The organism is Azoarcus indigens (genome assembly GCF_004361735.1).
Taxonomy (GTDB): Bacteria; Pseudomonadota; Gammaproteobacteria; order Burkholderiales; family Rhodocyclaceae; genus Azoarcus; species Azoarcus indigens.
The window spans coordinates 187,041-235,287 of record NZ_SNVV01000006.1 but is presented as its reverse complement, the minus strand read 5'-3'; the positions used below and the strand labels follow the sequence as shown (position 1 = coordinate 235,287).

Here is a 48,247-nt window from a genome sequence, read left to right as displayed (position 1 = left end):
GAGATTGAAGTGTTTTACCTGCCGAGCTACTCGCCGGAGCTCAATCCGGATGAGTATCTGAATGCCGACTTGAAGGCTCGCATGAACGCGGGCGAGCCCGTTCGGACACCAGAGGCGATGCAAAGCAAACTGCTCGGGCATCTGCGAAGCCTGCAAAAACAGCCTGAACGGATTCGGTCGTACTTCAAACACGAAGAGATTCGCTATGCCGCCTGAGCTGTTTGGTAATTTGTTGCCGGGTTAATATCTGGATCGTGGAAAACATACCGAAAGTCAGTGTCTGCATTCCGACCTACAACGGCGCCCGGTATCTCCCGGGAGCCATTGCATCGGTCCTGGCACAGACATATCAAGACTTTGAAGTCGTCATTGTCGACAATGCGTCCTCGGATTCGTCTGCCGAGCTGCTGACGGAACTGGCCAAGCAGTCCGAGAAGATCCACGTCTTTCACAATGCACGCAATCTTGGCCTAGCGGGAAATCTCAACCGATGCGCTGAACTGGCCCGCGGGCAGTTCATCAAGTATTTGTGCGTGGATGATCTGCTGCTGCCGGATTGCCTCGCGCTGCTGGTTCAGGGGCTGCAAGCTCATCCTGAAGCGGTGCTGGCCTGTGGTGGACGCATCAGCATCACCGATGAAGGCAAAGCCTTTGGCCTGCGTCATTATGCCGCGCAAGACGGCGTCGTCCCCGGGAACATGGTGATGAGCCGCTGCCTGTACAGCCGCAACTACATCGGCGAGCCGACCGCCGTCCTCTTTCGTAAGCCCGACATGCAATTCGGCTTTCGTGAAGAATTGCCCCAATTGATGGACATGGAACTGTGGTTGCGGATGCTGCAAACAGGTTCCCTGTTGAATATTGCGGCACCGGTCTGCTCGATTCGTTTCCATGCCGGACAGATGACCCTCAAAAACATTCGTTCTGGTGCCCTGGTGCAGGACAATGTCCGTGTTTTCACGGAATTTTCCAACCGCACCGACCTGCAGGTCACGCCCATGCTGGCACTGCGACACAAAATTCTAATGACATATCGTGTATGGGTGTCTCGAAAATTCATTACGGCCCAGACAAAGCGGGACGTGCTGCGCCGCTTCGGCAGCCGCCTGGCCTACCCCTTCATGCCCATCCTGTCGTCGCTGCTTCTGGCCAAGCGCAAGTTCTCGAAAAAGACGGGATAGGCACTATGGCCACACAATGTTGAAACCCTCCATCATCACGGCGGCGTTTAACGCCGCCAGCACCATTGAGGCGGCGCTGCGCAGCGTCGCGTCGCAGACGCACCCTGATGTCGAACACCTGGTCATCGATGGGGGATCCAACGACGGCACTCAGGCCATCGTGACCTCTCACAGCCAGCGCGTTTCGACATTTTTCTCAGAGCCGGACCGCGGCATTTACGATGCTATGAACAAAGGCCTGATGCGGGCGAGTGGCGATTTCATCGGCTTTTTGAATGCCGATGACGTCTATGCCCATGCCGATGTGCTGAATCGGGTCGCTCAAACCATGGAACAGCAGAATCTGGACGTGCTCTATGGCGACGTGGCCTTCTACCGTTCGGATGAACCAGGCAAGATAGTGCGTCGCTATTCGTCGGCGCGGTTCAGGCCGGACCGCATCGCCTGGGGCTGGATGCCGGCGCACCCGGGTCTCTTCGTCAAGCGTGATCTTTTTCTGAAGACTGGGCCATTCAGAACTGATTTCCGGATTGCTGGTGATTTCGAATTCGTGGCGCGCCTCTTCCTGCAACAGAACCCACGCTATCTTTACTTGCCTGAAGTGCTGGTGAACATGAGTCTGGGTGGGGTCAGCACGGGTGGATGGCGCAGTACGGTGCTGCTCAATAAAGAGGTGTTACGTGCCTGCCGCGACAATGGTATCCAGACCAATATGCTCAAGATCCTGTCCAAGTATCCAGTTAAGGTGCTGGAGCACCTACGCAAATGACGTTTTGATGCGCCATCTGTAAAGTGAGGCAAATATCATAACGATACTGGTAATGGGTAAGTATTTCTTCTGACTGACTTTTGGCGCCAGCGGTATGCTCGCCCTGGGAACTGACTTGAGCACAGAGACTGTTTTTCTTGTGCGCATGCGCTCGCGGCGAGGAAAATGCCGATATCAAAGCGTGTTAGATATGGGCACCTTGAAAACCTTGTTACTAACCTTCTAGAAAGTAATGTCAGATAAGAGCGTACTGGCACTCGGGCTGAAGGAAGAACGATTTGACGAGGCTCGGAAGCCGTTGAATCCGACGCAGCGCGCCCAGCGCCAGCCGCTTCATTTCGTCTTTGTCCTGCACCAGGCGCTTGGAGACCTGACGCTTCACATGCGCCCAGACCTGTTCGTCGGGATTGAGTTGGGGCGAGTAGGGCGGCAGGTAGAAGAGCTTGAGTTGCCCTTTCAGGCTCTCGACGTAGGCCCGAACCAGTTTGGCCTTGTGAATGGGGTGCCCGTTGACGATCACGAAGACCGGCTTGTCGGCACCGATCATCAGGCGCTTGAGAAACTCGCGAAACAGCGTAGCGGTGACCGAACCGTCGTGGAGCATGAAGCGAAACTCGCCCTGCGGGCTCACCGCCGAAATCATGTTCAGCGAGAAGCGCCGCCCGGTGACCTCGACCACCGGCGTCTGCCCGCGCGGCGCCCACGTCGTGCCGGTGTGGTAATCGGAACGGATTCCCGACTCGTCGGCGAAGTAGATCGTCGCGCCCGCCGCACGCGCTTCCGCGCGAATCGCCGGGTAGGTTTCCGACTCCCATTGCCGCACCAGCGCGGCGTCCTGTTGCCATGCTTGGTAGAGCGGCTTCTGGGCGCTGAATCCGAGCACCTTCATGAGTCGGCTGACCGTGGCGATCGACAACGCCTTGCCGAACTGCCGGTTGATCAGCGCGCGGATCAGCGACAGCGTCCACAGCCCAAACTCGAACTTGTACTGCAGCGGCGTGTGGTCGCGAACGGCCTGAGCGAGCCAGCGCATCTGCTCCGCGCTCACCTTCGACGGACGCCCCGGGATCGGCTTTGCAAGCAGCGCGTTCTGCCCGCCGCTGGCGAAGTCGGCCAGCCACCGAAAGACACTGCGCACGTTCACGCCCAAGGCGGCCGCTACGCTTTGCGCTGTCTGCCCTTCGCGAACCGCCTTGATGGCCTGTTGGCGCATGACCTGAAGCGAGTGGTGGTCGATCGCGCGACCGTCCGAGTTCCGTTTGCATTTCATGCGCGTATTGTCTCATGAAGTGACAATACTTACGAGAAGGTTAGTATGTCCACCCTTGGTAAAATTTCGGGGTCCTGAACTCGGCTGCAGCTTGTAACGTGAAACCACGCACAGCCGTCAAGACTGATCTGTTCGCCGATGAACATCACCGCAAGAAGATCGACTCGCTCGGCGACCCGGTGGTCGAGATCGAGTCGCACATTGACTTTGGGGCGTTGGCGGCCGAGGTTGATGGGGTGGCACCGCGTCCGGTGAGTGCCCAGAGAGGACGCCCGCCGTACCCGACCGAGACGATGGTGCGGATTCTGGTCTTGAAGCGCCTGTACAACCTGGCCGATGAGCAGATGGAGTACCAGTTGCTGGACCGCATGAGCTACAAGTGCTTCTGTGGCCTGGTGAACGCAATCAACGTTCCGGACCGGACCACGGTGTGGACCTTCGAGAGCCGGATCGGCGAGCCGGGTGCGAAGGTGCTCTTCGATGGCGTCTCCGCGCAGTTGCTCAAGAAGGGCTTCATCGCGCGCGGCGGTCAGATCATCGACGCCACCCTGGTGCCGGCGCCCAAGCAGCACGGCAGCCGCGGCGAGAAGGTGCTGATTGAGCAAGGGGCGATGCCCGCCGACTGGAAGCCCGTAAAGCGGCGCCAGAAGGACACCGACGTGACCTGGCCCAAGAAGCACGGCAAGACCACTTCGGCTACAAGCTCTCGATCATCATCGGCAAGGAGTACAAGATCATCCTCCGGATCGAGACTGACACCGCCAGTACGCACGACAGCCAGCACGTTGAGAACGTCTTCGATGCGGGCAACACGAGCCGCGACGTCTATGCCGACCGGGGCTATCCGTCCGAGGGGCGTGAAGCATGGCTGAAGGGCAACGGCTTCCGGAACCAGATCCAGAGGGAGGGCAAGCGCAACAAGCCGCTGTCCGAGTGCCAACAGCGGCGCAACAAGCGGATTGCCAAGACGCGTGCGCGGGTCGAGCATGTGTTCGGTGCCATCGAACAGATGGGCGGCAAGCTGCTTCGTACCACCGGTCAGGCGCGGGCGAACTTTGCCATGACGATGATGGCCGCCTGCTACAACTTGAAGCGGTTGGTCTATTTCAGAAAGGCCGGAATCGAGCCCTTCTGACGCCCGAAGTGGGCTGAATCGCCGACTCGCGAGGCGAGTCGAAGCAAAGGCGGGGCAACGTCGCCGGAAAAGCCGTCGTGTTGTCGGAGAAGTTGAACTGAATTCGGTCGCGATCATCGTTGCGCGCCGGGATTCACTGAAAACCTCGGGTTATTCGAGGCGCCCCTTTTAGTAGATCTCGCGGTGGCCAATTCCTGCTTGAGGTCACCCGCAATTGCCGGGGGGCTGTGGTGGCCCGGTGCGGGGAGAGATGCCGCTTGGCCAAAATGGATCGGGGTTTCGAGCTTGAAGCCGGGCGGCCCGCAAACACACCATCCGAGGTGATTTATTAACGACGGTCATTGGCAAATCCCCGGTGGTGTTGTACTCACCGGCGGAAGTGGTTTCATCGGGAGGGAGGTTGCATCGCAACTGAGGGCGCGGGGGCGGGAGGTCCTGGCACTGTCGACCCGTGATCGCCCCGAACTCGGTGTTGTGCGAGGACCTGCCCTTACCGCCGATGCGGATTGGTCTGAGGCGCTCCGTGGGGCGCACGCTGTCATACATGCTGCTGCCCGCGTGCATGTGATGAACGATGCCAGTCCAGACCCTCTCGCTGAGTTTCGTGCCGTCAACGTGGAGGGAACCCTGCGCTTGGCTCAGCAGGCGGTGGAGGCAGGGGTTAAGCAATTCGTATTCGTCAGTTCCATTAAGGTTAATGGTGAGAGAACCATGCCGGGGCGGCCATTCATCGAGGATGACCCGGCGGCACCGGAAGATCCGTACAGTATTTCCAAGCATGAGGCGGAGGTGGGCGTACGGGCGCTGGCTGCCGGCAGCGGCATGAGCGTGACCGTCGTAAGGCCGCCCTTGGTCTATGGCCCGGGTGTCAAAGCGAATTTCGAACGCATGATGAACTGGGTGGCGCGAGGGGTTCCGCTGCCACTGGGCTGTATTGAGAACAGGCGCTCATTCGTCGGGCTGACGAACCTGGCGGACCTGTTATGCCTCTGCGCCACGCATCCCGCGGCAGAAGGGCGAACCTTTCTCGCTGCGGATGGGGAAGATCTCTCCACCACCGAGTTGCTGCTGCGTTTGGGGCGGGCTCTGGGGCGTCCTGCGCGCCTTCTCCCTGTGCCCCCGGTTGTTCTGGCGGGCTGCGCGAGAGCGATCGGAAAGGCGGAAGTGGCGGGGCGCTTGCTGGATTCCTTGCAGGTAGACGCGTCTGCGGCGCGCAGAATCCTCGGTTGGAAGCCGCCACGCACTGTTGACGAGGAACTGGAGGCCACCGCTCGGCATTTTCTGGCCACCCGGTACTGAGCGCAGGGCGCTATGGAAAGCCCTAGGGAAAAGGCGATCCATCGGCAGAGGTCGAGGCCTTTTTTGCCGGCCGAGACATTTCGCGCTTACTGCTGCAGGCGGAGCGCTGTCTTCCACAGATTGGCTACCGCCAGCCTGTACTGTTTGCGTCGGTTGGCGTGCCAGTTCATGCCGGGACCTTCGCGCGAGACGCCTTTCTCCTCCAGCGTGACCTTCTCCCGCGCGGATTCGATGTCGCTTCCTGCGATGTGCCGGGGCTGCTGGCTGGAGAGCATGGGGAAGGCGCAGTACTGCTTGAACTGGCGTCGGTATAGCGTATCGATGCCTATGCCTTCGAAGCGGTAATGCAGCAGCTTTTCGCTGGCAGCGCGGGAAATGATGTAGGCATGGGCGCCCGCGGCGCGGCAGCGTGCGATACCCGGTGTCCACGTCAGCCACAGTTTGCCCAGGATTACGCCGAGGTGCAGTAACTCGGGATGCCGCGTGCGGAGGAAGCGGTTGAGGCGGGAAATCGTCTTGGGCGGAAACGCCTCCAGCGTGGCGTCATCTTCCAGCACCAGAGCGTTTTTGTAGTTGCGTTCGACCACGATGCGGGCGCAGCGCTGGTGGGAGTGGAAGCAGCCCCGCTGGGCGTCTTCCTCGTCCTTGTCCACCAGCACGAATTCAATCTCCAGCCCGCTTTTGCGGAACTCATCCAGGATCATCGCCCGTCTGTCTTCCCGGTGGCGAAGGCTGATGCAAAGTACAGCGTCCACATCCAATTGAGGGTGGGTGGTACGTCGCGGAGAGAGGGGCATTTGAAAGGGGGCGATTTGCTGGAGCGGCGCGATTGTAGCACCCGCCGCTGACGGAGACGCTTCGCTGGGCGGGGTATAATCCGCCGCTTCACCTGTTGATTTATCGGCCTTATACGGCTGCTGTCCCCTGACGAGGTTTGCCTTTGTCCCTAACCGTTCTCGGCCTTTCCGGCGCCCTGACCCACGATCCTTCCGCAGCGCTCTACATCGACGGCAAGCTGGTCGCCGCGGCGGAGGAGGAGCGCTTTGTGCGCGACAAGCACGCGAAGAACCGGATGCCCTACGAGTCGGCGCGCTTCTGCCTGGATTTCGCGGGAATCAAGCCCAAGGACGTCGACATCGTGGCGATCCCCTTCGCGCCGATCAGTCTGGCCGACAAGGCCCGCTGGCATTACGCGAAGCGCTATTGGTACGCGCCGGACCGGGGGCTGGATGCGATCCTGATGGGCAATCGCCGCTTCTACCGCTATCGCAGACGCATCCAGTGGTGCCTGCAGCAGTTGGGTTTCGATCTGAAGAAGGTCGAACTGGTGCCGGTCGAGCACCACCTCACCCACGCCTCCAGCGCTTACCACTGCTCCGGTTTCAAGGAGAAGACGGCGATCATGGGCATTGACGGCAAGGGCGAGTACGCCACCACCTTCTTCGGCTGGGGCGAGAACGGCAGGATCCACAAGATCAAGGAGTTCTACGACCCGGATTCGCTCGGTGGCCTGTACGGCGCGCTCACTGAGTACCTCGGCTTCGACATGCTCGACGGCGAGTACAAAGTGATGGGCATGGCGCCCTATGGCGACGCGGAGAAGTACGATTTTTCCCGCCTGGCCGAGTTCGAGAACGGCGAACTGGTAATCAACACCGACTACGCCAACGTGATCGGTTTCCGCCGCTACAAGGAGAAGGGCAAGGGCTACTATTTCTCGCCCAAGCTCATCGACTGGCTGGGCCCCAAGCGCGAAGGCGATGTCGCCGACGATCCCTACATCCACTATGCGGCCAGTATCCAGAAGCTGTTCGAGGATCTCGCGCTGCAGATGATGGATTACTACCTCGGCGACATCCTGCGCGAGACCGGCAAGCTGGCTTTTGCCGGCGGCGGGGCGCTCAACGTCAAGCTCAACCAGAAGATCATCGCCCGGCCGGAGGTGAAGGAGCTGTTCGTGCAGCCGGCCTCCGGCGACTCCGGGACGGCGGTGGGTGCGGCTTCTTACGTGTCCCAGGCGCGCGGCGTGCCGGTCGAGAAGATGGAGCATGTGTATCTCGGCCCCAGCTACACCAACGAGGAGGTCATCGCCGCTTGCGCCAAGCACGCGGCGAGGCCGGCGTGGCAGAAGATAGAGGCGGTGCCTGAGCGCATCGCCCGTATTCTCGCTGCCGGCCAGCCGGTCGCGTGGTTCCAGGGGCGGATGGAGTTCGGCCCGCGTGCGCTGGGCGGGCGTTCGATCCTAGGCTGCCCGAGTGCGCCGGGGGTGGCAGACCGTATCAACGAGCAGATCAAGTTCCGTGAGCGCTGGCGGCCCTTCTGCCCCAGCATGCTGGATACCGTCGGCCCCCAGATGCTGCAGACGGAGCATCCCTCGCCCTTCATGACCTTTACCTTCGAGGTCGCCGAGGAATGGAAGGAGCGGGTGCCGGAAGTGGTGCACGAGGACGGCACCGCCCGCGCCCAGGTGCTGCGGCGCGAGTTCAATCCCCGCTACTACGATCTGATGGTCGAGCTGGAGAAGCTGACCGGAAACGGCGTGGCGCTGAACACCTCGCTCAACCGGCGCGGCGAACCGATGATCTGCTCGCCCACGGACGCGCTGAACATGTTCTTCGGCTCCGACCTGCAGTATCTGATCATGGAAGACATCCTGGTGGTGAAGGACGGCGCCGACGCTGCACTGGGTCTGGCGTGAGCGATCTGGCTGGCCCCCGCATCCTGCAGTTCTGCCACTGCCACTACGGCCCCTTCGCCGATGTGGCGCGGCAGTACGCGGTGCTGTTCCGCGATACTCCCTACCAAGTCACCACGGTCTACCTGACGGATCCGCCCGATGAAACGGTGGCGGCACAATCCGCTTCGGATGAAGTCATTTTCTTCGACTACGACGGCCGCGACGTGCGCGGCCTCAAGCTGGACGCGATGCGCAGGCTGCGCGAGATCGTCGCCGCGCGTGACGTGCGGCTGATCCTCGCCCACCGCTTCAAGCCCATCCACATTGCCTGCTGGGGCACTTCGCTGCCGGTGATCGGCGTGCACCACGCTTTCGGCGATTACGAACGCCTGACGCACAAGCTGTTCGCCCGCTGCTTCCACAAACGGCTAGGGCTGCTCGGCGTCTCGGACGCCATCCGCGACGATATTCGCCGCGGCGTGCCGTCCTGGCCGGCGGACCGGATCGAAACGTTGCACAACCGCATCGATGTGGATGCGGTACGCGGTGGATTGCTGACCCGCGCCGCGGCAAGGGAGCGCCTCGGCCTGCCGCAGGAGGCCTTCGTCATCGGCAACGTCGGCCGCCTGCACCCGGACAAGGACCAAGCGACCCTGCTGCGCGCCTTCGCCCGCGCCCGCAATGCGCTCCCGGCCGGGGCGCTGCTGGTCATCCTCGGCAAGGGCAGGCTGGAGCAGACGCTCAAGGCGCAGGCTGCCGAGCTGGGAATCGCGGAGCAGGTCCGCTTCCTCGGCCAACTTCCCGAAGCCTGGAAGGCTTTCCCCGCGTTCGACGTGTTTGCGCTGAGCTCCGATCATGAGCCCTTCGGCATGGTGCTGCTGGAGGCGATGGCGGCGGAGGTGCCGGTGATCGCCACGAATTGCGGCGGTGCGCCGGAAGTCGTCGGGGAGTGCGGTGCCCTGTTTCAGTTGGGAGATGACGCCGCCCTTGCCATGCTCCTGCTTGAGCAGGCCGCCTGGCAGCCCGAACGGCGCCGGGCTGCAACACAGACCGCCTTGGCGCGGGTGCGCACGGCCTTTTCGGATGAGGCCGCACGCAGCCGCTTCTTTGCTCTCCCGATGGTGCGAGCGGTGCTCGGCCCTACGAATCACGCATGACTACCCGAGAACCCTCGATTTGCTTCGTCATCCCGTATTTTGGCCGCTGGCCGTTCTGGATGCCGTTCTTCCTTGCCAGCTGCCGGGCGAACCCCACGGTGGACTGGCTGTTGTTCTCCGACTGCGGCGAGCTGGAGGGACTGCCGCCCAACGTGCGCGTCGTCTCGGTCAGCTACGCGGATTATTGCGTCCGGGTGGCGGGTGCCCTCGGTATTCCCTTCGCGCCATCCAGCCCCTACAAACTGTGTGACCTCAAGCCCGCACTCGGCTACATCCATCAAGCGGATCTGGCTGGCTACGATTTCTGGGCTTTCGGCGATCTCGATCTGATCCTGGGGGATCTGCGGGCTTATTTCACTGCCGGGAGGCTGGCGCGCAAGGACCTGTTTTCCACTCATGAACGGCGCATTTCCGGTCATTGTTGCCTGGTGCGCAATACGCGGGAAATGCGGGAGCTATTCTTCCGCGTGCCCGATTGGCAGGCGCGCCTGAGTGCGCCGGAGCACCTGGGATTCGACGAGGGCGCCTTCAGCCGGATATTCATCCGGCGCAAGAACTGGCCGCGCATGCTGGCCCGTCTTGCGGCGCAATTGAATCCGTGGTTCCGGCGCGCGGAATTCATCGAGTCATACAGTACTCCGGATGCCAAACTGCCCTGGGTGGATGGCACGCGGAACTACCCGAAGCGTTGGTTCTGGCGCGACGGAGCGTTGACCAACGACCGCGACGGCGAGCGTCGTTTCCCCTACGTGCATTTCCTGATGTGGAAGGGCGACGAATGGAAGCGCATCCCCGCCGCCGATATCGCCGCTTATCCCCAAGTCGCGCGCCTGCCGGCATGGCAGGTCAGTACCAGCGGCTTTGCTCCGCTTGAGCCGTCCTAACCGAAGATGAAAGTCCTTTTCCTGCTGCAAAAGGAGCAGCGTGTCATTCTGGATCGCCTGTACCAGAGTGTCGCTGCCCACTGTGACTGCGAATTGCGTTGGCTCGACGACGACGAGCAGGCTGACCTGCGTCGCTATTTCGCCGAAAAGGTGGAGACGTCGCGCTACCAGCGCATCCTGTTCTTCCTGCGCTTCAAGAAGGAGATGCGTCAGGCCGCGTTCATCCGGAGCGTGCCGAACCTGGTGATCCTGGAGCATGACGCCTGGCAGAACTACTTCCCCTGCAAGTACCGTGGCAAGTTCAGCCGTCATTACCGTCGGTTGCCGGCCGCCCGGGTGATCTGCTCCGGCTTCGGCGTGAGCCGGAAACTGCAGGCGGAAGGGGTGGATGCGGTGTTCGTGCCCAAGGGCTACGACCAGGAGTTGTTAGGCAACCTCGGGGGCGAGCGCGACATCGAACTGGGTTTCGTCGGCAGCACCAAGAGCGGGATCTACAAGGAGCGCAAAGCGATGCTCGAGGAGATCGGCCGCTGCGAGCCGCTGCAGGCGGTGAGGACCAATTCGGGCGACGATTACCTGGCCATGCTGAACCGCATCCGTTTTTTCGTCAGCGCGGACGTGGGCATGGGCGAATACATGATCAAGAATTTCGAGGCCATGGCCTGCGGTTGCGTGCTGTGCGCCTACGACCAGGGGAACGAGGAGAATGCCGCCCTGGGCTTCGCCGACATGGAGAACCTCGTCCTTTACCGCTCGGTGGCGGAACTCCGGGAGAAGCTCGCCCGCTTGCGAAACGATCCGGCGCTGGCCTCGCGGATTGCTGCGGCTGGGCAGGCGCTGGTGGAGCGGGACTACAGCTTCGAGCGCATCGGCGAGCGCGTCGCCCAGGCGCTGCAACCCGCATTGCGTCCGGCCCAGCCGCCAGGCTGGCTGGAGGCCCTGAGACTGAGGCTGGGGTGGTGACATGAATGTTCAGGACAAGGCCGGTCCGCTGGTAACGGTAATCATCGCTTCCTATAACCATGGGCCTTACATCGAAGCCGCGATCGAGAGCGTGCTTAACCAGACCTACTCGCCGATCGAACTGCTGGTGGTGGACGATGGCTCCACCGACGACAGCGTCTCGCGCATCCGGGGCCTGCAGGCGAAGCACGGCTTCGATTTCCGTGAGCAGCGCAATCAAGGGCTCACTCGCACGCTGAACGACGCAATCGCGCGTGCCCAGGGCATATACGTCGCGCCTTTCGGTTCGGATGACATCATGCTGCCCACGCGCATCGCCGTGCAGGTCGCCTACATGGCCGACAAGCCGGAGGTAGGGCTGTGCGGAGGCAACATCGAGTTCATCCATGCCGATGGCAGCCCCTACCCGGATGCAGAGCAGAAGCAGCGCGATCTCGGCCCCCAGCACATTGATTTCGACGACGTTTTTCTCCAGCGCAAGCCCATCCCGCCGACTGCTACCCTCATGTTCCGCAAGGAGGCGCTGGAGAAGGTCGGCGGCTTCAACCCCGATATTCGACTCGAGGATGTCTATATCTGGCTCAAGCTGACCGCCGCCGGCTATTACATCGACCGTATTCCGGTGCTGATGGCGCAATATCGCAAGCACGCCACCAACACCTACAAGAACCTGCGTTTCATGAGTGACAGCTTGCTGCGCACCTACGGCGAGTATGCCGCCCACCCGGCCTACGACGCGGTACGCAGCCGCCTGCTGAACTCGCTGTTCCTCAAGGCCGCCGGCAGGGACAAGGCGCTTGCGCGCGAACTGCTGGGTCAATTGCCGCTGCGTGGCTGGACGCTCAAGACGGTGCGCGGCGTAGTGCGCTACCTGTTCTCGCGGGCCCCCTGAACCGGTCCCCCTGGCTTGCCCTTCCACGGCCAGGAGCTGCGGCGGCGCCTGACGCCTGGCCTTACCCTCGCCGAACTGGTTCCGCTCCTTCCGCCTGCTCGTTCCGCCGGGCTTCGATGCAGGCCGCAGCAAGCAAGGACAAGGGAATCCAGATGAGGAACCAGTGCTCCTTGGGGCGGGAAAGGTAGGAAATCCCCTCCGTCAGGCTGGCGGTAAAGCCCGACGCAAGGGCCACCGCACAGACCACCACCGCCGGGTGCTGCCGGTAGCGCCAGGCGCTCCAGGCTGCGGCGAAGTGCATGCCCAGCCACAGGGCGAGTCCGATGATGCCCTCTTGGCGCAGCACGGCCAGCAGCATGTTGTGGGTATCCGGAAAGCGCTCCGTGACTCCAGGCACTGTTAGCATGATATATGAGTCATAGCCGTAACCTAGCCAGGGGCGTTGCCGGATTTCGCTCAGGGCTTGCTCCCAGATCTGCGGGCGCAGCGAAAGGCCTCGTTGAGTTATCACCTCGGGTGCCACAAGGACGATAGCAAGGGTTCCGACCACCAGGATGGCACACGCGACGGCGCCTCGACGATTGGGCCAGAGGGCGCTTGCTGTTACCACGGCGGCGGAGCCCGCCGCTAAGCCGCCGCGGGAGCCCGTCGCCAGGATCGCCGCGATGAATACCAGTAGGGCAAAGACTCGCCAAGGCCGTCTTCCGACGCCCTCGATAATGAGGGTGCTTATCGTGATTGCGAGAAAGAAACCGAATACATGGGCGGTGAGGATTGGGTTGGATAGTGCTCGGTAGCCGTCGAGGCGACTCTCATCACTATTAAAGAACAAGAACAGCGCTAGCAGCCCGCCGATGCTGGCTACCGCCGTGGCCAGCCGGACGACGTTCGACAGGCGGAGCGGATTGCTCAAGGCGAGTTGTGTGGCCGCCAAGAACAGCAGCGCAATGTAGAGCGGGCGCTTCAGCATGGAGCCCACCGACTTGTCCGTGTCCGACCAGGCGATGCTGAGCATCACGTAAGCGGAGAAGGCGAGGAAGCCGAGGAAGATCGGCGAGCGCAGCAAGGCCGTCAGAGCGTCGCGTTGGTGGAAAAGAAGCAGGAAGGCCGGAAAGGCGACCAGGCTGTAGAACAGCGTGTGGTACTCCGGCCGCTCCGCCGCCCAGAGCATGCCGGTCAGGAGCACCAGCAGGCCGGTGGGCAGCACGTACTCCTGCAGCCATCCCGCCCAGCGGGCGCCGAAGGGGTGAGGCGGCGGAGCGATTCCCTTGCCGCGGGAGGGAAGCCTGGCATCCATGGATATTGTTTTGAGTGTGGGTGGATCGAGTGTTTGCCATTGCGCCGCCAGGAACAAGCCGGCATTTGCTTCAATTTGCTAGTGGGGCGCGTCCAGCAGGCCCTGCGCCTTCAGGTGCGCGGTGATCCTGGCGGCATTGCTGCCTAGCAGCATGCGCAGCAGAGGATTCCGCAGCCAGGCGGCCGGGGCGGCTTTCGCGTCCCGCTCCCGCAGATTGATCGCAGCCTTCTCCCACCACACCGGACCGCAGGCGCGGTCGAACTCGTTGGGATAGGGATAGCAGCCGTACAGCAGTTCCCGGGCGAACTGCCGCTGGGCGCGGGGCAGCAGACAGGTGATCAGCTTCATGCGCAGGCGGGTTGGCGACGGTGGCCGCGGGAGTTCGCTGCTGATCCGGAAGGTGTCCGCCAGCGCATCGGGGTTCAGCAGGCGGTCCCGGTGCTTCTGCAGCCAGGCGTCGATCTTGGCGCGGAAAAGCGCTTTCCGGCTCCAGTAATGGTGGATGTCGTCCGCACAGTCCTTCAAGGTCAGGCCCGCGGCCCTGCAGGCGACGGCAAGGACGAACTCTTCGAGCGTGTAAGCCCCCTGGGCGTGTGGAAAGAGCTCGTCCATCAAGGCCAGCGAGTGGTCCAGGAGACAGGCGTCCTCCCGGCACAGGCCTATTACGCCGGAGTTGAGCATGGGCATGCCGTCGTCTGCCTGGCCCCGTTGTTGCAGCCGGGAGGCCAGGGCGACGTACAGCGTCTCCTCCCGCCGCTCGCCGTAGGCAGGGCCGATGCGGTTACAGAGCAGCGCGCCCGGCTGGAGGTAGGAGAACAGGACGCTGGGAGAGGTGTGGAAGAAGGTATCGGTGTCGATCAGGATCGCCCGTTCGGCCGCGCGCAGGGCCTCCCGCAGCACGGCGTGCTTGGCGCGGAAGTGATAGCCATGCGGGCCGCGCCAGGCTTGCAGCTGCTCGGGCGACAGTGCCTGTACGGCGACAGGCAGTCCTTGGTAGGGCTCGGGGCGGTCGGTCCAGACCTGGATGTCGATGCGCTCGCCCGCGCCGCTGTCGCGGGCGAGCTGGGCACAGGCGCTGGCGATGCTGAACAGGGCTTCGCGGTGGTAAGTGTCCGCGCCATAGACGATGTAGAGCAGGGATTGGGTCATCGAGGTGATTCAGGCGGAGAGTTTGAAGCCCGAGGCGTGGTTGTAGCTGGTGAGAAACTTGCCATCGGCGCACAGCCAGGCGGTCTCTTCCGGGTAACGCAGCAGATGCTTGAGATTGCGCTTGCGCAGCAGATATCCCAGCGCGCGCTGGCGGGTCGTCATGTCGGCGACATCGATGAGGCCCAGCTCGCCATCGGGTGTGAGCACGATATTGCCCAGATGGAGCGAGCGGAAATAGACACCCAGCCGGTGCAGGCGGGCGACGAAACTGCCGATCTGTTCCCGCAGCCGGCAGGCCTCCGCCTCAGGCGGCGGAGCCTGCTTCAACAGGCGCCGCAGCGTCTCCCCGACCAGGGGGCGGTAGTGCACCGCGTCGCGCTCGATGTGGGGAATGCGGTAGAGGGCGAGGATGTGGGGGCAGGGGATGCCCCGCGCATGCAAGGCCTGGACGTTGTCGGCAAAGCGGCGGACGTAGGGATAGAAGGCTGCCGAGCTCAGCAGGCGCTTGCGCCGGAACAGCTTGATGTAGCTCTGATCGGGCAGCAGCAGCACCTTGTCGCCGTAGCGGTCGGCTTCGATGACGAGGGCGCCTTCGCGCAGCTTCAGGTAATCCTCGTATCCGAGGCTATGCAGTGCAGCCTGTGTTCTCATGGGGCGGGATTCTATCCCGGCGGCGCTACGGTGGTGCCAACGGGGGCGTGGTAGCATCCGCCGTTTCGCAGTTCGGCCTTTCTTCCATGCCTACCGCAGATGCGTTCGTCGCGTCCACCCTCAGGATCTATCTTCGTCTGCTGGGTTACGTGCGTCCGTACGCCGGCCAGTTTGCAATCAGCATTGCCGGCTTCATCGTCTTCGCCTCGTCCCAGCCCATGCTGGCGGGCATCCTCAAGTATTTCGTCGACGGGCTGAACAATCCGGAGGCGGTGCTTCCCGGCCTGCCCATGCTCGAAGGCCTGCCGCTGATGCAGGCGGTGCCCCTGCTGATCGTGCTCATCGCCGCCTGGCAGGGCGTGGGTTCCTATCTGGGTAACTACTTCCTCGCCAAGGTCTCGCTCGGCCTGGTGCATGACCTGCGGCTGGCCTTGTTCGACAGCCTGCTGCTGCTGCCCAACCGCTACTTCGACAACCACAACTCCGGCCACCTGATCTCCCGCATCACCTTCAACGTCACCATGGTCACCGGCGCGGCCACGGATGCGATCAAGGTGGTGATACGCGAAGGCCTCACCGTGGTCTTCCTGTTCGGCTACCTGCTGTGGATGAACTGGAAGCTGACGCTGGTGATGGTTGCCATCCTGCCGCTGATCGCGGTGATGGTGAACAGCGCCAGCCGCAAGTTCCGGAAGCAGAGCAAGAAGATCCAGGTGGCGATGGGCGACGTGACCCACATCGCCTCCGAGACCATACAGGGCTACCGGGTGGTGCGCAGCTTCGGCGGCGAGCAGTACGAGTCGGATCGTTTCAAGGCCGCCAGCGAAGACAACACCCGCAAGCAGCTGAAGATGGTGAAGACCGGCGCCACCTACACGCCCATGCTGCAGCTGGTGACCTACACCGCGATGGCGGTGCTGCTGTTCCTGGTGCTGTGGCTGCGCGGCGAATCCACCGTGGGTGACCTGGTGGCCTACATCACCGCGGCCGGCCTGTTGCCCAAGCCCATACGCCAGCTCTCCGAGGTCAGCTCCACCGTGCAGAAGGGCGTGGCCGGTGCTGAGAGCATCTTCGAGCAGTTGGACGAAGCGCCGGAAGAGGACAAGGGGACGGTGACACGCGAGCGCGTTGCCGGCCGGCTGACGGTGCGCAAGCTGAGCTTCCGCTACCCCGGCACCGAGCGGGTGGTGCTGAACGAGGTGAGCTTCGAGGTGGAGCCGGGGCAGATGGTGGCGCTGGTCGGGCGCTCGGGCAGCGGCAAGACCACGCTGGCCAGCCTGGTGCCGCGCTTCTACCAGCATGACCAGGGCGACATCCTGGTCGATGGCGTGCCGGTGCAGGACTACACCCTGCGCAACCTGCGCCGCCACATCGCGCTGGTGAGCCAGCAGGTGAACCTGTTCAACGACACGGTGGCCAACAACATCGCCTACGGTGACCTGGCCGACACACCGCGGGAGGCCATCGTGGCGGCGGCGGAGGCGGCTTATGCCAAGGAATTCATCGACCGCCTGCCGGAGGGCTTCGACACCCTGATAGGCGAGAACGGCGTGATGCTCTCCGGTGGCCAGCGCCAGCGCCTGGCGATCGCCCGCGCGCTGCTGAAGGATGCGCCCATCCTGATCCTGGACGAGGCCACCTCGGCGCTGGACACCGAGTCCGAGCGCCACATCCAGGCGGCGCTGGACCGCGCCATGAGCGGCCGCACAACGCTGGTGATCGCCCACCGCCTGTCCACCATCGAGAAGGCGGATCTCATCCTGGTGATGGACCAGGGCCGCATCGTCGAGCGCGGCTCTCATGCCGAGCTACTGGCCGCCGGTGGCGCTTATGCCCGCTTGCACGCGATGCAGTTCCATGAGGAGGGCGCGGCGGCGGGCTGAGCTGCGGCCTGCGCCAACGCCGCTCACAGGCCCGAAGGTTGTCAGCGGCGAGCCGAGGCTGGCGCTTCCGGGCGCGGCAGAAACGGCGGGCATCCTGTCCGCCAGATTTCACCCTCGAACCCGGATTTCCCGATTCGAACTCGCCCGCCGCCGGCAGCGGGCCGGCTCAGGCCGCAGGTGGCAGATTCGTGTCCAGCCAGCGGTACAGCTCGCTGTCCGCCGGCCAGTTGCGCAGCAGGCGCTGGCGGTCGCGGCGCCAGGCGCGAGCATAGCTGGCGGGCTTGCGATGCTGGCGCATGGCGTCCAGGTCGATGAGCTGGATGTCGCGGCCGTCCCAGAGCAGGTTGGTGGCCTTGAGGTCGCCGTGGCTGATGCGCTCCCGGTGCAGGGTGGCGAACAGGGTGCGCAGGGCGGCGGCCTCGGCGGCCGGCGGGGCGGAGGTGGGCCGCAGGTGGCTCAGCAGGTCTACGCCGGCGCAGAACTCGTTGACCAGCCAGGCGCGGCCGCGTAACGGGCCATGCCGTTCCTCGACCAGCGCCAGCGGCGCCGGCGTCGGGATGCCGAACAGGCGCAGGCGGTGGCCTTCGCGCCAGGAGTGCCAGCCGCGGCTGGGGCGCCACAGGCGCGACAGAGCATGGCGCAGGCTCTTCAGGTTGTAGCGTTTCACCACCACCGGCCGGCCGTCGATGTTCACCTGGGCCACGGTGCAGGTATTGCCGCGCTTGAGCAGGCGGCCGCCGTCCATGCGCCGGTCCGGCTCGGCGAGCAGCGGTTCCAGTTGCTCGGCGGCGGCGCGCCACACCGCGGTGAAGCGGCGGAAGCGCTTATCCACCTTGAACAGCGAGCAGTCGCGGCCGGCCTTGGAAAGGTAGTCGCGCAGGCGCCAGGCGCGTTCGGCGACCAGCGCGCTGCCGAGCGCCCGCTCGCCGGGCGCAGCGGCATTGCTGGCGCGGTAGGCGGCCAGCAGCGGTGCCAGGTCCTCGTCCCAGGTGCGCGGCAGCTGGGCGATCAGCATGGCGAGGTCGCGCGCGGCGGTGCTCTCCTCCAATGGGCTGGCGTGGCGGCGCACCGCGTCGCCGTCTATCAGGTAGAGCTGGCCCTCATGGCGCAGGAAGTTGCCGAAATGCAGGTCGTCATGGCTGAGGCCGGCGGCATGCAACTGGCCGAGCAGGGCGAAAGCCGGTGCCAGCAGGGCCAGCGCCTCCGGTGCGCCAGGCGTGCCGTCGGCCAGGGCGCGCCAGGCGTCCAGCAGGGTGTCGGCGCCGTCGAGGAATTCGGTGAACAGGGCGCGGCCGCCGCCAGGCAGGGCGAGCATGCCCAGGGCCGGCGGCGTGGGAATGCCGGCCGCGGCGAGGGCGGCGATGCCCTCGTGCTCCCGCTGCGAATGGCGGGCGCTGCCGGCATCCACGAAGAGCTTGGCCAGCACCCGGCGGCCGTCCAGTTCGCCGCCGACGAGGCGGGCCTCTCCGACGATGCGTTTGCCCGGCAGCACCCGCAGCAAACGCTGCATCCACAACTCCCTGGCCTGCGGGCCGAAAGCCGGGGTCAGGGCAAGGCGAAAGGGCGCTGGCGGCTGGCGGCCGGCGGCGCGCAGGGTGGCGGCATCCACCAGGGGCGGAAGCTGGGCGGCGGTGTTCATCTGCGGGCGGCCTTGCGCCGGTGGCGGTCGAGAATGCGGCGGGCCAGGCGTTTGCCGGCGGCGTCCAGCCGGTCGCGGCCGAGGTAGCGCAGCAGGAAGCGCAGGCGGTCGGTGGCGGGCAGACGGTCGGCGTGGCGGTTCAGGGCGTCGAGGTCGCGGGCGCGGTCATGGGCGCCCAGCCACAGCGGGCGGGTCTTTTCCAGGTCGATCAGGCGGGCTTCGTCTTGCGCGGCCGTCGTGCCCAGGCGGATGAAGAGATGCTTGGGGTAGAGGCAGTTGTGCACCTGGCCGCGCTTGTGCAGGGTGCGCACCAGCACGGCGGCGGCGTCCAGCACCCGGCGGCGGGTGTCGCGGCCGAGCCGGGGCCAGTCCTGCAGCCAGGCGTCCAGCGGGCGATAGTCGTCCAGCGCGCGGGTGATCAGCATGGCGCATACCTTGCCGCCCAGCTTGCGCTGGCCGAAAAAGGCGGCCTGCAGCGCCGGAATGCCGGCCTGCGCGTAGCGGCGGATGTTGCGGAATTCGCGGGCGAAGGTGGCTTCGCCCAGCGGGTGCAGCGGGCTGCGGCTGAGGTGGTCGATCTGGCGCTTGAGGTAGAAGGCGTGGCGGCGGCCGGCTTCGTCCGCCAGTTCCAGCCGGCTGACGCTGCTCCAGCCGCCGCGGCCGGTGTTGGGTGCGTCCACGCTGTCCAGCTCCAGTGCCCACAGGCTGCCGAAACTATCCAGGCCGTGGCGGGTGAACAGCGGGCGCAGATCGTCGGCCAGGTAAAAGGTCACTGCTTACTCCCGCCCCTGGAAGAAGGTCAGCACCCGGCGCAGGCGCTGCTTGTCCCCCGCGTCCAGCCGGCGCTTGCCGGCGTAGTCGAGGTAGAAGCGCAGGCGCTGGGTACGGCTCAGGCTGTACTTGGCGACCTTGTCCAGGCAGGCGAGGTCCTTGACGATGCGGTAGCGCAGGAAGGGGCCGTGCCAGAACCCGCCGGAGGGGCAGTCGATCAGGTAGAGCCGCGGCGGCTCGCTGTCATCCACCAGCAGGTTGCGCCATTTGAGGTCGTTGTGGGCGAAGCCGTGGCTGTGCATCTCGCGGGTGATGGCGGCGAGCTGGTGGGAGATGCCTGCGATCCAGCCGCGGTCGGCCAGTCGCGGGTCATTGTTCAGGACCAGCAGCTTGAGGTCTTCGGTGCGCGGCAGTTCGGCGGTGATGAGCGCGCCACGGCGGAAACCGCCCCAGCGGCGTTCCTCGCCCCAGGCGACCACCACCGCGGTGGGAATGCCCCAGGCGGCGAAGTGGCGCAGGTTCTCCCATTCGGCGCGCACCCGGGTGCGGCCTAGCCAGCGCCGCAGCGGGTTCTTGCCGGCGCCGTGGTAGCGCTTGACGTAGTAGCGGCGGCCGCCGACGACCACCCGCAGCACCTGGCTCAGCGGGTCGCGGGCAACCTGTTCGCCATCGAGGGCGAACACCGCCTCCAGCGTGGCAAAGGCCTGGGCGGCGGCGGGGTCCAGGCCGCTGGTGGCGAGTTGCCAGTCGTTCATTTCTGCAGCGCCGGCCGACTGGCGAACTTGCGTTCGTAGCGCAGCTTGAGGCGGGCGGCTTCCTTCTCCAGGTGGCGCAGCAGCGGCTGCTCGTGCTTGAGCGTTTCGCGCAGCGGGCCGGGGAAGTAGTCGCGCAGGAAGCGCAGCTTGTCACGGCGGGTGAGGCCGATGTCCAGCGCCGAGAAGTAGAGCGCGGAGAGGTCCTTGTCGCGCCAGCGCCGCGGTGTCTGCGGCCGGATCTGGGCGCGGTGCAGGTCGATCACCGACAGCCGCAGCCGCTGCGGCGTGGGGGGCGGGTCGAGGTGCAGCAGGAAGTGGCAGAGGTAGAAGTCGCGGTGGTTCATGCCGCCTTCGTGCATGCGCCGGGCGATGCGGGCCACCTCGGCCACCAGCGCGCGCTTGAGCGCCGGCGCGGGCGGCGACTGGCGCCACTCGCGGGTGTAGGCGTCCAGGTCTACCGCCGGCTCGATGGCGGCGGTGACGAGGAAGGATTCGCGTTTGGCCGGACCGTTGCCGCGCTCGCCGTAGGCGATGGCGTCCATGGTCGGTACCCGCAGCGCGTGGCAGGTCTGGATGGCCCGCCACTCGTTGCTTGCGCCGAGAATGGGCGCGCGCAGGCGCAGCAGCTCGCCGGCGATGCGGCCCCAGCCCACGCCCTGCTGCAGCTTGAGGTAGTAGCCGCGGCCGTCGATCTCGAAGCGCAGCGTGCGGCGCCCCTCCAGGTCACGCACCACCGCGCCGGACGCGGCTTCGCGGCCGAGCGCCACGGCGGCGGCGAAGGCGTCGGTATCGCCCCACAGGGTGGACAGCGGCGGGGTGAGGACGAGCTGGTTCATCCGCGTTTGCCCACGATGAGGTCGGCCGCGCGCTCCGGCAGGCTGTAGAGGTCGCTGCGGTCGGCGAAGGCGAGGGCATTGGCTTGCCAGGCGGCGCGGGCGGCATCGTCGCCCAGCATGCGCGCCAGCGCCGCGTCCAGGTCGGCCTGGGCGAAGGGCTGCGGCACGATGAGGCCGGCGTCGGCGTCGGTGATGTAGTGGGCGTAGCCGCAGGCGGCGCTGGCCAGCACCGGCAGGCCGGCGACCAGGGCTTCCAGCAGCACGGTGCCGGTGTTCTCGTGCCGCGCCGGGTGCAGCAGCAGGTCGGCGCCGAGCAGGAAGCGCGGCACGTCGTCGCGGCCGCCGGGCAGGTGGACGCGCTCACCCACGCCCAGTGCGCGGGCGCGTTCCTGGAAGGGGCGGGCATCGTCGGCGCCGATGGCGACCAGCCGGGTGCGCCGCTTCAGCGCCTCCGGCAGCGCGGCCAGCGCGGCGATGCTGCGGTCCAGGCCCTTGCGCGGAAAGTCGGAACCGATCTGCACCAGCAGGAAGTCGTCGGTGGCGAGGCCGAACTCGCTGGCGAAGCGCGCGCGCGCCTGGGCGCGCAGTTCGGCGGCGTTCGGCGGTGCGCGGCGGTCGGCGGCGATGCCGGGCGGCAGCAGGTGGAAGCGCCGCGCCGGCGTGCCGTAGTACTTGGCGAACAGCGGCTGCTGGGTGGTGGAGATCATCAGGATCTCGGTGTGGCTTTCCGGCGCGAACACTGCCCGCTCGTAGGCGGAGAAGTGGCGGTAGCGCGGGCTGTAGCGGTACAGCGGCTTGCGCAGGGTGCGCGCCTTGTCCTCGAAGCAGGGGTCGGCGGCGTAGTAGAGGTCCAGCCCGGGCATCTTGTTGAAGCCGACCACCCGGTCCACCGGGCGGCGCGCCAGGTCTGCCTCCACCCAGCGGGTGAAGCGGGCGTAGCGGCGGATGCTGGACCAGCCGCTGGCCGGCACCTTCACCAGTTCGAAGCCCGGCGGGACCTCGCCGTTCCACTCCAGGTGATAGACGCGGATCGCGTGGCCGCGCGCCTGGCAGGCGAGGGCGATGCGCAGGAAGTCGCGCTGCAGGCCGCCGTAGGGGAAATACTTGTAGAGGCAGAAGGCGAGTTGCATCAGGCGTGTTCCGGGGCGGCGATGGCGCGCAGTTCGTTCCAGACCCGGGCGGGGGCCAGGCGGGTGAAGCATAAGGGCTGTTCGTGCGCGAGGTCGAAGCGGGCGCGGTCTTCGGCGGTCGGCGTGTAGCCGCAATTGCGCTTGAGGCAGGGCGCGCAGGGGAAATCCGAGGCCAGGTGGCGCTGGCTGCGGCCCCAGGCGCCGGTGTAGCCGGGGTTGGTGGCGCCGAACAGCGACAGCGTGGGCACCTCCAGCGCGGCGGCGAGGTGGCCCAGGCCGGTATCCACCGCCACGCAGGCGCGGGCGCCGGCGAGTTCGGCGGCGATGTCGGCGAGCTTGAGCCGCGGCAGCACCTGCGCGCCCGGCAGGCCGTCGGCGATGCCTTGGGCGCGGGCCAACTCCGCCTCGCTGCCCCAGGGCAGGTGCACCGCCCAGCCGCTGGCGGCGGCCTGTTCGGCCAGTTGGCGCCAGTAGCGCTCTGGCCAGTGCTTGGTGGGCCAGGTGGTGCCGTGCAGGAAGACGAGGTAGGGCGTTTCCGCCTGCGGCTTGTGGCTGGCGGCGGCGAGTACGCGATTGCGCTCCAGGCCATAGTCGCCCTCGTGTTCCGCGTTCGGCGGCAGCGGGTAGCCCAGCGCCTGGGCGAACAGCTCGCGCACCCGCAGCACCGCGTGGCGGCCCCAGGGCACAGTGTGGCGGTGGCGGTAGAACAGGCTGGCCAGCGGTTCGCGGGCGGAGTTGCGCGCCAGGCCGTGCACCGGGCCGTCGGCGCGGCGGCTCAACCAGGCGCTCTTCAGCAGGCCCTGGGCGTCGATCACCGCGTCGTAACGGCAGGCGGTGAGCGCATGGCTGAAGGCCTGCCATTCGCCGCTGCGGCGGGCCTTCAGCGGATGCTTGCGCCAGCGCCGCAGCGCCACCGGGATGATCTTGTCCACCGCCGGATGCCAGGCGGGGATCTCGGCGAAGGCCTCTTCCACCACCCAGTCGAAGCGCAGGCCGGTGATGGCGCGCGCGGCGTCGGTCACCGCCGGCAGGGTGTGGATGACGTCGCCCAGCGACGAGGTCTTGACGATGAGTACCCGCACGCTTGCCTCAGCCGACGGCGCGGCGCAGGAAGACCGGCTTGGCGCCGCCGGCGACCACGCTGTCCAGCGCCGTCAGCACGCTGTCCGGGGTGATGTCGGTCAGGCAGCGGGTGTGGCCAAGCGGACAGGTGCGCTCGAAACAGGGCGAGCACTCCAGCCGCAGCGTGCGTATCGCCACCCGCTCGGCCAGCGGCGGCGTGTGCTCCGGGCTGGAGGAGCCGAAGATGGCGACCAGCGGCACGCCCAGCGCGGCGGCCACGTGCATCAGGCCGGAGTCGTTGGTCACCGCGGCGCTGGCCATGCCCAGCAGGTCCACCGCGTCGCCCAGCCTGGTGTTGCCGGCGAGGTTGTGCACGCCGGGGTTGCCGGCGGCGATCTCGTCGCCCGCCGGCCTGTCCTTGGCCGAGCCCAGCACCCACACCTGCTGGCCGCGGGCCACCAGCCGGCGCGCCAGTTCGGCGAAGTGGGGCAGCGGCCATTGCTTGGCCGGGCCGTATTCGGCGCCGGGCATGAAGGCCACCGCCGGCTGGTGCAGCGGCAGGCCCAGCTCGGCGCGCAGGCGTTCCTGGTTGGTGGCGTCCGCTACCAGCGTGGGCAGCGGGAAAGGCTCCGGCAGCGGTGCGCCGGCCGGGCGGGCGAGGGCGACGAAGCGCTGTACCGTCATCGGCAGTGCGGCCTTGTCCAGGGAGCGCAGGTCGTTCAGCAGGCCGTAGCGCATCTCGCCGCGGAAGCCGGTGCGGCGCGGAATGCGGGCGAAGAAGGGTATCAGCGCGGATTTCAGCGAGCCCGGCAGCACGACGGCCTGGGCGTAGCCCTCGGTGGCCAGCTCGCGGCCCAGGCGCCAGCGCACCGCCAGGCCGAAGTCGCCGTGGCCCAGCGGCATGGCGATGCCGCGGCGCACTTGCGGCATGCGTTCCAGGATGGGGAGCGACCAGCCGGGCGCGAGCACGTCGATGTCGCAGCGCTCGCCGCCGCCGAGGGCGACGAACAGGCTCTGCGCCATCACCATGTCGCCCACCCAGGAGGGGCCGACGACAAGAATGCGCGGCCTGTCCGACCGCCCGGCTGCGCTCATCGGGTTCAGCTCCGCGCCGCCAGCCAGTCGAGGTAGCGGGGCACGCCGGTTTCCACGTCCATGAAGGGGCGGTCGTAGCCGGCCTTGCGCAGGGCGTCCATGTCGGCCTCGGTGAAGCTCTGGTAGCGGCCGCGCAGGTGGTCGGGGAAGGGAATGTAGTCGATGCCGCCGCCTTCGGTGCCGTGCGCCTTGCCCCAGCGGATGGCGGCGCGGGCGACGTCGTTGAAGCTCTGCGCGCGGCCGGTGCCGAGGTTGAAGATGCCCTTCACCGCGGGGTTTTCCAGCAGCCACAGGTTGACCGCCACGACGTCGTCCACATGGATGAAGTCGCGCCGCTGTTCGCCCGGGCCGTAGCCGTCGGAGCCTTCGAACAGGCGTACCCGGCCGGATTCGTTCAGCTGGTTGTGGAAGTGGAAGGCGACGCTGGCCATGCTGCCCTTGTGCTGCTCGCGCGGACCGTAGACGTTGAAGTAGCGCAGGCCGACCACCTGGGATTCCAGGTTCTCCAGCTGCGGCCGCAGGTGGCAGTCGAACAGGAACTTGGAGTAGGCGTACATGTTCAGCGGCCGCTCGTAGCTGCGCGCCTCGCGGAAGGTCGGGCCCATGCCGTAGACCGAGGCGGAGGAGGCGTAGATCAGCGGCACTTTGCGCGCCACGCACCAAGCCAGCAGGGCCTTGGTGTATTCGTAGTTCACTTTCATGACGAAGCGGCCGTCCCACTCGGTGGTGGCGGAGCAGGCGCCTTCGTGGAACACGGCTTCGACCTTGCCGAAGTCCTCGCCGGTCTGCAGGCGGGCGAGGAAGTCGTCCTTGTCCATGTAGTCGTGGATGTCGGTATCGGCCAGGTTGAGGCATTTGCGGCCGTCGGAGAGATCGTCCACGACGAGGATGTCGGTGTAGCCGCGGGCATTGAGGCCGCAGACGATGTTGCTGCCGATGAAGCCGGCGCCGCCGGTAACGATGATCATGATGGGCTCCTGATATTCAACGGTCGGCGGGGCCGCCGCTGGCGGCCGCCGCGAGTTCGGCGAGGCTGACGGTGGCGGTGCCCAGCTTGCCGACGACGATGCCGGCGGCGGCGTTCGCCAGCGCGGTGGCTTCCGCCAGCGGCAGGCCGCAGGCGAGGCCGGCGCCCAGCACCGCGACCACGGTGTCGCCGGCACCGGTAACGTCGAACACGTCGCGGGCGCGGGTGGGCAGGTGCAGCGGCGGGCGCCCCCGCTCCAGCAGGCTCATTCCGCGTTCGGAGCGGGTGACCAGCAGCGCGTCCAGCGCCAGCGCGTCGCGCAGGGCTTCGCCGCGCTTCACCAGTTCGGCGTCGTCCGCGCAGTGGCCGACCACCGCCTCGAATTCGGACAGGTTGGGGGTGATGACGGTGGCGCCGCGATAGCGGGCGAAGTCGGTGCCCTTGGGGTCCACCACCACCGGAGTGCCGGCCTTGCGCGCGGCGGCGATCAACTCTGCGACGCCGGCCAGCGTGCCCTTGCCGTAGTCGGACAGCACGCTGGCGCCGGCCGTCGGCAGTGCGGCCTCGAAGGCCTGGGCAATGCCGGCGGACTCCAGTGCGGCGAAGCTGTCCTCGAAGTCCAGCCGGATCAGCTGCTGGTGGCGGCTGATGATGCGCAGCTTGGTGATCGTGGGGTGCTGCGGCGCTTCCAGCAGCCGGCAGGCGACGCCGCCCTGCTCCAGCCGCGTGCGCAGCAGCCCGGCGGCCTCGTCGCGGCCGACCAGGCCGACCAGCTCCACCGGCATGCCCAGCGAGGCGCTGTTGAGCGCCACGTTGCCGGCGCCGCCGGCGCGGAATTCGTCGCCTTCCACCTTGACCACCGGCACCGGCGCTTCCGGCGAGATCCGGGTGGTCGAGCCGTGCCAGTAACGATCCAGCATGACATCGCCAACAACGACGAGGCGACCGGCGGAGAAGTCGGGCAGGGTGACTTGCATTGCGGAGAGCGGAGGCAGGGCGATGGACAGTTCGCGATTATCCCATGAAGCGGTGAAAACGCGGTGCGGGCGGCCGATTCGCGGTGGGCGCGGGGCTTTCCGGTCCATCGCTGGCGGCCCGGGCGGGGTGCCGGGAGGTGGGGGAGGTGGCGTGCCCGCGCTTCGAGGCGGTCTTGTCGCCGGCCAAGGCGCTCAGCCGGCGCTTGTTTGGGCGCGGGCCGGGTTCAGCGATTGAACCACTTCAGCGTCACGCCCCAGTCCTCCACGTCCAGCCGGGTGGCGAGTCCGCAGCCGAAGTCCAGCGTCAGCCAGCGTTCCGGCGGCAGGCCGAGCAGGCGGCCGGCGATGGCGCGCAGCGGGCCGCCATGGGCGATGACGACCCGCGCGGCGGCGGGCACGGCCAGCGCTTCGTCCAGCCAGGCATGGACGCGGGCTGCCATCTCGCGGGCGGATTCGCCGCCGGGGGCGCGGAAGCCCAGTGGATCGGCCACCCAGCCGTCCAGCGCGCTGCCGATGTCGTCGTAGCGGCAGCCTTCCCAATCGCCGAAGTGCATTTCCCGCAGGCGTTCGTCCACCTGGGGCTGACCCAGCGCCTCGGCCAGCAGGCGGGCGCGGCGCAGCGGGCTGGCGTGCAGCTGGTAGGCGGCGGGCAGCAGCGGGCGCAGGCGGGCGGCGGCGAGTTCCGCCGGTTCGGCGAGGTCGAGGTCGCTGCAGCCGTAACAGACGCCGGCCGCCACTGCAGGCCTGGGGTGGCGGATCAGATGTAGTTCCATGCGGCGAGGATGCCCAGGTAGCAGGCCAGCTCCGCTGCCTGCTGGACGGCGCCCAGGCAGTCGCCGGTATGGCCGCCGAGGCGGCGCAGGAAGAGGCGGATGAGCCAGAGGGTGGCCGCGGCGGCGGCCAGCAGCGCGCCCAGCGCCTCCAGCGGCGCGAGCAGCAACAGCGGCAGGAGGCCGCAACCCGTGGCCACGGCGAGGTCGGCCGGCGCCAGCGGCCGGGCGACGGCGCGCGACTTGGCGCTGTCGTCGGCGCGCACATAGGGCAGCAGGTGCATCACCACGGTGGCGGCGAGTCGGGACAGTGGATGGGCGACCAGCAGGGCGAGGGCGACGTCGCCATCGGCATCGCCGCCGAGTTCGATCAGCGCCACTGCCTTGGCCAGCAGCATCAGCGTGAGGCCGATGGCGCCGTAGCTGCCCAGCCGGGAGTCTTTCATGATGGTCAGCGCCTGCGCCTTGTCCCAGCCGCCGCCGAGGCCGTCACAGGTGTCGGCCAGGCCGTCCTCGTGGAAGGCGCCGGTGAGGCGGATGCCGAGCGCGGTGCTGAGGACGACGGCCAGCGAGGGCGGCAGGATCTGGGCCATCAGCAGATAGCCGGCAGCGACGAGGCCGCCCACTACCCAGCCCACCAGCGGAAAGTAGCGCGCCGCCTGCGTCAGCTGCTCCGGCGCCCAGCCCACCCAGGCCGGCACCGGCAGCCGGGTGAAGAAGCCGAGGGCGATGAAGAAGAGTTCCAGCTGGCGGCGCATGGCGGGCGTCGGGTCGGGGCGCGGGCGTTCAGGCCTTGTCGCTGACGCCGGCGGACTCGAAGCTCGCCATCTCGTTGAGGAAGTTTGCCGCCGCCTGCACCAGCGGGAAGGCCAGCGCGGCGCCGGTGCCTTCGCCCAGGCGCAGGTCCAGGTCCATCAGCGGTTCGACGCCGAGGTGGGCGAGCTGGCGGGCGTGGCCGGGTTCGCGCGAGCGGTGGGCGAACACGCAGTAGGGCAGGATCTGCGGCGCGATGGCGTGGGCGACCAGCAGCGCCGAGGTGACGATGAAACCGTCGATCAGCAGCAGCATGCGCTTCTCCGCCGCGCCCAGCATGGCGCCGGCCATCATCGCGATCTCGAAGCCGCCGTATTCGGCCAGCGCCGCCTGCGGGTCGCTCGGGCGGCCGCCGCGCACCAGGGCGCGGGCCAGCAGCTCGCGCTTGCGCGCCAGGCCGGCGTCGTCCAGCCCGGTGCCGCGGCCCACCAGCAGGGCCAGCGCGGCCTCGGCATCCTCACCTGGGGTGGTGCCGATGAGGCAGTGGGACAGCAGCGAGGCGGCGGCGGTGTTGCCTATGCCCATCTCGCCGAAGCCGACGCAGTTGCAGCCATTGCGCGCCAGCGCGTGGGCCAGCTCGCGGCCACGGGCGAGGGCCGCGTCGCGCTGCGCCGGCGTCATCGCCGCCTGTTCCAGGTAATTGGCGGTGCCGGCGCCGATCTTGGCGTCCACCAGGCCGGGGCGCTTGCCGAAGTCGTGGGCGACGCCGGCATCCACCACGGTGAGGCCCAGTTCCAGCTGGCGGGCGAAGACGTTGATGGCGGCGCCGCCGGTGAGAAAGTTCTCCACCATCTGCCAGGTGACGTCCTGCGGATAGGCGGACACGCCGGCGCGGGCGGCGCCGTGGTCGCCGGCGAAGACGAGGATGTGCGGCTGGCTCAGCATGGGTTCCACCCGGCCCTGCACCTGGCCGATCTGCAGCGCCAGCGCCTCCAGGCGGCCGAGGGCGCCCAGCGGCTTGGTCTTCCTGTCGATGCGGTGCTGCAGGGTGGCGGCGAGGGCGGGGTCTAGGGCGGGAATGGTGTAGGTCATCGCGGTGCGGGCGGAGGGCGGAGAAACGGTGGACGCTGCCGGGCGGAGCCGGCAGGTGGCGGGCGGCGGCCGGTCGAAAGCGCGGATTGTACCCGCCGCGGCCGCGGCCAGCTGCGGTGGCTGGCGCCGCGGCGAGGCTTGCATCTATCATCCGGCGCTGGTGTGCGGCGCAGCAGCGCCCGCGCCATTCAAAACAAACAAGCAGTGAAAGGGAGAGTTTGCATGTCCGACGCCACCTATGCCGTGGTCTTCACCGGCGAGATCGCCGACGGGTTCGACAGGGAGGAGGTCAAGGCCGGCTTCGGGCGCCTGTTCGGCCTGGGCGCCGAGCGCCTGGAGCAGTTGTTCTCGCACCCGCGGGTGGTGCTGAAGCAGGGGCTGCTGCGGGAGGAGGCGGAGCGCTATCTGGCGACCCTGGGCGGGATAGGCGCGCTGGCCTCGCTGGAGCCGCTGGCCGCGGCAGCCCGGGTGGCGCCGGCCGCGCAGGAGGAAGTGCCGACCCCGCCGGCGCGGGCGGCGGAGCCCGCTGCCGCCACCGCCGCCGCGTCAGTTGCCGCCGCGGCGGCCTCCCCCGCCGGGGGCATGCAGGCCGAGGCGCCGGCCGCAGCGGCGCCGGTCGCCGCCCCTTCGCCGGCCGGCCCCTTCGCCGGGACGCCGGCGGCGGCCGTGCAAAAGGGTGATGGTTTCCGCGAGCTGCCCTTCGAGTTCACCGGCAAGGGCGGCGAGTTCTTCCGCATCTGGATCGTGAACCTGCTGCTCTCCATCATCACCCTGGGCATCTACTCCGCCTGGGCCAAGGTGCGCACCCAGCGCTACTTCTATGGCAACACCCAGCTGGATGGCAGCAGCTTCGAGTACCTGGCGGACCCGATCAAGATCCTCAAGGGCCGCATCATCGCCTTCGTGCTGCTGGTGATCTACGGCGCCTCGGACTTGGTGTCGCCCGTCTTCAGCGCGATCTGCGCGCTGCTGCTGTTCATCGGCATGCCGTGGATCATCGTGCGCAGCCTGAGCTTCCGTAACCACAACAGCGCCTGGCGCGGTGTGCGTTTCGGTTTTGATGGCCGGGTGGGCACGTCGGCCAAGGTCTTCCTGATGTGGCCGCTGCTCGGCATGCTCACATTGGGCCTGCTGTTTCCGCTGGCGATGAAGCACCAGCAGCGCTTCCTCGTCGGCAACAGCCGCTATGGCTCCACGCGCTTCGATTTCTCCGCCGGGACCAAGCGTTTCTACGCCCTTGTGGGGCTCGGGCTGTTGATCGCGGTTTGCGGTTTCGGGCTGGCCTTCGTGCTTGGCCTTGCCTTCGGGCCGCTCGGCATGCTGGGCGGGATGGCGACCTATCTGGCGATCTTCGTCTATTTCAACGTTGCCACCACCAACCTGATCTATGGCAGCACCAGCCTGGCCGGGCATCAGTTGAGTGCCCATTACAACTACGGCTCCTATGCCGGACTGATGATCACCAACCTGGTCTGCATGGTGCTCACTTTCGGGTTGTTCTACCCGTGGGCCAAGGTGCGCACCGCGCGCTACGCGGCCGAGCACATCAGCCTGCTGGCAGCGGGCGATCTGGATGGCTTCATCGCCGACCAGCGCAGCGGCGCCTCCGCCACCGGTGGCGAGATCGGCGATCTGTTCGATATCGATATCGGTCTCTGACCAGCGGATGCGTGAGTCGTGAGCGACCACATCAAGGGATTGTTCTTCGACGGCGGCAGCTCGCGCCGGGTCGCCGCCACCCTCGGCCTGGCAGAAGGGGCGCTGACGGTGCGGGACGACAGCGGCGCGGCGCTGGCCGGCCCGCAGCCGCTGGCGCAGGTCGAGGTCTCGTCCCGCCTCGGCAACATGCCGCGCTTCCTGCGTTTCAGTGGCGGCGGCGCTTTCGAGACGGCCGACAACGATGCGGTGGACGCGCTGCTGGCCGAGGTACGGCCGCACCACGGCCTGGCTCACCGGCTGGAGTCCCGCCTGCGCTATGCGCTGCTGGGCGTGGTGGTGACGCTGCTCTTCATCTGGGGCGGGGTGCGCTTCGGCATTCCGGCGCTGGCGGAGGCGACCGCCTTCTCGCTGTCGCCGGAGGTCAGCCGCCACATGGGCGACGGTGCGCTGGCCTTGCTGGATCGTGGACCGTTCTCGCCCAGCAAGCTCGCCGACGAGGAGCAGGCGCGGCTGCGCGCCCGTTTCGCGCCTTTCATCCAGCGGGTGGACCCGGCGCTCGCCATCACCGTGGAATTCCGCGACGCGGAGGACACGCTGGGCCCGAACGCGCTGGCGCTGCCCTCCGGCACCATCGTGTTCACCGATCAGCTGGTGCAGCTGGCGGAGGACGACGAGGAGCTGATCGCGGTGCTCGCGCACGAGATCGGCCATATCGACCGCCGCCACGCGCTGCGCCGGGTGATCCAGGGCTCGGCGCTGGGCCTGGTGGTGATGGCGGTGACCGGCGACGTGTCCTCGGTGACCGGCGCGGTGGCGGCGGTGCCGGTGATCCTCACCGAGCTGGGCTATTCGCGTGAATTCGAACGCGAGGCCGATCGCTACGCGGTGCGCATGCTGGGCGAAGCCAGCATTCCGGTATCGCGCTTCGCCTCCATCCTCAGCCGGCTGGAAAGCAGCCATCGCTGCGGTGAGGGTAGCGAGAGCGAGGGTGGCAAAAGCGACGGCGACAACAGTGACGAGGCGGGCGACAAGGAATGCGCCGGCCTGGAAGAGGACAGCCGCTGGCAGGGCTACCTCGCCACCCATCCGGCGACCGCCGAGCGCTTGAAAGATCTCGCGCCCTGATCCGCAACCCCGGCCGGCGCCGCGCGCTGGCCGGGGTTGCGGCTGCCGTCCTCAGCTTCCCTTCAGCACCAGCGGCAAGCCCGCGGCAACGAAAGTGACCCGCGGGCAGATCGCCGCCACCGCCTGATTCAGCCGCCCCGCCTCGTCGCGGAACAGCCGCCCCAACGGCGTTTCCGGCACCAGGCCGAGGCCGACCTCGTTGGCCACCAGCAGGATGCGGCCCGGCAGCGAGCCCAACACCGCCAGCAGCGCCTCACGCTCGCGGCGGAACAGCGGCAATTGGTCCGCCTCCGCCGGCTCGGGCAGCTTTTCCGCGCCGGCCAGCAGGTTGGCCAGCCACAGCGTCAGGCAATCCACCACCACGCAACGGTCCGCCGCCGCCTCGGCGCGCAGCGCCGCCGCCAGCGCCAGCGGCGCTTCCACCGTGCGCCAGCCGGCGGGGCGGTCGGCCTGGTGGCGGCGGATGCGCGCCGCCATCTCGGCATCGCCGGCGGTGGCGGTGGCGATCACCGTCACTGCCAGGCCGCTGGCGGCGGCCAGGGTCTCGGCATGGCGGCTCTTGCCCGAACGGGCGCCACCCAGGATCAGTTCGCAGTGCATGGGAATTCCGTTCAAGGCTGCTCGGCGAGGGGCCGAAACGGTATCATCCGCCCCCGGGCCCCGGAAGGGGCCCCGCGTTTCAGGTGCCCGGCTGCGGTTCTCGCCGCCGGGGTAAACGGGAAACAGGTGCGCGGCGCTGCCGCCGCAATGCCTGTGCTGCCCCCGCAACGGTAAGCGAACGCAAGGTGTGTCAGATGCCACTGGGCGAAAGCCTGGGAAGGCGGCGCACCGGGTCCGGCCTTGGGCCGGACGGTTCGTGAGCCCGGATACCGGCCTGCGCGCGAATGGCGGATGGGCCGCGGTGGGCGGACGGAGGCGCGATCCCGCGCTCCGCATGCAACCCGGCGCATCCATGTGCGTATCACCATGGCGTGCGGGGACGCGGGCCATGGCGCTGGGAGTTTCCCCTGATGAAGTTCCGCCTTGCCGCCGCCGCGTCGCTGTATGCGCTCGGCCTTCCGCCTGCCGTGCTTGCCGCCGATGAAGCGCTGGCGCCAGTCATCGTCACCGCCACCCGCATCGAGATGAAGGACAGCGATGCGCCCTACGCTTCCGAGGTCCATCGCCGCGAAGACATCGAGCGCGCCGGCGCCACCACGCTGGTCGATTACCTGGCGCGCTACTCCTCGCTGCAGGTGCTGCCCAACTACGGCAACCGCTACTCGCCGGCGCTCAACATGCGCGGCTACGGCATCACCGACGGCTACCAGAACGTGGTCGTCACCGTGGATGGCCGCCGCCTGAACAATGTGGACATGGTGCCGCAGCTGCTGGGCTCGGTTTCGCTGGCGGACGTGGACCGCATCGAGATCACCAAGGGCAGCGGCTCGGTGCTGTTCGGCGACGGTGCCACCGCCGGCACCATCCAGATCCACACCCGGCCGCGGGATGGCGCCACGGTGGATCTCTTCGGCGGCAGCAACGGCAGCCGCGGCGCCTCGCTCAGCGCCGGCCTGGTGCGCGAGCGTTTTTCCCTCTCCGCCAGCGCCGAGCGCAACCGCGACGACGGCGCCGGCGACAAGGACGCGACCGGCCACCGGGATGCCTCCCGCGCCGACATCTGGCGCGTCGGCATCGACGGCAAGCCGGTGGATGAGCTGAAGCTGCGGCTGGATGCGGGCGAGTCGCGCATCGACACCCGCTACCCGAACAGCCTGACGCTGGCGCAATTCAAGGACGATCCGGCGCAGATCGTCGGCAACTACACCCACCAGAAATTCAACACCCATTACTGGAGCGTGGGCGGGGATTACGACTTCAGCAGTCGCTGGCGCCTGTCTGCCGACCATCACGACGAAAGCCGTTACTCCGAGTGGGTGAATTCGGGCTCGGAGTCCGACTCCCGCTACCTGAGCGACGAAATCTCGCTGCAGTTCCGTGGCGACAAGCTGGCGGTGACCGCTGGCGCCCAACTCTTCGATGCCGTGCGCAAGGGCTCGGACAACGATACCGACAAGCGCAACCGCGCGCTCTTCCTCCAGGCCCAGTATTCCTTTGATCGCCTGACGCTGTCGGCCGGCGCGCGTGGCGAGCAGGTGCGTTACCGCTATCGGCCGGATGCGGGCGAGCACCTGGAGGCGAATGAGCGCTTCTCATCCTGGGATGTCGGCTTCAATTACCGGTTGAATGAGGCGCTGTCGGTGTTCGGCAATTACAACGATGCGCATCAGACGCCGGACATCGACCGGTTCTTCAATTGGCCATTCGGCGGCGGGCCGACCGTCTTCAATGGCTTCATCGACCCCGCCCACGCCCGAACGCTGACGCTGGGCCTCAATCACAGCACGGCGACGAACCGCCTCAAGCTGGCGGTGTTCCATGCGCGCCTGCATAACGAGATCTTCCTGGATCCATACACCTTCAATAACACCAGTCTCGACCGCTCGCGCAAGTTCGGCATCGAAGTCCAGGACAGCTGGCAGATCGCCCGCGCCGTCGCGGCGAACCTGAACTACAGCTGGACCCGCGCCCTCATCGACCGCGACGATGCCAGCGGCGGCGCCTTCAACGGCAAGGAGCTGCCCGGCGTGCCGCGCCACAGCCTGGTGGCCGGGCTGGCGGTGGACGTGGTCGAAGGCGGCCGCCTCTATGTCTCCCACACCTGGCGCAGCCGCGCCTGGGCGGCGGGCGATTTCGACAACAACAACAGCCAGCGCCAGCGCGCCTACCAATCCACCGACCTCAGCTACCGCCAGCAGATCACCAGGCAGGTCGAGCTGTACGGTGCGGTCAGCAACCTGTTCGAGCATGAGAACGGGATGTGGGTGGACGACGACCAGATCTACCCGGTGGATTACTCCCGCACCTGGAAGCTGGGCGCGCGCATCTCCTTCTGACCCACCGTTTCCGCCACCGCGCGCAGCGCATGCTCCCCCGGGCTGCGTTGCGCGCCTGTCGCCGCCCTTGTCCGGCGACCTTCCCCGTTCCATCCGCGGCGCCACCGCCGCCCAGGCTTTCCAGAACAATGAAGACCCGTTTCTCCGCTATCACGCTGGCGCTCGCCGCCGCACTGCCTTTCCCTTCCCCTGTCTCCGCCGCGGACGAGCCTGCGCTCGAAGCCGTCGTCGTCACCGCCACCCGTCAGCAGCGCCGCGCCGAGGACAGCCTCGCCAGCGTCGAAGTCATCAGCCGCGAAGACATCGAGCGCGCCGGCCATTCCTCCTTGGTGGATGTGCTGCAGGCCACGCCCGGCGTGCAGGTGACCGCCAACGGCGGCCCCGGCTCCAATGCCAACGTCTACATCCGCGGCTCCGAGGCGCGCCACACCCTGCTGCTGGTGGATGGCATCCGCGTCGGCTCCGCCAGTTCCGGCAGCGCCACCTTCGAGGCCATTCCGCTGGCCATGATCGAGCGCATCGAGATCCTGCGCGGCCCGGCCAGCGCCCTCTACGGCTCCGAAGCCATAGGCGGCGTGGTGCAGATCTTCACCCGCCGCGGCCAGCGCGGTTTCCAGCCGGAAGTGGCGGTGGGCTATGGCAGCGACAACACCTTCAAGGGCGCGGTGACGCTGGCCGGCGGCGTGGACCGGCTGCGCTACAGCCTGTCGGCCGGCAAGGAGCGCAGCGACGGCTACAACGCCAAGCGCGATCCCGCCTATTGGCGCAGCGGCACGCGCACCTCCTACTGGGCGGACGACGACGGCTATCGCAACGACAGCGCCAGCGGCTCGCTCTCCATCGGCTTCCGCGAGCGCGACGAGCTCGGGCTCAACTTCACCCACAGCGCTTCGCGCAGCTGGTACGACGCCTCCGCGTTGAGCTACTACGACTCCTACCTGGACAAGACCGCCAGCACCCTGGGAGCCCACCTGCGCACCCAGCTGAGCGCCACATGGACCAGCACCCTGCGGCTGAGCCAGAGCGAGGACAAGCTGCTCACCCGCGCCAGCGCCGCCGCGCCCAGCCGCAGCCAGACGGTGCAGGACCAGCTGGGCTGGCAGAACGACATCGACCTGCCGCTGGGCCGCCTGCTGCTGGCCTACGAACATGTCGAAACCCGGCTGGACAGCACCACCGTCTACCGCGAGAACGAGCGCCGGGTGAACTCCCTGCTGGCGGGCTGGACGGCGGATATCGACGTACACCATTTGCAGATCAACCTGCGTCATGACGACAATTCGCAATTCGGCGCCAAGACCACCGGCCTGCTGGCCTACGGCTACGACCTCACGCCCGAATGGCGGCTGCGCGGCAGTGTGGCGACCGCCTTCAACGCACCCACCTTCAACCAGCTCTACTGGCCGATGAGTTCGCCCACCAGCTACTACGGCAACCCGGACCTGAAGCCGGAAGAAGCGCTGAACCGGGAGCTGGGCCTGCGCTGGAGCCGCGGCGCCCACATGGTCGAACTGAGCTACTTCGATAACAAGGTGAAGAACCTGATCACGAACAACCCGAACCCGGCGCAATCCGGCCAGCAGGTGAACATCGGCGAAGCCCGGCTCAAGGGCCTCGAGCTGGGCTACACCCTGGCGCTGGGCGGCTTCAATCTCGGCGCTGGCGCGGATTTCCTCGACGCCAAGGATGAAGACACCGGCCTGCGCCTCACGCGCCGCGCCCGGCGCTCCGGCTTCCTGCGCCTGTCGCAGACGGTGGACCGCTTCGACTGGGGCATCGAACTCAACGGCGCCGGCCGGCGCTACGACAATGCCGCCAACACCGTCGAACTGCACGGCTACGCCATCCTCGGCGCCTACGCCGGCTACCGCATCGGGCGCGACTGGAAGGTGGAAGTGCGCGGCAACAACCTGCTGGACAAGGATTACGAGCTTGCCCGCGGCTATCGCACGCCCGGCGCCAGCGCCTTCATCAACCTGCGCTACGCGCCGCGCTGAGACTAGATGAGGCCAGACGGAGCCGACATGGCCGCCAACCCCGCCCTCGCCGCAGCCCGCCGCAGCCTGCCCGGCCGCTCCCGCGCCTGGCTGGTGCTGGCGGTGCTGCTGCCGGGGGCGGCGGCCGCTTTCGCCTGGGCGCTGACGGCCGGCGAGCTCTCCATTCCACTGGCCGACGTCGCCGGCGCCCTGGCCGGTGCCGGCGACGACATGGCCGCCCGCGTCGTCCGCGAGCTGCGCCTGCCGCGCGCTCTGGCCACCTTCGCCTGCGGCGGCCTGCTGGCGCTGGCCGGCGCGCTGATGCAGGTGCTGCTGCGCAATCCGCTGGCCGAGCCCTATGTGCTGGGGATTTCCGGCGGCGCGGCGGTGGGCGCGCTGGGCGCGATCACGCTGGGCGCGGCCACCTTCATCGTCCATGCCGGCGCCTTCGCCGGCGCGCTGGCGGCGATGCTGCTGGTGTTCGGGCTGGCGCACGGCGACGGCAGCTGGACGCAGACGCGGCTGCTGCTCACCGGCGTCATCGTCGCTGCCGGCTGCGGCGCGGTGGTGACGCTGATGCTGGCGCTGGCGCCGGCCACCCAGGCGCAGTCCATGCTGTTCTGGCTGATGGGCGACGCCAGTAGCGCCAACCGGCCGTGGCCGGCGCTGGTGCTGCTGATCGCCGGCCTGCTGCTGGTGCTGCCGCTGGCGCGCGACCTCAACGTGCTGGTGCGCGGCGAGCTGGCAGCGCAGGCCCTGGGCGTGCGGGTGCGGCGGCTGCGCTACGCGCTCTACCTGCTGGCCTCGCTGTTCACCGCGGCGGCGGTGTCGCTGGTGGGCACGGTGGGCTTCGTCGGCCTCATCGTGCCCCACCTGGTGCGCCTGCTGCTGGGCAACGACCAGCGGGTGCTGCTGCCGGTGGCGGCGCTGGCCGGCGGCACCCTGCTGCTGGCGGCGGATACCGCGGCGCGCACCGCGATGGCGCCCATGCAGCTGCCGGTGGGCGTGCTCACCGCGCTGATCGGCGTGCCGGCCTTCCTCTTCCTGCTGGCGCGCCATCCGGGGCGATGACGATGCTGATGCCCGCTGCCACGCAGAACCCGCTGCTGCAGGCCGATGGCCTGGGTGTGCGCATCGGCGAGCGCTGGCTGTGCCGCGACCTCGACCTGCTGCTGCAGCCCGGCGAATGCCTGGCGGTGATAGGCGCCAACGGCGCCGGCAAGACCACCCTGTTGCACACCCTGGCAGGGCTGCGGCCGGCGGCGGCCGGGCAGCTGGCGCTGGCGGGCCGCGCCCTGCAGCACTGGCCGCTGCGCGAACTCGCCCGCTTCCGCGGCCTGCTCGCCCAGCAGCAGCCGGACCACTTCACCGCCAGCGTGCTGGAAACCGTGCTGGTCGGCCGCCATCCCCACCTCGGCCGCTGGGATTGGGAAGGCGCCGAGGACGAGCGCCTCGCCCGTGCCGCGCTGGCGGAAGTTGGCCTGGAGGGCATGGCGGCGCGCGACATCCTCAGCCTCTCCGGCGGTGAGCGCCAGCGGGTGGCCCTTGCCGCGCTGCTGGCCCAGGCGCCGGCGCTCTTTCTGCTCGACGAACCGCTGAACCACCTCGACCTGCGCTACCAGATCGCGGTGCTGACGCTGTTCCGCCGCCTCGCCGAGGCGGGCCGTGGCGTGGTGATGGTGCTGCACGACATCAATCTCGCCGCCCGCTTCGCCGACCGCATCGTGCTGCTGGACGGCCACGGCGGCGCCTGCGCCGGCAGCCGCGACGAAGTGCTGCAACCGGCGTTGCTGGAGGCCGCTTTCGGCCATCCGCTGCGGCGGGTGGAGGTAGAAGGGCGGGTGTTGTTCATTCCCGCCTGAGCGGCGGCAAGGGCCACGCGTGCGCCGAACCCGGCACCGGGATAAAGCGGTGGCGGGCGGAGGTCGAATCGGGCATGGTGTGCGCCCCGCGAGCCGCGCGGGTGCAAGCGGTGCCGCCTGGCTGCGGCCCAGGAGTTGCGAATATGTCCTCATCCGAACTGCCCTCTCTGCCCTTTGGCCGCCCCGGCCCCTTGCCTGGCCAGGTCTACCTGGTCGGCGCCGGCCCGGGCGATCCCGAACTGTTGACCCTGCGCGGCGCTCGCCTGCTGGCCGCTGCCGACGTGGTGGTCTACGACAACCTGGTCGCGCCCGCCATCGTCGACCTGGCGCCGGCCGCCGCCGAGCGCATCTACGTCGGCAAGAAGGCCGCCGACCACACCCTGCCGCAGTCGGAGATCAACGCCCTGCTGGTGCGGCTGGCGCAGGCCGGCAAGCGGGTGCTGCGGCTGAAGGGCGGCGATCCCTTCATCTTCGGCCGTGGCGGCGAGGAGATGGAGGCGCTGGTCGAGGCCGGGCTGACGGTGGAGGTGGTGCCCGGCGTCACCGCCGCCGCCGGCATCGCGGCCTACGCCGGCATTCCGCTCACCCACCGGGATCATGCCCAGTCGGTGGTGTTCACCACCGGCTTCCTCAAGGACGGCGCGCTGGATCTGGACTGGACCCTGCTCGCCCGGCCGGGCCAGACGCTGGTGATCTACATGGGCATCTCGCGGCTGGCGGAGATCTGCGCTGGCCTGGTTGCCCACGGCCTGGCGCCGGACACCCCGGCCGGTGTCATCGCGCGCGGCACCACGCCAGCGCAGCGGGTGGTGGTGGCCGACCTGACGACGCTGGCGGCGCGGGTGGCGGAGGCCGGCATACGGCCGCCGGCGCTTACCGTGGTCGGCGGCGTGGTCGGGTTCTACCCGCGGCTGGCCTGGTTCGAGGCCGGCGGCGCCGTGAGCGGTGCCGGAGATGAGGCGGCCGCCGGTAAGCAGGCCGCTCCGGGCTGCACCGCGGTACACGCCGGCGAACTGCGGGCCGGCAGCGAACGCAAATGACGCCCGGCACGCCAGAGGCCGGGCCACTACGCTGCCCGGCGCTGTTCATCGCCGCGCCCGCTTCCGGCCAGGGCAAGACCACCGTCACCGCCGCGCTCGCCCGCCTGCATGCGCGCCAGGGGCGGCGGGTGCGGGTGTTCAAGTGCGGGCCGGACTTCCTCGATCCGCAGATCCACGCCGCCGCCAGCGGCGCGCCGGTCTACAACCTGGACCTCGGCATGTGCGGCGAGGCGGACGCCGCCTGGCGGCTGGCCGCGGCGGCGCGGGAGGCGGAGCTGATCCTGGTCGAGGGCGTCATGGGCCTGTACGACGGCCGGCCCTCGGGCGCCGACATCGCTTGCCGCTTCGGCCTGCCGGTGCTGGCGGTGGTAGACGCCCGCGCCATGGCGCAAACCTTCGGCGCGGTGGCCCACGGCCTTGCCACCTTCCGCCCCGGCCTGCCCTTTTCGGGTGTGCTGGCCAACCAGGTGGCCGGCGAGCGCCATGCCGAACTGCTGCGCGCGGCGCTGCCGGCCGGCATGCGCTGGTACGGCGCGCTGGGCCGCGACCTGGATGCGGCGCTGCCGGAACGCCACCTCGGCCTGCTGCAGGCGGCGGAGATCGCCGACCTTACCGTCCGGCTGGACAGGCTGGCGGATGCGCTGGCTGCGACCGGCGCGGCGGCGTTGCCGCCGGCGGTGAGCTTCGCCGAAGCGCCACCGCCGCTGCCGCCGCCAATGCTGGCCGGCCGCCGCATCGCCATCGCCCGCGATGCCGCCCACGGCTTCATCTATCCGGCCAACCTCAATCTGCTGCAGGCCATGGGCGCGCAGCTGTGCTTCTTCTCGCCGCTGGCCGGCGAGGCGCTGCCGGCGTGCGACGCGCTGTGGCTGCCCGGCGGTTACCCGGAGCTGCATGCGGCGGCGCTGTCCGCCAGGCAGGACTACCACGCGGCGCTCCAGGCGCATGTGGCCGCCGGCAAGCCGCTGCTGGCCGAGTGCGGCGGCATGATGGGCTTGTTCGACCAGCTGGTGGACAAGGCCGGCGCGCGCCACGCGATGGCGGGCCTGCTGCCCGGCGCGGCGCTGATGCAGCCGCGGCTGACGGCGCTGGGCACGCAAGCGGTGGATCTGCCTGAGGGCGAGTTGCGCGGCCACACTTTCCACTACTCCCGCAGCGAGACGCCGCTGGCGCCGCTGGCCCAGGCGCGCACGCCGGATGGCCGCGTCGGCGAGGCGGTGTATAGGCGGGGGCGGCTCACCGCCAGCTATCTGCACTTCTACTTCCCGTCCGGCCCGGCGGCGGCGGCGCGGCTGTTCCTGTAACGGCGGAGGCGGGCCGCAGCGTTCAGATCGTCTGGTAGAGCGCGCTGCGCGCCTCCGGCTCGGCATGCGGCTGGCAGGCCAGCGCGTGGGCGAGCAGGCGCTGGTGGGCCTGGGCTTCGTCCAGCGCACCGGTGTCGATCTCGCATTCCGCGTCCAGCGGCACTTCATAGGGGCTGTCCAGGCCGGTGAAGTTGCTCAGCCGCTTTTCCCGCGCCGCGCGGTACAGGCCCTTGGGGTCGCGTGCCGCGCAGACCTCGAAGCGGGTGCTCACATGCACACAGCTGAACTGGCCCGGCGGGAAGAGGGCGCGGGCGGCGGCACGGTCGGCGCGGAAGGGCGAGATGGCGGCGACGATGACGACCAGCCCGGCGTCCACCATCAGCCGCGCCACCTCCGCCAGGCGGCGGACGTTCTCGCTGCGCGCGGCGTCCGACATGCCGAGATCGCGGCACAGGCCCTGGCGCAGGTTGTCGCCGTCCAGCACGAAGGTGTGCAGGCCGCGCCGGTGCAGGGCCTGCTCCAGCTTGTTGGCCAGCGTGGACTTGCCGGCGCCGGACAGGCCGGTGAGCCAGATGCAGTGCGGCAACTGTCCCTTGGCCGCGGCACGCAGCGCCGGCGAGAGGGACAGGGCGTAGGGGCGGATGGGCGGCGGCGCGCCTTTCGGATCATGCATAGCCGAGCAGCTCGTAGTCGCGTTCATAGGCGCGCCGCACCAGTCGCCGGGTGCCGTCGGAGCAGAAGCTGCGCGCCGGTGCGGCGTCGCGGTGGCGGGTGGCGTTCACATGCGGCAGCGGCAGATCGACCCCGAGGCGGGTGGATAGCGTCCGGTAGTCCTGCACCAGGGTCTCGTGGCGGCCGAGGAAGTCGACGCCGATCCCGCCCAGGGAGTCGGTGAGGAAGTCGGTCTGCGGCACGAAGTGGATCTGGCGGCGCAGGTTCTCCGGATGCAGCCAGCGGCTGACGAAGTCGTCGAAGTCGCGGTAGCGCAGCATCAGCTCCTGCGCCTGCTTGTCGCGCCTGGCGGCGCCGTGCACCCGCAGGTAAGCGAAGGCGGAGTAGGCGCGCTCCAGCGGGTCGCGGACGAAGGCGAACTTGAAGCTCCTGGCGTAGTGCTCCGGGAACTGCTGCTCGTACCAGTAGAGCGGGATGTGACCGTCCGCACTGTTGTCGAACAAGGCCTGGCAGATGCTGCTGCCGGCGCACTTGGGCACATGGATGAAGAGGCAGTTGCGGCGGGCGAAGGCTGCGGGGAAGGCGACGCGGGAGGAGAGGACGCGGTTGACCAGCTGGCGGTCCACGACGGGCATGCGTCCGAGCAGGAATTGCCGCTCCCGCTTGGGCATCAGTTTCCAGGAAAGGCGTTGCAGCATGGTGGCGCGGTCTGAAGAATCCGGAAGCGCGTCACGCTAGCAAGGCTGTCACCGCCTTGAGTTTTCCGCTGTGTATGGGTTTTGAAATGATTCCTGTAAAAGCTTAACGCAGTGACGGGGTGGCGGAGGCGGTCGAAACGCCGTCAGGCAGGGTATGCCGGAGGGCGTGGTGATGGTTGTCGCGTACCGGGCGAATGCCTTTGCTGATGCGGGATATGGCGCGCAGGACATCTTCCGGACGGCGTAACCGAAATGAAGGCGATCGCTCATCGGCGTGCCGGCGGCGGCTTCATCCTGCAAGCCGCCGCGTGAGCCGGCATTCACATTCGGTTACGCAACTTTCAGGAGATCGTCGGCGAGGGCAGGCTGATGTGATAGCCCTGGGCATAGTCGATGCCTATGTCCTGGAGCAACTCGAGGATCTCTGCCGATTCGACGAACTCGGCGATGGTGAGGATGCCCAGCTCCCGGCACAGGTTGGCGAGGTTGCGCACCAGCGCCCGGTCCACCGCCGATTCGACGATGTTGCGCACGAAGGCGCCGTCTATCTTCACGAACTCGAAGTGCAGCTCGCGCAGGTAGTGGAAGGAGTTGTAGCCGCTGCCGAAGTCGTCCAGGGCGAAGGCGAAGCCTTTCTTGCGCAGCTTGGCGAGGAATTTGCGCATATTGGTCATGTCGCCGATGGCGTCCCGCTCCAGGATCTCGAACACCACCCGGTGGGGCGGGATCTCCAGTTGGTGGCACAGCTCCTCGGCGTAGTTGAGGATGCCGCGGCCCTGGATCTCCTGCGCCGACAGGTTGATGAACACCCGCTGCGCCGCTTGCCCGGTCTTGATGCGGGCGGAACTCGCCTCCAGCACCTGGGTGATGATGTTGCGGTCCAGCTCGCGGCCCAGGCCGTACTTCTCGATGGTGTCGATGAAGGCGCCGGCGGCGGTGGTGCTGCCGTCGGTCTCGCGCAGCCGGGCCACCACCTCGCAGGCAAAGGTCTCGCCGCTGCGGCAGTCCACGATGCGCTGGTAGAAGGGCACGATGCGGCCCTCGCGCAGCGCGGCGCGCAGCTTCTCGGCGTACTCCCGGGTGCTGCGGGTGGCCTGCAGGCGGTCGGGCATCGCGTCCAGCGTGCAGGCGCCGTCCTTGCCCAGCTCCTTGGCGCGGTAGAGGGCGATGTCCACGCCGGCGAGCAGGTCGGTCTCGGTACGGGCGTCGTGCGGGAACACGGTGATGCCGATGGAGACGGTGATGTGGAAGCGCGAGCCGTTGGGGCCGGTGAACACGCAGTCGCGCAACGCGCCGCCCAGCTTCTCCGCCACCGCCACCGCGCCCTCGCGGCCAGTCTCCATCAGCAGGATGGCGAACTCGTCGCCGCCGATGCGGGTGGCAAGGTCGCCCTTGCGCACATGGGCGCGCAGGATTTCGGCGACGCGGCACAGCACCTGGTCGCCCACCGGGTGGCCGTAGGAGTCGTTCACATCCTTGAAGTCATCCAGGTCCAGCAGCAGCAGGGCGAATTCGTGGTCGTGCCGCTCGGAGCGGCCGATCTCGTACTCCAGCATGTTGTTGAACTGGCGCCGGTTGTACAGCCCGGTGAGCGGGTCGTGCACCGAGTAATACTCCAGCTCCGCCAGGGTGCGCGACAGGATCTTGCTGGAGCCGACCACCATCACCATCACCGCCAGGATGGAGCGCACCACGCTCTCCTCGCGCGGATTCAGCTGCGCGGAGGCGAGGTAGGTGACGCCCAGCAGGCCGGCGAGTTGGGTGGAGTGGTCCGGCACCCGCACGGTGATCATCTGGTCGGCGCGCAGCGCGCTCATCTCGCGGCCGCGCTGCACTTCGAACTCCTCGTAGTCCAGCGGCGAGTCCGGCGGCAGGCCGAGGCTCTCGATCATGCTGCGGACGAGCTGCTGGCGGATGTTCTTGCGGCAGTCCTCGTTGCAGCTGCCGAAGTAATACACGTACAGCACCAGGCCGTGCTCTTCGGCGAAGGCGACGAAGAAGACGTCGAAGGGAAAGATGGTGTGGAAGTCGCTCAGGATGGACTGGACGAACTCCTTCCATTGGCCGATGCGCTCGTGCGACAGGATGATCTGCTCCAGCACCCGGCTCTGGCGCTCCAGCAACTCGCGCTCCACCAGCGAGTTGAGCAGCAGGCGGAACATGTCGTCGAACTCGGCGATGATGTCGCGCAGGTCGTCGCTGCCGGCCTGGCTCTGGCGCGCGCGTTCGGTCAGCAGCAGGTCGAAGCTGCCGCGCAGGCGGCCGAGCATGTCCTGCACCCGGCCCATCAGGGCGGTGGTCTCGGAACCGGCCGGCAGCTGCGCGGCGGCGTCCAGTACCTGGCTGACTTCGCCGTGTTTCTCGCGGATGAGATCGCCCAGCGCGGCGCCGAAAGCGCTGCTGCGGGTCTGATTCTCAAGCAGGCTGGCGAGGCGGCCGATGACGCGCAGGCGCAGGGCTTGCAGGTCCACCGGCGCGACGGTGGCCGAGGGGACCGCCATGGGGAGGTCTTGCATCGCCCCTTACTCCCGCACGAAGCGGCCGCGGGGCTGCAGCAGGTCCACGCCGCAGCGCAGTTCCCGCAGCCAGGCGAGGAAGGCCGGCACCGCCGCGCCGCGATAGACCGGGCCGTGCTGGGGGGCGATCACGTCGATCTCCAGGTCGGCGATGGTGTCCAGCCAGCAGCGGATGGCGTGGTTGGAGCACATGTAGCGGCGGTGGAAGTCGGCGATGTAGGGCAGGTGGGCATCGAAATCGTCGACGAAGGCGTCGTCCTGCTCGTTGGGCAGCATGGCGGCGCCGATGTCGCCGCTGAAGAGGATGCGCGAGGCGGGGTCGTAGACGTTGATCTGGCCTTCGGAGTGCAGGAAGTGGGCCGGCACGATGCGCACCGTGTAACCGGGCGCGATCTCCCAGTCCATGCCTTCGTCGGGCACGCCGACGAAGCGCGACATGTCGCGCAGGCCGTAATGCGGCAGGAAGCGCAGCCAGATGCGGGAGGCCAGCACCCGGGCGCGGGTCAGCTCCATCCAGGTGGAAAGGCCGCCGACGATGTCGGGGTCCTGATGCGACAGCACGATGGTGCCGACCTGTTCCGGGCGCACATAGCCGAGCATCTCGGCCAGCACCTGGGGCATCACACCGAAGCCGCCGGGATCCAGCAGCGCGCCGTGGCCCTCGTGCTCGATGAGGTACTGGTTGGAGCGGATACCGTCTTCCTCGCCCGGCTCGCTTTCATTCAACAGTACGAAACGGTGCTTGCCGTCGTCGAACAGTTCGACGTTTCTCATCCTTGCATGGTCTCCGTGGTGGGAAGGCCGGCGCAGCCTGCGACATACGCCGAATGGAAAGCGTTAGACCCTATCCGACGAATGGATTTATTACAACGGAGATACCGCAGCTTTCGTTACAAATGCCGCAGCCGGACGCGATTTCAGTCCTGCAGGCGCTGCTAGACTCTTTCGCCCCGGGTCGAACGACCTGCCTCCCCCGGAGCCCGCCATGCGTATAACGAGAACTCATGCCATCGTCCTGGCTGCCACGCTGCCGCTGCTGCTGGTTGACATCGCAACCGCCGCCGCGCCCAAGCGTGCCGGCAGCTGCGAGGTGCGCAACGAGGACATCAACTTCTTCCGCGACAACGGCCTCACCGTGAAGCTCAGCAGCAAACTGCAGTTCAACAAGGTGCTGCTGCGGGAGAAGATCAATGCCAAGGTCACCGGCGGCGTGGCCATGCTGTCGGGGCGGGTCAGCTCCCGCTCCATGGTCGAGCTGGCCGGCAGCCTCGCGGCCGATACCGGCGGCATCCGTTGCGTGCAGAACTACCTGGAAGTGGGCCCGCCGCTGCCGGAAGCGGAACGGCCGGTATGAGGCGTGGCGGACTTCACGGTCCGCAGCCTGTCCGTGCCGGGATACGCACCGGCCGGCGGTGGCGCGCTTGACGCCGCCGCCGGCCATCGGCTAGGGTTGTGCCCCATGAACGCGAGCAAGGCCGTTCCGGCCATCTCCTTCGCTCTCCTGCTGCTGCCGGCGCTCCCCGCGCTGGGCCTGCTGCTGCGCGGCCCGCGCAGCTAAAAAATACCCCCCTCCTGTCGTTTTCCTGTGCCGCCCCGTCGGGCGGCCGAGTCCATTCGGGCCCGGTGCGTGATGTGGCGCAAGTTTTCCTCCCGGAGCAAGCCATGTTCAACCTCGATTCCCTGCTACGACTGCGACCCGGTTGCCGGACCACGAGCCAACGGCCGTCCGGCAGCCAACCCGCCGCGCAGGCCGCCGCGCATGCACTGAACGCAGTCCGACCTCGAATGCAAAGGAATCGACCATGTTGAAGCAGCCCGAAACCAAGTACCGTCCGTTCAACCCCTTCCCCGGCGGCAAGCCGCTCGCCGACCGGAGCTGGCCGGATCGCAGCATCACCCGCCCGCCGGTGTGGATGAGCACCGACCTGCGCGACGGCAACCAGGCCTTGTTCGAGCCGATGAACAGCGAGCGCAAGATGCGCATGTTCAAGATGCTGGTGGAGATCGGCCTCAAGGAAATCGAGGTGGCCTTCCCGGCGGCCTCCCAGACCGACTTCGACTTCGTCCGCGAGCTCATCGAAGGCGGTCATATTCCCGACGACGTCACCATCGAGGTGCTCACCCAGGCGCGCCCGCACCTCATCGAGCGCACCTTCGAGTCCCTCCGCGGCGCCAGGCGCGCCATCGTGCACGTCTATAGCGCCACCGCGCCCAACTTCCGTCGCATCGTGTTCGAGCAGGACAAGGCCGGCACCAAGGCACTGGCGGTGGAAAGCGCCAGGTTCTTCCTCGAGATGGCGGCGCGCCAGCCGGAAACCGATTTCACCTTCCAGTACAGCCCGGAAGTGTTCTCCGGCACCGAGCTGGAGTTCGCCGTCGAGGTTGCCAACGCGGTGATCGAGGTGTGGCAGCCGACGCCGCAGAAGAAATGCATCATCAACCTGCCGGCGACGGTGGAGATGAGCACGCCCAACGTCTATGCCGACCAGATCGAGTGGATGCACCGCCACCTCGCCCGCCGCGACAGCGTGCTGCTTTCCGTGCATCCGCATAACGACCGCGGCACCGCAGTGGCTGCCGCCGAACTCGCGGTGATGGCCGGCGCCGACCGCGTCGAAGGCTGCCTCTTCGGCAATGGCGAGCGCACCGGCAACGTGGACCTCGTCACCCTCGCACTCAACCTCTACAGCCAGGGCGTGCATCCCGGCCTGGACTTTTCCCGCATCAACGAAGTGGCGCGCACGGTGGAGCACTGCACCCAGTTGCCCATCCACCCGCGCCATCCCTATGTCGGCGACCTCGTCTTCACCGCCTTCTCCGGTTCGCACCAGGATGCGATCAAGAAGGGCTTCGCCGTGCAGCAGCCGGACACGATCTGGGAAGTGCCCTACCTCCCGGTGGATCCGGCCGACCTCGGTCGCAGCTATGAATCCATCATTCGGGTGAACAGCCAGTCCGGCAAGGGCGGCATCGCCTACCTGCTCGAAACCGAATACGGCATGGTGATGCCGCGCCGGCTCCAGGTGGAATTCTCTTCCGCCATCCAGCGCATCACCGACGAAACGGGCACCGAAGTCAGCGCCGCCGACATCTGGAACGCCTTCGAGGCCGAGTACCTGTCCTTGAAGTCGCCGCTCGCCTATGTCGAGCATCACCTCGCCGAGCACGGCGGCCAGCAGGGCGTGAGCCTGACGGTGGAAGAGGGCGGCGTGCGCCGGGTGTTGCGTGGCGTCGGCAACGGCCCGATAGACGCGGCCTTGAACGCACTCGACGCTGGCGCGGTGCTGCTCGGCTATGAAGAGCGCGCCATCGGCCAGGGCTCCGATGCGCGCGCGGTGGCCTTCGTGGAACTGGCCGGCAGCGACGGCAGCGGCGCCACCTTCGGCGTCGGCATCCACGCCAACA

42 protein-coding genes, 1 pseudogene and 1 riboswitch (1 of these 44 running past the window's edge) are annotated in these 48,247 nt (G+C 67.7%); of the genes and pseudogenes, 21 read left to right on the top strand and 22 right to left on the bottom strand.

The genetic code is table 11. From position 1 onward, the window contains the following. The 3 genes from C7389_RS09420 to C7389_RS09410 all read left to right on the top strand — a co-directional run. Positions 1–216 (top strand): transposase (locus C7389_RS09420; protein ID WP_211342505.1); only part of this gene is annotated, 216 nt, incomplete at its 5' end. Positions 217–254: 38 nt separating this feature from the next. Further along, the gene (locus C7389_RS09415; RefSeq protein WP_162851707.1) at positions 255–1,181 is read left to right on the top strand and encodes a glycosyltransferase family 2 protein; all 927 of its coding nucleotides are present in this window, start codon (positions 255–257) and stop codon (positions 1,179–1,181) included. 16 nt (positions 1,182–1,197) lie between these two features. Next, positions 1,198–1,950, top strand: a complete 753-nt coding sequence (locus tag C7389_RS09410) for a glycosyltransferase family 2 protein (RefSeq protein ID WP_211168249.1) — start codon at positions 1,198–1,200, stop codon at positions 1,948–1,950. 235 nt (positions 1,951–2,185) lie between these two features. Here C7389_RS09410 and C7389_RS09405 read toward each other — a convergent pair whose 3' ends face one another. Further along, on the bottom strand, positions 2,186–3,220 hold the full coding sequence (locus tag C7389_RS09405) for an IS630 family transposase (protein ID WP_133590646.1): 1,035 nt from the start codon (positions 3,218–3,220) through the stop codon (positions 2,186–2,188). Between the two features lie 98 nt (positions 3,221–3,318). Between C7389_RS09405 and C7389_RS09400 the strand changes: the two are divergent. Together C7389_RS09400 and C7389_RS09395 are read left to right on the top strand one after the other, a co-directional pair. Further along, a pseudogene (locus C7389_RS09400) lies at positions 3,319–4,355 on the top strand (IS5 family transposase). A 327-nt stretch (positions 4,356–4,682) separates the two neighbouring features. Beyond that, positions 4,683–5,654, top strand: a complete 972-nt coding sequence (locus C7389_RS09395; RefSeq protein ID WP_211342508.1) for an NAD-dependent epimerase/dehydratase family protein — start codon at positions 4,683–4,685, stop codon at positions 5,652–5,654. A gap of 86 nt (positions 5,655–5,740) precedes the next feature. Here C7389_RS09395 and C7389_RS09390 read toward each other — a convergent pair whose 3' ends face one another. Continuing rightward, positions 5,741–6,358 (bottom strand): glycosyltransferase family 25 protein, encoded by a 618-nt coding sequence (locus C7389_RS09390; RefSeq protein ID WP_162851706.1) that lies wholly within the window; start codon positions 6,356–6,358, stop codon positions 5,741–5,743. Positions 6,359–6,594: 236 nt separating this feature from the next. Here C7389_RS09390 and C7389_RS09385 point away from each other — a divergent pair, with 236 nt between their 5' ends. Genes C7389_RS09385 through C7389_RS09365 form a run of 5 tightly spaced genes read left to right on the top strand, consistent with a single transcriptional unit; the run spans position 6,595 to position 12,227 of the window. Then, on the top strand, positions 6,595–8,352 hold the full coding sequence (locus C7389_RS09385) for a carbamoyltransferase family protein (RefSeq protein WP_133590640.1): 1,758 nt from the start codon (positions 6,595–6,597) through the stop codon (positions 8,350–8,352). Beyond that, complete coding sequence (locus C7389_RS09380) at positions 8,349–9,488, top strand: glycosyltransferase (RefSeq protein ID WP_133590638.1); 1,140 nt, start codon at positions 8,349–8,351, stop codon at positions 9,486–9,488. The genes C7389_RS09385 and C7389_RS09380 overlap by 4 nt, the downstream gene beginning before the upstream one ends. Next, on the top strand, positions 9,485–10,372 hold the full coding sequence (locus tag C7389_RS09375; RefSeq protein ID WP_133590635.1) for a DUF6625 family protein: 888 nt from the start codon (positions 9,485–9,487) through the stop codon (positions 10,370–10,372). The genes C7389_RS09380 and C7389_RS09375 overlap by 4 nt, the downstream gene beginning before the upstream one ends. 6 nt (positions 10,373–10,378) lie before the next feature. Further along, positions 10,379–11,335 carry a glycosyltransferase family protein gene (locus C7389_RS09370; protein WP_133590633.1) on the top strand — a complete coding sequence of 319 codons (957 nt, stop codon included), beginning with the start codon at positions 10,379–10,381 and terminating at the stop codon, positions 11,333–11,335. Between the two features lies 1 nt (position 11,336). Further along, positions 11,337–12,227, top strand: a complete 891-nt coding sequence (locus tag C7389_RS09365; protein WP_133590631.1) for a glycosyltransferase — start codon at positions 11,337–11,339, stop codon at positions 12,225–12,227. A gap of 61 nt (positions 12,228–12,288) precedes the next feature. Here C7389_RS09365 and C7389_RS09360 read toward each other — a convergent pair whose 3' ends face one another. From C7389_RS09360 to C7389_RS09350, 3 genes are read right to left on the bottom strand one after another with little or no spacing between them, the layout of a single operon-like run. Beyond that, positions 12,289–13,581: an O-antigen ligase family protein gene (locus C7389_RS09360; protein ID WP_133590629.1), complete on the bottom strand. Its 1,293-nt coding sequence runs from the start codon at positions 13,579–13,581 to the stop codon at positions 12,289–12,291. Positions 13,582–13,602: 21 nt separating this feature from the next. Beyond that, positions 13,603–14,673: a hypothetical protein gene (locus C7389_RS09355; RefSeq protein WP_211168248.1), complete on the bottom strand. Its 1,071-nt coding sequence runs from the start codon at positions 14,671–14,673 to the stop codon at positions 13,603–13,605. Positions 14,674–14,682: 9 nt separating this feature from the next. Then, on the bottom strand, positions 14,683–15,324 hold the full coding sequence (locus tag C7389_RS09350) for a lipopolysaccharide kinase InaA family protein (RefSeq protein WP_133590625.1): 642 nt from the start codon (positions 15,322–15,324) through the stop codon (positions 14,683–14,685). 86 nt (positions 15,325–15,410) lie between these two features. Here C7389_RS09350 and msbA point away from each other — a divergent pair, with 86 nt between their 5' ends. Continuing rightward, on the top strand, positions 15,411–17,207 hold the full coding sequence (gene msbA / locus C7389_RS09345) for a lipid A export permease/ATP-binding protein MsbA (protein ID WP_133590623.1): 1,797 nt from the start codon (positions 15,411–15,413) through the stop codon (positions 17,205–17,207). A 166-nt stretch (positions 17,208–17,373) separates the two neighbouring features. Here msbA and C7389_RS09340 read toward each other — a convergent pair whose 3' ends face one another. The 12 genes from C7389_RS09340 to cobT form a co-directional block, all read right to left on the bottom strand. Beyond that, positions 17,374–18,846 carry a lipopolysaccharide kinase InaA family protein gene (locus C7389_RS09340; protein WP_133590621.1) on the bottom strand — a complete coding sequence of 491 codons (1,473 nt, stop codon included), beginning with the start codon at positions 18,844–18,846 and terminating at the stop codon, positions 17,374–17,376. Further along, on the bottom strand, positions 18,843–19,619 hold the full coding sequence (locus C7389_RS09335) for a lipopolysaccharide kinase InaA family protein (protein WP_133590619.1): 777 nt from the start codon (positions 19,617–19,619) through the stop codon (positions 18,843–18,845). The genes C7389_RS09340 and C7389_RS09335 overlap by 4 nt, the downstream gene beginning before the upstream one ends. A gap of 3 nt (positions 19,620–19,622) precedes the next feature. Next, complete coding sequence (locus tag C7389_RS09330) at positions 19,623–20,372, bottom strand: lipopolysaccharide kinase InaA family protein (RefSeq protein ID WP_133590617.1); 750 nt, start codon at positions 20,370–20,372, stop codon at positions 19,623–19,625. Then, entirely contained in the window at positions 20,369–21,208 is an 840-nt protein-coding gene (gene rfaP, locus C7389_RS09325; RefSeq protein WP_133590616.1) for a lipopolysaccharide core heptose(I) kinase RfaP, read from the bottom strand. The genes C7389_RS09330 and rfaP overlap by 4 nt, the downstream gene beginning before the upstream one ends. After that, positions 21,205–22,338 carry a glycosyltransferase family 4 protein gene (locus C7389_RS09320; RefSeq protein WP_133590615.1) on the bottom strand — a complete coding sequence of 378 codons (1,134 nt, stop codon included), beginning with the start codon at positions 22,336–22,338 and terminating at the stop codon, positions 21,205–21,207. Before C7389_RS09320 ends, rfaP begins: the two co-directional genes overlap by 4 nt. After that, positions 22,338–23,420: a lipopolysaccharide heptosyltransferase I gene (waaC, locus tag C7389_RS09315; protein ID WP_133590614.1), complete on the bottom strand. Its 1,083-nt coding sequence runs from the start codon at positions 23,418–23,420 to the stop codon at positions 22,338–22,340. Before waaC ends, C7389_RS09320 begins: the two co-directional genes overlap by 1 nt. Before the next feature lie 7 nt (positions 23,421–23,427). After that, a complete protein-coding gene (gene waaF, locus C7389_RS09310; RefSeq protein WP_133590612.1) occupies positions 23,428–24,495 on the bottom strand; it encodes a lipopolysaccharide heptosyltransferase II in 1,068 nt (355 codons plus the stop codon). 5 nt (positions 24,496–24,500) lie between these two features. Continuing rightward, the gene (rfaD, locus tag C7389_RS09305) at positions 24,501–25,463 is read right to left on the bottom strand and encodes an ADP-glyceromanno-heptose 6-epimerase (RefSeq protein ID WP_133590610.1); all 963 of its coding nucleotides are present in this window, start codon (positions 25,461–25,463) and stop codon (positions 24,501–24,503) included. A gap of 16 nt (positions 25,464–25,479) precedes the next feature. Further along, positions 25,480–26,439: a D-glycero-beta-D-manno-heptose-7-phosphate kinase gene (rfaE1, locus tag C7389_RS09300; RefSeq protein ID WP_133590608.1), complete on the bottom strand. Its 960-nt coding sequence runs from the start codon at positions 26,437–26,439 to the stop codon at positions 25,480–25,482. Between the two features lie 224 nt (positions 26,440–26,663). Continuing rightward, positions 26,664–27,212: a histidine phosphatase family protein gene (locus C7389_RS09295; RefSeq protein WP_133590606.1), complete on the bottom strand. Its 549-nt coding sequence runs from the start codon at positions 27,210–27,212 to the stop codon at positions 26,664–26,666. Next, a complete protein-coding gene (locus tag C7389_RS09290; protein ID WP_133590604.1) occupies positions 27,197–27,967 on the bottom strand; it encodes an adenosylcobinamide-GDP ribazoletransferase in 771 nt (256 codons plus the stop codon). Before C7389_RS09290 ends, C7389_RS09295 begins: the two co-directional genes overlap by 16 nt. A 28-nt stretch (positions 27,968–27,995) precedes the next feature. Then, complete coding sequence (gene cobT / locus C7389_RS09285) at positions 27,996–29,054, bottom strand: nicotinate-nucleotide--dimethylbenzimidazole phosphoribosyltransferase (RefSeq protein WP_133590603.1); 1,059 nt, start codon at positions 29,052–29,054, stop codon at positions 27,996–27,998. 222 nt (positions 29,055–29,276) lie between these two features. Between cobT and C7389_RS09280 the strand changes: the two genes are divergently transcribed. Both C7389_RS09280 and C7389_RS09275 read left to right on the top strand, forming a co-directional pair. Next, positions 29,277–30,713 (top strand): YjgN family protein, encoded by a 1,437-nt coding sequence (locus tag C7389_RS09280; RefSeq protein WP_133590601.1) that lies wholly within the window; start codon positions 29,277–29,279, stop codon positions 30,711–30,713. Between the two features lie 18 nt (positions 30,714–30,731). Continuing rightward, positions 30,732–31,838 (top strand): M48 family metallopeptidase, encoded by a 1,107-nt coding sequence (locus C7389_RS09275; protein ID WP_211342504.1) that lies wholly within the window; start codon positions 30,732–30,734, stop codon positions 31,836–31,838. A 51-nt stretch (positions 31,839–31,889) separates the two neighbouring features. Here the strand turns inward: C7389_RS09275 and cobU are convergent, their stop codons facing one another. After that, positions 31,890–32,438 (bottom strand): bifunctional adenosylcobinamide kinase/adenosylcobinamide-phosphate guanylyltransferase, encoded by a 549-nt coding sequence (gene cobU, locus C7389_RS09270; RefSeq protein ID WP_133590599.1) that lies wholly within the window; start codon positions 32,436–32,438, stop codon positions 31,890–31,892. Positions 32,439–32,518: 80 nt separating this feature from the next. Then, a riboswitch (cobalamin riboswitch) is annotated at positions 32,519–32,715 on the top strand. 133 nt (positions 32,716–32,848) lie between these two features. Between cobU and C7389_RS09265 the strand changes: the two genes are divergently transcribed. The 6 genes from C7389_RS09265 (at position 32,849) to C7389_RS09240 (ending at position 40,956) form a co-directional block, all read left to right on the top strand. After that, entirely contained in the window at positions 32,849–34,774 is a 1,926-nt protein-coding gene (locus tag C7389_RS09265) for a TonB-dependent receptor (RefSeq protein WP_133590597.1), read from the top strand. A gap of 128 nt (positions 34,775–34,902) precedes the next feature. Beyond that, positions 34,903–36,771, top strand: coding sequence for a TonB-dependent receptor domain-containing protein (locus tag C7389_RS09260; RefSeq protein WP_133590595.1), 1,869 nt, complete (start codon positions 34,903–34,905; stop codon positions 36,769–36,771). Positions 36,772–36,798: 27 nt separating this feature from the next. After that, on the top strand, positions 36,799–37,821 hold the full coding sequence (locus C7389_RS09255) for a FecCD family ABC transporter permease (RefSeq protein WP_133590593.1): 1,023 nt from the start codon (positions 36,799–36,801) through the stop codon (positions 37,819–37,821). Then, positions 37,818–38,612, top strand: coding sequence for an ABC transporter ATP-binding protein (locus C7389_RS09250; RefSeq protein ID WP_425455569.1), 795 nt, complete (start codon positions 37,818–37,820; stop codon positions 38,610–38,612). Before C7389_RS09255 ends, C7389_RS09250 begins: the two co-directional genes overlap by 4 nt. Before the next feature lie 143 nt (positions 38,613–38,755). Next, entirely contained in the window at positions 38,756–39,652 is an 897-nt protein-coding gene (gene cobA, locus C7389_RS09245; RefSeq protein WP_133590591.1) for a uroporphyrinogen-III C-methyltransferase, read from the top strand. Next, the gene (locus C7389_RS09240) at positions 39,649–40,956 is read left to right on the top strand and encodes a cobyrinic acid a,c-diamide synthase CobB (RefSeq protein ID WP_133590589.1); all 1,308 of its coding nucleotides are present in this window, start codon (positions 39,649–39,651) and stop codon (positions 40,954–40,956) included. The genes cobA and C7389_RS09240 overlap by 4 nt, the downstream gene beginning before the upstream one ends. Positions 40,957–40,978: 22 nt before the next feature. Here the strand turns inward: C7389_RS09240 and cysC are convergent, their stop codons facing one another. The 4 genes from cysC to C7389_RS09220 form a co-directional block, all read right to left on the bottom strand. Then, positions 40,979–41,629, bottom strand: coding sequence for an adenylyl-sulfate kinase (cysC, locus tag C7389_RS09235; protein WP_133590587.1), 651 nt, complete (start codon positions 41,627–41,629; stop codon positions 40,979–40,981). Further along, positions 41,622–42,326: a sulfotransferase family 2 domain-containing protein gene (locus C7389_RS09230; RefSeq protein WP_133590585.1), complete on the bottom strand. Its 705-nt coding sequence runs from the start codon at positions 42,324–42,326 to the stop codon at positions 41,622–41,624. Before C7389_RS09230 ends, cysC begins: the two co-directional genes overlap by 8 nt. Before the next feature lie 341 nt (positions 42,327–42,667). After that, positions 42,668–44,842, bottom strand: a complete 2,175-nt coding sequence (locus C7389_RS09225; RefSeq protein ID WP_246034689.1) for a putative bifunctional diguanylate cyclase/phosphodiesterase — start codon at positions 44,840–44,842, stop codon at positions 42,668–42,670. A 6-nt stretch (positions 44,843–44,848) separates the two neighbouring features. Continuing rightward, positions 44,849–45,616 carry an oxygen-binding di-iron domain-containing protein gene (locus C7389_RS09220; RefSeq protein ID WP_133590583.1) on the bottom strand — a complete coding sequence of 256 codons (768 nt, stop codon included), beginning with the start codon at positions 45,614–45,616 and terminating at the stop codon, positions 44,849–44,851. Positions 45,617–45,827: 211 nt separating this feature from the next. On the opposite strand from C7389_RS09220, the gene C7389_RS09215 reads away from it, so the two are divergent. Both C7389_RS09215 and leuA read left to right on the top strand, forming a co-directional pair. Continuing rightward, positions 45,828–46,196 (top strand): BON domain-containing protein, encoded by a 369-nt coding sequence (locus C7389_RS09215; protein WP_133590581.1) that lies wholly within the window; start codon positions 45,828–45,830, stop codon positions 46,194–46,196. Between the two features lie 448 nt (positions 46,197–46,644). Beyond that, on the top strand, positions 46,645–48,247 hold the 5' portion of the coding sequence (gene leuA / locus C7389_RS09210; protein ID WP_133590579.1) for a 2-isopropylmalate synthase. 98 nt of this gene lie beyond the right edge of the window; the window shows 1,603 of its 1,701 coding nt (coding positions 1–1,603); the start codon lies at positions 46,645–46,647; its stop codon lies off the right edge, out of view.

What these genes read in the sequence shown, in the direction of transcription:
- rfaP (WP_133590616.1), bottom strand. Translation starts at nt 21,208, where the DNA reads ATGAACCAGCTCGTCCTCACCCCGCCGCTGTCCACCCTGTGGGGCGAT.
- C7389_RS09250 (WP_425455569.1), top strand. Translation starts at nt 37,818, where the DNA reads ATGACGATGCTGATGCCCGCTGCCACGCAGAACCCGCTGCTGCAGGCC.
- C7389_RS09370 (WP_133590633.1), top strand. Translation starts at nt 10,379, where the DNA reads ATGAAAGTCCTTTTCCTGCTGCAAAAGGAGCAGCGTGTCATTCTGGAT.
- C7389_RS09255 (WP_133590593.1), top strand. Translation starts at nt 36,799, where the DNA reads ATGGCCGCCAACCCCGCCCTCGCCGCAGCCCGCCGCAGCCTGCCCGGC.
- C7389_RS09390 (WP_162851706.1), bottom strand. Translation starts at nt 6,358, where the DNA reads ATGATCCTGGATGAGTTCCGCAAAAGCGGGCTGGAGATTGAATTCGTG.
- C7389_RS09365 (WP_133590631.1), top strand. Translation starts at nt 11,337, where the DNA reads ATGAATGTTCAGGACAAGGCCGGTCCGCTGGTAACGGTAATCATCGCT.
- C7389_RS09350 (WP_133590625.1), bottom strand. Translation starts at nt 15,324, where the DNA reads ATGAGAACACAGGCTGCACTGCATAGCCTCGGATACGAGGATTACCTG.
- cobT (WP_133590603.1), bottom strand. Translation starts at nt 29,054, where the DNA reads ATGACCTACACCATTCCCGCCCTAGACCCCGCCCTCGCCGCCACCCTG.
- cysC (WP_133590587.1), bottom strand. Translation starts at nt 41,629, where the DNA reads ATGCATGATCCGAAAGGCGCGCCGCCGCCCATCCGCCCCTACGCCCTG.
- C7389_RS09340 (WP_133590621.1), bottom strand. Translation starts at nt 18,846, where the DNA reads ATGAACACCGCCGCCCAGCTTCCGCCCCTGGTGGATGCCGCCACCCTG.
- C7389_RS09410 (WP_211168249.1), top strand. Translation starts at nt 1,198, where the DNA reads ATGTTGAAACCCTCCATCATCACGGCGGCGTTTAACGCCGCCAGCACC.
- C7389_RS09215 (WP_133590581.1), top strand. Translation starts at nt 45,828, where the DNA reads ATGCGTATAACGAGAACTCATGCCATCGTCCTGGCTGCCACGCTGCCG.
- C7389_RS09220 (WP_133590583.1), bottom strand. Translation starts at nt 45,616, where the DNA reads ATGAGAAACGTCGAACTGTTCGACGACGGCAAGCACCGTTTCGTACTG.
- C7389_RS09260 (WP_133590595.1), top strand. Translation starts at nt 34,903, where the DNA reads ATGAAGACCCGTTTCTCCGCTATCACGCTGGCGCTCGCCGCCGCACTG.
- waaF (WP_133590612.1), bottom strand. Translation starts at nt 24,495, where the DNA reads ATGAGCGCAGCCGGGCGGTCGGACAGGCCGCGCATTCTTGTCGTCGGC.
- C7389_RS09225 (WP_246034689.1), bottom strand. Translation starts at nt 44,842, where the DNA reads ATGCAAGACCTCCCCATGGCGGTCCCCTCGGCCACCGTCGCGCCGGTG.
- C7389_RS09230 (WP_133590585.1), bottom strand. Translation starts at nt 42,326, where the DNA reads ATGCTGCAACGCCTTTCCTGGAAACTGATGCCCAAGCGGGAGCGGCAA.
- C7389_RS09290 (WP_133590604.1), bottom strand. Translation starts at nt 27,967, where the DNA reads ATGCGCCGCCAGCTGGAACTCTTCTTCATCGCCCTCGGCTTCTTCACC.
- cobA (WP_133590591.1), top strand. Translation starts at nt 38,756, where the DNA reads ATGTCCTCATCCGAACTGCCCTCTCTGCCCTTTGGCCGCCCCGGCCCC.
- C7389_RS09265 (WP_133590597.1), top strand. Translation starts at nt 32,849, where the DNA reads ATGAAGTTCCGCCTTGCCGCCGCCGCGTCGCTGTATGCGCTCGGCCTT.
- C7389_RS09405 (WP_133590646.1), bottom strand. Translation starts at nt 3,220, where the DNA reads ATGAAATGCAAACGGAACTCGGACGGTCGCGCGATCGACCACCACTCG.
- cobU (WP_133590599.1), bottom strand. Translation starts at nt 32,438, where the DNA reads ATGCACTGCGAACTGATCCTGGGTGGCGCCCGTTCGGGCAAGAGCCGC.
- C7389_RS09330 (WP_133590617.1), bottom strand. Translation starts at nt 20,372, where the DNA reads ATGAACGACTGGCAACTCGCCACCAGCGGCCTGGACCCCGCCGCCGCC.
- C7389_RS09295 (WP_133590606.1), bottom strand. Translation starts at nt 27,212, where the DNA reads ATGGAACTACATCTGATCCGCCACCCCAGGCCTGCAGTGGCGGCCGGC.
- C7389_RS09240 (WP_133590589.1), top strand. Translation starts at nt 39,649, where the DNA reads ATGACGCCCGGCACGCCAGAGGCCGGGCCACTACGCTGCCCGGCGCTG.
- msbA (WP_133590623.1), top strand. Translation starts at nt 15,411, where the DNA reads ATGCCTACCGCAGATGCGTTCGTCGCGTCCACCCTCAGGATCTATCTT.
- C7389_RS09320 (WP_133590615.1), bottom strand. Translation starts at nt 22,338, where the DNA reads ATGCAACTCGCCTTCTGCCTCTACAAGTATTTCCCCTACGGCGGCCTG.
- C7389_RS09280 (WP_133590601.1), top strand. Translation starts at nt 29,277, where the DNA reads ATGTCCGACGCCACCTATGCCGTGGTCTTCACCGGCGAGATCGCCGAC.
- rfaD (WP_133590610.1), bottom strand. Translation starts at nt 25,463, where the DNA reads ATGATCATCGTTACCGGCGGCGCCGGCTTCATCGGCAGCAACATCGTC.
- C7389_RS09355 (WP_211168248.1), bottom strand. Translation starts at nt 14,673, where the DNA reads ATGACCCAATCCCTGCTCTACATCGTCTATGGCGCGGACACTTACCAC.
- C7389_RS09375 (WP_133590635.1), top strand. Translation starts at nt 9,485, where the DNA reads ATGACTACCCGAGAACCCTCGATTTGCTTCGTCATCCCGTATTTTGGC.
- rfaE1 (WP_133590608.1), bottom strand. Translation starts at nt 26,439, where the DNA reads ATGCAAGTCACCCTGCCCGACTTCTCCGCCGGTCGCCTCGTCGTTGTT.